We start from the raw sequence: 56,306 nt of genomic DNA, 5'->3' as shown, positions 1-56,306 counted from the left end.
GGCGGACCGGCTCGCCGGCGTTCGCCTGCACGCCGTCGACCCGGACGGCCTCCGGCGCGAACACCACCCGGCCGAGCTCCACCGTTCCGGTCTCGTCCAGGCCGAGGTCGTCCTGCCATTCCTTGACGGCCTCGGCGGTGTCGGAGGTGTATTCGTCGTCGACGGTGAACCCGTCATAACCGAGCGCGCTCAGATTCTTTTCGAACCGTTCGACGTCCGACCCTTCGGTGCCGATCGTCAGCGGACGGTACGCCGGTTTCGAGCCGTACATCAGGACCACCGGATCGCCGTCCACCTCGTACAATTCCTTGCCCCGCTTGATGACGTCGCCGCTTTCGGGGACCTTGGTCAGCGTGCCTTGCAGGCGGCTCGTCGCGGTGAGGGACGGGCCGTAGCCGAGCTGGCCGTCCTCGGTCTGCTCGTCCTTGAGCGTCTGCTGCGTGACCTGCGTGGTGTTGGGCGGAAGCGCCGACGCCCGGCCCTTGCCGGAGCCGCCGCCGGTGTTGAGCGCGACGGCCGCCGCGCCGCCCGCCACCGCCACGGCGGCCAGGGCGGCGACGACCGCCCGCCGCCCCGGCCGGCGGCGCCTCGATCGGCGCTTCTCCTCTCCCGCAGGCGTCCGTTCCCGCACCGCGGTCACTTCGGACCGCCGCCCATGATGTCCTTGCACTTCGCCTGGGCGTTGTTGAAGTCAGGGTCCTCGCTGAGCTTCTTGTCCATGATGATCCCCTGCTGCCCCGGCTTCGGGTCGGGGAAGTCCTCGACGCCGTTCTTGCGCATGCACTCGGCGAATTCCTGGATCTTCGCCTGCATCTTCGGGTCGTTCCGCGCGGCGCCGTTCTCCATCGGGTTGTACTGCCGGCAGGCCTCCTGCGCCTTGTCGACGGTCTCCTTCGGCGTCTTGCCGTCGAGCTTCATCGTGAAGCGGCCGTCCTTCGGGTCGTCCATCGGGACGCCGTGCTCGCGCATGCACTGGGCGTACTTCAGGCCCGTGTCCTTCCCGCCGGGGGCCTTGGATTGGGCGACCTGCTTGTCGCCGTTGGCCGACGCCACGCCGCCGTCGCCGTCGTCCTTCGAGCCGCAGCCGGTCAGCGCGAGCGCCAGCACCAGCGGCAGCGCCGCCACCGCTCCGCTGGTCCGCAGGGTCCGCAGTCGCATGTGTCGTCTCCTCGTTCGGTGGCCGGACGCGTTCCGGCCGGACGAGAGGTGATGCAACGCGGCGGCGCGTTTCCCCACCGTTTCCGCCGGGACCCGGACCGGCCCGGCAGCGCGCCCTTACGGGGAGGAAACACGCCGCCGGGCACGATCGGCGGGGTCAGGACGGGCGAAGGGAACGGCATGCGGGTGCTGGTGGTGGAGGACGAGCGGCTGCTCGCCGACGCGATCGCGGAGTGGCTCCGGGACGAGGCGCACGCCGTCGACCTCGCGCACGACGGGGCGTCCGCCCTCGAACGCGCGGGCGTCAACGACTACGACGTCGTCGTGCTGGACCGGAACCTGCCCGTCGTGCACGGCGACGACGTCTGCCGGGAGCTGGTCGCGGCGGGCGCCGGGGCGCGGGTGCTGATGCTGACGGCCGCCGCCGAGGTCACCGACCGGGTCACCGGGCTCGGCATCGGCGCCGACGACTACCTCACCAAGCCGTTCGCGTTCCCCGAGCTGGCCGCCCGCGTCCTCGCGCTCGGCCGCCGGTCGCGGCCCGCCGCGCCGCCCGTGCTGAGCCGCGCGGGCATCACGCTGGACCCGGCGCGCCGCGAGGTGTTCCGCGACGGCCGGTACGTCCCGCTGGCGCGCAAGGAGTTCGCCGTGCTGACCGAGCTGCTGCGCGCGGACGGCGCGGTCGTGTCCGCCGAGCAGCTGCTGGAGAAGGCGTGGGACGAGCACGCCGACCCGTTCACCGGCGCCGTCCGGCTGACCGTGCTGAAGCTGCGCCGCAAGCTCGCCGAGCCGCCCGTCATCGAGACCGTCAAGGGAGCGGGGTACCGGATCCCATGAAGTTCCCCGCGATCGGCCGGCCGCGCCGGATCTCGCTGCGCGTCCGCCTCACGCTGACCTACGGCGGCCTGTTCTTCGCCGCCGGCCTGGTCCTTCTCGGCGTCACCTACGCGCTGTTCACCCAGCAGGTCGACCGGGCCGGAACGAAGGTCCTCGCCCGCGTCACGCAGGACAAGGGGGCCACCGGCGACGGCCGGACCATCGTGGAGCGGGAGCCGGCCCCCCGGTCGGACGCCGACAAGTCGATGTCGCCGGCCTCGCTGGAGGCGCAGGCGCGCAAGCAGCACGACGAGCTGCGCGCCGCCGCGACGCAGTCGCTGGTCACGCAGGGCTCTCTCGCGCTGCTGGTCGTCGGCGGGGCCGCGATGGCGTTCGGCTGGCTGATCGCCGGCCGCGTCCTGACCCCGCTGCACCGGGTGACCGAGACGGCGCGCCGGATCGCCGCCGCTCCCGCCGCCGACCGCGTGCTGCACGAGCGGATCGCGCTGCGCGGGCCGCACGACGAGGTCAAGGAGCTGGCCGACACCTTCGACACGATGGTGGAGCGGCTCGACCGGTCCTTCGACGGGCAGCGCCGCTTCGTGGCGAACGCCTCGCACGAGCTGCGCACCCCGCTGACGCTGGGCCGCGCGCTGGTCGAGGTCGCGATGCACCGCAAGGCCGCGTCCCCGGACGTGCTGCGCCTCGGCGAGGACCTGCTGCAGATCACCTCCCGGCACGAGCGGCTGATCGGCGGGCTGCTGCTGCTCGCCCGCTCGGAGAGCGAGATCACCCGCCGCGCCCCGGTCGACCTGGCGGACGTGGTCGGGCACGTCGCCGCGCGGACCGCGCCGGAGGCCGAGCGGGCCGGGATCGCCGTCAAGACCGAGCCGGGCGAGGCGATGACCACCGGGGACGCGCTGCTCCTCGAACGGGTCGTGGAGAACCTGGTCGAGAACGGCATCCGGCACAACGCGGGCGAGGGCGGCTGGGTGCGCGTCACCTCCGCCCTCCGGAACGGCCGGGCCGTCCTGGAGGTCGCCAACTCGGGGCCGCCCGTCCCGTCCTACGAGGTGCCGGGGCTGTTCGAGCCGTTCCGCCGGCTCGACGGCGACCGGGTGGTCACGGCCAAGGGCGTGGGCCTCGGCCTGTCCATCGTGCAGTCGATCGTGCGGGCCCACGACGGCGACGTCACCGCCCGGCCCCGGGCCGACGGCGGCCTCCACGTCACCGTGGCCCTGCCCGCCGCCCCCGCCTGACCCGCCGCATTCCGCGCCGCGGGAAGGCCATATCCCGGCGTTATGACCTGCTGGCATTTCCCCGGTTTCCGCCGCGAATGAGACTGTAATGGCGTTCCTTCGGCCTCGCGCACGGCAGTCCCCATCCGGATAATCCACCCCGGCACCGGAAGGGAATTGCACAGCTCCCCGTGCGCGAGGCGCTCTTCGGCACGCCGGGAGACAAGGCGGAAGCGAATGAGAACGCGTACCCGGCCCGCCCGGGCACGATGGCGGCTCGCGTGCGGGGCCGCCGCCGCGGCGGGCACCCTCACCGCCGCGGCCACCACCGGAGTCGCCGCGGCCGGCGAACTCCCCATCACCCAGCAGGTGCAGCAGCAGAACCAGTGGTGCTGGGCCGCCAGCGGCCTCACCATCGCCAAGTACTTCGGCGTCGGCAACGTCAGCCAGAACGACTTCTGCAATCTGGCGATGGGCTACCCGCGCGGAAGCTACTGCCCCAACCAGGCCGGGCAACTGGAATGGGACCAGCGCGCGTTCCAGGCGCTCGGCCTCGATCCCGGCTATGTCAGCGGGCCTCTCTCCTTCCAGGGCGTGGAAGGGGAGATCGACGGGCAGCGTCCCATCCAGACCGGCATCTACTGGTCGGCCGGCGGCGGGCACTCCCAGGTCATCTACGGCTACGACCCCGGCAGCCGGACGATCTCCTACGGCGATCCGTGGCCGTCCAGCCCCCGGTACTCGGAAATGGCGTACAGCAGCTACGTCAGCAATTACCAGTTCCAGTGGGGCCAGGCCCTGTCGGGGATCGGTGGTTGACATGCGCACCTCAGCGAAGCTCGCCGCAAGCGCGGTGACGGCCGGCATCGGCGTGACGATGCTCGCGGGCGCCGGAACGGCGCTGGCCGCGGGCCCCGGCCCGTCCCCGGTCTACACCCCGTCCCCCGCCGACACCGCCGCGGCCGCCAAGGTCGCGGCCGCGCCCGCCGCCAAGGAACGGCTGGCGACCTTCTTCGTCCACCTCGACCAGCACCAGAGCGGCAAGCTGACGAGCCAGAGCGTCAGCAAGGCCGCCAAGGCGGCCAAGGCGCCGGCGCTCGACAGCGCGGTCCGGCCCGTCTACACGCTGAACCCCGCCTTCGTGAAGGGCCGGCAGGACGCGCCCGTCGCGACGTTCGCCTACCTCGCGGTCGGCGCGCACTCCGCCACCGGGCAGCACGCCACGATGTGGCTGACCCGGCAGGGCACGGGCTGGACGATCATGAACGTGATCTCCGGCACCGACGAGGCCGCCTACCCGGCGCAGGCCGGTGGCGGCACGGTGTTCACCGAGCCGCAGATCAACGGCTGGTACCGGCTCGAGGACGGCCGGGTCACCGGCCTGAACCCCACCGCCACGACGTCGGTCGGACGACGCGGCGTGCCGGTGGCGGCGTACCGGACGCTGGTCCGCACCCGGTACGCCGACAAGCTCCCCGGCTCGCCCTACCAGCGGTCGGGGAGGCTCGGCGGCTACACGCCCCGCACGGGCGTCGGGAACGGCGACGGCGGGAGCGCGGCGCCGCTCCTGTCGGCGCTCGGCGCCGGCGGCGTGCTGGCCGCGGCGGCCGGCACCGTCGCGGTCCGCCGCAGGCGCTTCCCGAGGTAGCCGCCGCACGCGGGTTCCCGCTCCCCCTCCTGGAACCCGCGCTTCGGGGGCGTCCCGCGGGCCCGCCGCCCGCCGGCCCGCGGGCCGCCCCATGAACGTTCGTTCACTTGCGGCGAGTCGTCGTCATCCGGCCCGTCATAACGACGACTCGCCGCAAGTCAACGAAAGGAGGCGGGGAGGGCGGGGTGGGCTTCGGGGTGCTCGTCCCACCATTCGCCGTAGACACGCTGCGCTCGGACGAGCTCCACGTACACGTCGTTGAAGACGCCGCGCAGCCGCGCGGCGGCCTCCTCGGCCTCCGGCCGCCACACGAGCACGACCCGCTGGGCGAGCGGGTCGCCGGTGATCCGCCGGAACGCGACGCCCTCGCGGGGCCCGGCGGTCGGCTGGTAGATGCCGATCGCCCGGCCCGACCGGATCAGCGACGAGGAGATCTGCCAGTCGGTCGCCCAGTACCGCACCCGCGGCTGGAACCCGGCGCCGGCGCAGGCGGCGCGGAAGTACGCCGGCCACGGGCCGTCGTCCAGCGGGTCGTCGAGCCAGTCCTGGTCGGCGAGGTCGGCCAGCGCGACGGTCCGGCCGGCGGCCAGCGGGCTCGCCGCCGACATCCCGACCAGCGCCGGCTCCCGCTCGACCAGGACCAGCCGGCGCAGCCCGTCCCCGGCGGGCCGGCCGTGCCCGACCGGCTCCTGGAACAGGCCGATGTCGAGCGCGCCGGACGCCAGCAGCGCGGGGATCCGGCCGCCGCCCTGGTCGACGCGCAGGTGCAGCCGCGCGGACGCCGACAGCTCGCCGAGGTGGTCGCTCAGCCGGGTCAGCGCCGGGCACGCCTGCACCCCGACCCGCAGCGACGGCGCCGACGCCGGGCCGCGGCGGTGCGCCAGCGCCGCGTTCAGGTCGTCGATGCAGGCCAGCGCCGCGCGCGCCCGCGTCGCGACCTCCGCGCCGACCGGCGTCGGCAGCACCCCCTCCGGGGAGCGGACGAACAGCTGCACGCCGAGGTGCCCCTCCAGGCGGCGCAGCATCGTGCTGACGGCCGGCTGGGTGAGCCCGAGCCGCGCGGCGGCCTTGCTGATGCTGCCGGTCGCCGCGATGGCCTCGATCATCCGGAGGTGGTGGGGGCCGAGATCCACGAGCGCACGCTCCTACCCGCGTCTGCCCCGTCCGACGAAGTCAGCCGAATGGTAACCCCGGGGCGGAGCGCCGGTGAATGGAAATGCGTGCCAATGCGGGCGCGCCCGGCTCGCGGGGCTCAGTGCGCGGCGTGCCGCAGCTCGCGGGGGCTCACCCCGTACCGGCGCCGGAACGCGGTACTGAGCGCGCTCGCCGAGGAGAACCCGGTGGCGTGCGCGAGGTCGGTGATGGTGACGTCGCGGTCCTGCGGGTTGCGCAGCCGGTCGCGGACGAGCCGGAGCCGCTCCTCGCGGATCAGCTCGCGCGGCGTCGTCCCGGCGTGCTGCAGGGCGAGCTGCACCTGGCGCAGCGACCAGCCGAGGTCCTGCGCCATCGCCGCGCCGGTCAGCCCGGGGTCGGTGGCGTGCTCGCGGACGTAGCGGCGCACCACCGCCTCGACCTCGGCGAGGTGGCCGGGCGCGGCGGGGGGCCGCTGCCGGCCGGCGACGATCACGCACAGCAGCTCGGTGATCCGGTCGCAGGCCGCATCGAACTGGGGCGCGCTGAGCGCGCGGCGTTCCTCGCCTACGGCGCGCACCATGTCGGCGACGACCCGGCCGAGGCCCGCGGACAGGTCGAGGCCGGTGGCGACGGGCGACGGGCGGCGCAGCCGGCGGTCCATCTCGCGCGCCGGGATCGTCATGACGAACGCCCGCGCGGGCCCGCCCGCGCCGCTCGGGCGGACGCCCCGGAGGGCGGCGGGCCTCGGGACGACGCCGACCCGGAACGGCGCGGCCAGCGTGACCAGGCCGCCGGTGCCGGGGCGCAGCCGCGCCTCCCGGCCGTCCTGCGCCAGGGTCAGCTCGCCGTCGAGCGGCAGCAGGAAGCGGTAGCCGTCGGCGCGCTCGCGGCGGACCTGGCCGGCGGTGCGGACGCAGCCGAGCTGGTCCGAGCGGCGCAGGGCGAGCTGGTAGGCGCCGTCGTCCACGCTGGCCCCTCCGCCGTGCCGTCCCTGCATCAGGGGCGGGCGGCGCCCGTGCCGGCGTCCGGAACCGGGCACCGTGCGCACAGGTGATCACGCATCCCGCCGCAGGTGAGAGTAGTACGAGCAGCGGCGCCAAATCAGGAGAACACGCCGGAAAGTAACGCGTATCGGACTGCCGGTGACCGTGGCATGCGCCCGGCGGCAAGTTCTCTGCGCGCGAGCACAAGCGCCCCCGCGCCGCCCCGGCCTACGGTCACCAAACCGCGGCGTACCACCTGCGGCCGACGCCGTCCGACACCCACCCCACCGGCCACGAGGCGGCCCCCGGCCGGCCCGCCTCGCCCGAACCTTGTGCACGAGGATCCGATGGAGCAAACCCTGTTGGCGACGGCGCTCGCCGTCGTGGCCTGCGCCGGCCTCGCCGCCGCGGTCCTGCTGGTACGCCAGCGGAGGCTGACCGCCGAGCTCCGCGACCAGAACGCCGTCCTCGCGGCCGGCGTCGAGCTGCGCGACAAGGAGCTGCGGCACCTGGCCGGCGTCCGGCTGCCCGAGCTGATGGACTCGCTCCACAACCCGGGCATGCGCGTCGCCGGCCCGCTGCACGACCTGGCCCGCAAGGCGCCCGCCTACGGGCAGTCCCTGCAGACCGTGATGGACCTGTTCGCCGGGTCCGCCGAACGCGTCCGGGCGCGGGCCGACCAGTCCGCCAAGTCGACGCTGCGGGCGATGATGCGCGCCGTGCAGAGCCTGGCCAACGAGCAGCAGCTCGCCATCTCCACGATGCAGGAGCGGCACGACGACCCCGACGTCCTGGACGGCCTGCTGCGCATCGACCACATGAACGCCCAGCTCGGCCGGCGCGCGCAGGCCACCGCCGTGCTGTGCGGGTCCTGGCCGGGCCAGCAGCGCTCGGCGTCCTCGATGACCGACGTGGTGCGCGGCGCGACCTCCCGCATCCGCGACTACCTGCGGGTCAACCTCGAGGGCCCGGTGAACGTGGCGGTCACCGCCCGCGCCGTCGAGCCGGTCGTGCTCACCCTCGCCGAGCTGCTGGACAACGCCGCGCGGCACTCCCGGCCCGACACCGCCGTCGAGGTCAACTTCCGCACCACGCACAACGGCGTCGCCATCACCATCGACGACGCGGGCGTCGCGATGGACGCCGAGGAGCTCCAGCGCGCCGCCGAGCTGCTGTCCGGCGAGGCGTCGGTGGACGTGCACCGGCTCGGCGACCCGCCGCGGGTCGGGTTCGCGGTCGCCGGCGTGCTCGCCGCCCGGTACGGGTTCACGGTGTCGGTCGACTCCCGCTCCCCCTACGGCGGCGTGCGCGCCATCGTGTTCGTGCCGAACGCGCTGCTCACCGACCTGCCCGAGGACCCGCGGACGCGGCCCGCCGCGTCCGGCGCGGACCGGCCCGGCCGGCCGGCCGCGGTGGCGGCGGGCGCGCCGTCCACCGAGAACGGGCTGCCCCGGCGCAGCCGCGTCGCGGTCGCCGACCGCGCCCCCGAACCGGACGGCCCGGACACCGGCGCGGACCCCGCGGACGAGCCGGCCGCCTGGCGGGACCCGGTGCGGCCGCCGCGCGAGACCGCGGCCGGGCTCGGCGCCTGGCAGCGCGGCACCCGGTCCGGCCGCGCGGGCACGCCGCCCGGCGGCACTCCGGCGCCGCCGCCGGGCGTGGAAGGAAAGGATCTGCGGCCATGAACGAGGGGTGGAACGGCGCGATGGACGACGGCACGAACCGGCTCGGGTGGATGCTCGACGACGCCCTGCGGATGCCCGAGACGCGGTACGCGATCCTGCTGTCGGCCGACGGGCTGCTGATGGCCCATTCGGAGCGGATCGGCCGCGACGACGCCGAACGCCAGGCGGCGGGCATGTCGGGGCTGCAGTCGCTGGCCCGCAGCACCGCCGAGTTCTGCGGCGACGCCGGCACGACGTGGCGGCAGACCGTCAGCGAGTTCGACGACGGGTACGTGTTCCTCGTCGCGGCGGGGCCGGGCGCGTACCTGGCGGTGTCGGCGACGCAGCGCGTGGACATGGAGACGGTGTCGTTCCGGCTCCAGGAGCTGGTGCAGCGGCTCGGCAAGGAGCTGAGCAGCCCGCCGCGGCCGGGCGCGGGCAGCCCCGCATGAGCCGCCGCAACCAGCGGGCGCTGGTCCGCCCGCACGTGGTCACCGGCGGCCGGGCCCACCCGTCCCGCAACGTCTTCGACCTGGTCACCCTGGTGTTCTCGATCGGCGACGACCTGCCGCGCGGCGGCCTGTCCCCGGAGAAGGTGCGGATCCTGGAGCTGTGCCGCGGCGGCGCGCTGTCGGTCGTGGAGATCGCCGGCCACCTGTCGCTGCCCGTCGGGGTGACGAAGGTGCTGCTGTCGGACCTGGTGGACGCCGGGCACCTCAGCACGCGGGCGCCGGCCCCGGCCGCCCAGACGTCCCGGACCCGGCTCCTGCAGGAGGTGCTCGATGGACTCCGCGCCAGTCTCTGAAGCCGGCCCGGGGGGTGTGGGGGGTCGTCCCCCCTCGGGAAGCAGCGCCGGAGCAGTGGGCGGCGGGCCGTACCTGCGGGAGACGGTCCGGACCGCGGTGAAGATCCTCATCGTGGGGCACTTCGCGGTCGGCAAGACGACCTACGTCGGGACGCTGTCGGAGATCCGGCCGCTGCGCACCGAGGAGCGGATGACGCAGGCCGGCGCCGCCGTCGACGACCTGGCCGGCATCCGCGACAAGACGACCACCACCGTCGCGATGGACTTCGGCCGGCTGACGCTGAGCGACTCCCTCGTGCTGTACCTGTTCGGCGCCCCCGGCCAGCAGCGCTTCACCCGGCTGTGGAACGACCTGGCGCGCGGCGCGCTCGGCGCGCTGATCCTGGTGGACACCGCGCGGCTGGCCGAGTCGTTCGCCGTCATGGACATCGTGGAGCGGCAGGGCCTGCCGTACGCGGTGGCGGTGAACCGGTTCGAGGGGTCGCCGGAGTTCCCCGACGCCGAGGTGCGCGAGGCGCTCGACCTCGCGCCGTCGACGCCGCTGGTCAGCTGCGACGCGCGCGACCGGGCGTCGTCGACGCACGCGCTGATCGCGCTCGTGGACCACCTGCTCGCGACCGGCCAGGAGACCCCGTGACCATCGACCAGACCCGTCCCGCGCGGGAGGACGCCGCGCACGAGCCCGGCCGGCTCTACGGACCGGAGTTCGCCGCCGACCCCGGCCGGGTGTACGCCGCGCTGCGCGCGCACGGCGGCGTCGCGCCCGTCGAGCTGGCGCCCGGCATCCCGGCGACGCTCGTCATCGGCTACGACGCCGCGCTGGAGGTCATGCGCGACCCCGGCCGGTTCCCGCGCGACGGCAGCCGCTGGCAGCAGGGCGTCCCCGCCGACTGCCCGGTGCTGCCGATGCTGATGTACCGGCCGAACACGCTGTCGGCCAACGGCGCCGTGCACGCCCGCCTCCGCTCGGTGATCACCGACAGCCTGGACCGGGTCGACACCGGCGCGCTGCGCGGCCACGTCGAGACGGGCGCTGACCGCCTCGTCGACGCCTTCGCCGCCGACGGCGAGGCCGACCTGATCGGCCAGTACGCGCGGGTCCTGCCGCTGCTGGTGTTCAACGAGCTGTTCGGCTGCCCGCCCGAGATCGGCGACCGGCTCGTCCAGGGGATGAGCGGCATCTTCGACGGCACGTCCGCCGAGGAGGCCAACGCGGTGCTGAACCGGGCGACCCGCGACCTGGTGGCGCACAAGCGCGCCCATCCGGGGGCCGACGTGACGTCGTGGATGATCGGGCATCCGGCGGAGCTGGACGACGACGAGATGGCCGAGCAGCTCGCGCTGCTGCTCGGCGCCGGCACCGAGCCGGAGCAGAACCTCATCGCCAACGGCCTGCGGCTGCTGCTGTCGGACGACCGGTTCGCCGGCGACCTGTCGGGCGGCAGCCTCCCGGTCGAGGACGCCCTCGACGAGATCCTGTGGACCGACCCGCCGATGGCCAACTTCGGCGCGACGTTCCCGCGCCAGGACGTCGACTTCCACGGCCACCTGCTGCCCGCCGACCAGCCGGTCGTCATCTCCTACGCCGCCGCGAACACCGACCCGTCGCGGTCGCCGCACCAGCGCACCGGCAACCGCGCGCACCTGGCGTTCGCCGCCGGGCCGCACACCTGCCCGGCCAAGGGGCACGCGCGGCTGATCGCGTCCGCCGCGATCGAGACGCTGCTGGACCGGCTGCCCGACATGGAGCTGGCCGTCCCGGTGGACGAGCTGGAATGGCGTCCCGGCCCCTTCCACCGGGCGCTCACCGCGCTGCCCGTCCGGTTCCCTCCGGAGCCGCCCCGCCCGTGACGGCCGGGGACTCGGCGGCCGCGGCGCGCAGCGCGCCGATCACCGCGGTGAGCTGGGTCAGCAGGCCCGCGACGCTGGTCTGGTCGGCGCCGTTGACGGTGACGGTGCGCAGCTCGTCCGGCTTCGGCAGCCGCTCCAGGATGTCGGGCAGCCGGGTGATCAGGCGCGCCTGGATCGCCGCGGGCGTCTGCCCGTTGTCCAGCTCGGCGCGGACCCGGTCGCGCTCCAGGCCCAGCAGCGCCGTCTCGTGCTGGGACCGCGACCGCGTCTCCTGCAGCGCCAGCTCGCCCTCGACCCGCAGCCGGTTCAGCTCGTGGTCGCGCTCGATCCGCAGCCGCCCCGTCTCGGCCTCCTCGGCGTGCCGCTCGCGCTCCATCCGCAGCGCGTGCCGGGTCGTCTCGGTCTCCAGCTCGGCGACCTCGCGGGCGTCGTCGTGCTCGCGGCGGGTGCGGCGCAGCTTCTCGGCGGTGTCGGTGTCGAACCGCTCCGCCTCGTTGCGCGAGCGCAGCTCCGCCAGCTCCCGCTCGTGCTCCAGCCGCTGGGTCTCCTTCACCCGCTGCGCCGCCATCTCCCGCTGCGCGACGGCCTCCTCCGCCTCCAGCTCCGCGAGCCGCGCGATCCGGCCCTGCTCGGCCCGGTAGGGCTTCTGCAGGTTCTCCCACAGCCGTGACGAGCTGACCACCGCCTCCTTGATCTGCACCGTGACGATCCGCAGGCCGAGCCCGCGGTCGCTGTGGTCCTCGCCCTCTGCGACGGCGCGCAGCCGCGCGGTCAGCTCCTCGATGATCGGCTGCTTGTCGCTCAGCACGTCCCGCACGCCCATGCTGGACACCTTGTCCTTGATGGCCGCCTCCGCCTGCTCGCGCAGCTGGAGGTTCACCACCCGCATCGGGTCCTGCGCGTCACCGAAGTCGAGCTTGCGGTAGGCGGTCGCGAAGTCCTGGATGATCCACTGGACGTAGCCCTGGACGAGCACGCCCTGCAGCTCGCTGCAGATGCAGTACGCGTTGATCAGGATGGTCTGCGTCGCGCCCGGCACCACCAGGAACGAGTCGGTGGACGGGTTGAACCGGAACGACACCCCGAGCCCGATGTGCAGCGGCTCCGCGCGCCCGCGCCGGGTGTGCACGACGAACGCGTTCGGCGGGACCAGCACGTTCTTCCAGCGCCAGAACCCCTTGATCCGCACCTCGACCGGGCCCGCCTCGGCCGGCGCGGCGGGCGCGCCGGACGCGCCGGACGCGCCGCCGAGCGCGCGGTCCCGCTTGGCCAGCGGCCCCGGTGGCGGCGCCGCGCCGGGCGGCGGCGGGGCCGAGCGCCGCGACCGCAGGTCGTCCTCCAGGACGGCCTGCTGCGCGACGACCTTCTCCAGGTAGGTGTTGCCACCGTCGTTGGCGCTCATCGCCACCTCTCCGGGCATCCGCGGGCGTCGCCGGTCGGCGGGTTCCGCCCCGATCTCCCCCAGGCGGGGGCATGGCGGACACTTTAGTGATCGCTGAACCCCCGGCTCGGGCACATGCGTATGTTCCGCCGTGGCAACGCAATCGCGGCAGGCCCCCGGGATCGACCGGCCCGTCCTCGTGACGGCGGCGCTCGCGACGGCCCTGCTCGTCCTGGCGCTGGTCGTGCGGCTCGGCGGCTCGCTCGGAGCCGCCGCCGCGCCCGGACTGTCCGAGGCGGGCGCGCTGACCAAGACCGGCCTCGCCGTCGCCAAGCTCGGCGCGAACGTCGCGTCGGCGGTGACGGTCGGGTGGCTGCTGGCCGCGGCCGTCCTCGTCCCGGCGACCGGTACCGCGCGGCGCTGCCTGGGGGCCGCCTCGCTGAGCGCGATGGCCTGGGCCCTGTGCACGCTCGCGCTGACGGCGTTCAGCGTGTCCGACCTGTTCGGCGTCGGGATGGGCGGCATCACCGGCGACATGCTGCGGACGTACCTGGTCGACCTGCCGCAGGGACGGGCCCTGGTGCTGGTGTTCGGCGCCGCCGTCGCGCTGTGCTGGACGGCCCGGCTGCGCGCCGCCGACGACCTCGCCGGATACCTGCTGCTCGGCGCGCTCGCCGGGCTGCTGCCGCCGCTGTTCACCGGCCACGCCGCGACCGGCTCCCACCACGCGCTCGCCGTCTACAGCCTCGCCGCGCACATCGCGGGCGCCGCGCTGTGGATCGGCGGTCTGGTCGTCCTCGTGGCCCTCGCCCCCGAGGTCCGCGACCGGCTGCCGCAGGTCGTGGAGCGCTACAGCACCCTGGCGCTGGTCTCGTTCGCCGTCGTCGGCGTGAGCGGCGCGGTCAACGCGTGGGTGCGGCTCGGCGGCCTGCACCTCGGCTCCCGCTACGGTTCGCTGATCGTGGCGAAGGCCGTCGCGCTCACCGTCCTCGGCGCGATGGGCTGGTGGCATCGCCGCACCACGATCCCGGCACTGGCGTCGACGCCCCGGCCGTTCGTCCGGCTCGCCTCGGCCGAGATCCTGGTGATGGCCGCGACGATGGCGCTGGCGACCGGCCTGGCGCGCACCCCGCCGCCCGAGGTCTCGCCGGGCACCATCGACGCGGTCGCGCTGCGGCTCGGGTTCCCGCTGCCGGGCCCCGCCGGGTTCGTCCCGTACATGACGCTCTGGTGGCTCGACCCCTTGTTCCTGGTCCTCGTGCTCCTCGGGGCCGTCCTGTACGGGGTCGGGGTGGCGCGCGCGGGACGCTGGCCGCTGCGCCGCAGTTTCGCGTGGGCCTGCGGGCTGAGCGTCCTGCTGTTCGCGATGGGCAGCGGCATCGCCCGCTACAGCATGGTCCTGTTCAGCGCCCACGCCTTGCAGCACGTACTGGTCGGCGTGGTCGCCCCCGTACTGCTTCTGTACGGGCGTCCGCTGCGGCTCGTGCCCGACGGCTCATGGCTCGCCGCCGTCGCGGGGAGCCGGGGCGTACGGCTCCTCATGCATCCGGTCGTCTCCTCGGTGCTCTTCGTCCTGAGCTTCTCCGCGTACTACGCGTCCCCGTTGTTCGGCGCGTCGCTGGCCAACCACGCGCTCCACTCGCTGGCGATGGCGTGCTTCCTCGTGATCGGCCTGGCGTTCTTCGCCGGCGCCCGCGTGCCGCTCGTCCTGCCGCTCCTGCTCGTCGCCGCCGGGGTCGCGCTCATGCTGGACGGGTCCGTCCTCGGCGGCGGCTGGTACGAGGGACTCGGACGGCACTGGGGCGCCGCTCCCCTGCACGACCAGCGCGCGGGCGCCGCGCTCCTGGTGGCCGCCGCGGCGCCCGCCGCGCTCCTCCAGCTCATCCGGCGACGAGCACGATCTTCCCCGCCACCCGTCCCGTCTCACTGAGCCGGTGCGCCTCCGCCGCGTCCCACAGCGGCAGCACCTCGTCGACCACGGCCCGCACGCCGCTCCGCGCAATCTCCGCCAGGTCCGCGCCGGACGGGGTGAACCCGAACTGCACGAAGCGCAGGCCGCGCTCCTCCGCCCGCGCGCGGACCTCCGTCCGGTCGGGCCCGCTGCCCCGCACGTCGATGAGGATCCCGCCGTCCTTGAGCGTGCGCAGCGACCGGGGGCCGTAGTCGCCCGCGATCGGGTCCAGGACGACGTCGACGTCCCGGACGGCCTCGGCGAAGTCGTCCCGCGTGTAATCGACCAGCTCGTCGGCGCCCAGCCCGCGCAGGAACGCGTGCTTGGCCGCCCGCGCCGTGCCGATCACGTGCGCGCCCCGAGCCTTGGCGATCTGCACGGCCAGATGCCCGACCCCACCCGCCGCCGCGTGCACGAGCACCCGCTGCCCCTGGCCCACCTCGGCGACCCGGACGAGCGGCTGCCACGCCGTCAGCGCGGCGGTCGGCAGCGCCGCCGCCTGCACGAAGTCCAAGCCGACCGGGATGAGCGTGAGCCGCTCCTGCGGAACCGCGACGAACTCCGCGTACGCGCCGTTCGGCGGGAATGTGTTGCCGAACACCCCGTCCCCCGGCCGGAATCCCTGAACGCCGTCGCCGACGGCCTCGACCACGCCCGCCACGTCCAGGCCGAGGGTGAACGGCGGCTCCGCGCCCTTCCGGACAGCCCCCGAACGGATCTTCCAGTCCGCCGGGTTCACCCCGGCCGCGGCGACCCGGACCAGCACCTCGCCCGGGCCCGCCTCCGGCCGCCGCACCTCGACGACCTCCAGCACCTCCGGCCCGCCCCACGTCCGCTGGCTCACCGCACGCATCTCCGCCCCTCTTCCGCGGTCGCCCGACCGCACGCCGTCCATGCTGGACGAGCCAGGTATCTCTTGTGAAGAAGGCACCCGTTTGATATCCAGGTACCTTGTGGATACCACCCCGGACGACCGCTGGCCGCTGACCTACCGCCGCGACTGCCCGTCCCGCACGGTCGTCGAGGTCCTGGCCAACAAGTGGACGCTCTACGTCCTGGCCGCGCTGCGCCGCAACGACGGGCCGATGCGCTTCAACGAACTGCGCCGCGCCCTCGACGGCATCACCCAGAAGATGCTCACCCAGACCCTGCGCACCCTTGAACGCGACGGCCTGGTCGCCCGCACCGTCTACCCGACCGTCCCGCCGCGCGTGGAGTACGGCCTGACCGGACTCGGCGCCGAGGCCGGCCGCCTCACCGCCGCCATCGCGGACTGGGCCGCCGCCCACGTGCCCGACATCTTCACCGCCCGCGAGTCCTTCGACGCCCGTCCCGAGCCCGCGCCGCTTGACCTTGACGCGCGCGTCAAGGCTTACGGTCGTTGACGGCCACCGAGGGAGGAACCCGATGCTGATCGGCGAGCTGGCCGAGCGGGCCGGCGTCAGCACCCGCACGCTGCGCTTCTACGAGCAGCAGGGTCTGATCACCGCGCGCCGCGCGGCCAACGGCTACCGCCAGTACGACGAGTCGGACCTGCGGCTCGTGGTGGAGATCCGGTCGCTGCTGGCGGCGGGCTTCACGCTGGAGGACACCCGTCCGTTCGTGGACTGCCTGCGCTCCGGGCACGCCACCGGCGACGCGTGCCCCGAGCCGGTCGCGGTGTACCGCCGCAAGCTCGCCGAGATCGACGCCGAGATCGCCGCCCTCGTCCGGCGCCGCGCCGGCGTGGCCGCCCAACTCGCCCGGGCCTGCCCCGGCTGCACCGTCCCCCAGGAGGCGACAGATGATCACGGTGACCAGCGCGACCTTCGAGGAGCGGGTCCTCAACGCCCCCGGCCCGGTACTGGTCGACTTCTGGGCCGACTGGTGCCCGCCGTGCAAGATGATCGCGCCCATCCTTGAGCAGCTCGACGCCGAGCTCGGCGACCGGCTCACCATCGCGTCCCTCAACGGCGACGAGAACCCCGACATCGCGAGCCGGTACGGCATCCTCGGCTTCCCCACCCTGACGCTCTACAAGGACGGCGAGGTCGTCCACCAGATGGTCGGCGCGAAGCCGAAGCGCCACCTGCTCGCCGCCCTCACCCCGCACCTGTGAGCCGGCGGTGAGCACGGCCCGCCGCCGGGACGGCGCGTCCCGGCGGCGGGTCCGGTTCAGCGGAGGAATCCTTCGTAGTTGTGCTGCTGGAGCCGGCTCTCGATCTGCTTGACGGTGTCGAGGGCGACTCCGACGGCGATGAGGATTGTCGTCCCGCCGAAGGGGAACTGGTCCCCGACGTCCAGGAGCGCCAGCGCCGCCATCGGAATGAGGGCGACCAGGCCCAGGTAGAGCGAGCCGGGCGCGGTGATTCTGGTCAGGACGTGGTCGAGGTATTCGGCGGTCGGGCGTCCCGGCCGGATGCCGGGCACGAAACCACCGTACTTCTGCATGTTGCCGGCGACCTCCGTGGGATTGAACGTGATCGCCACGTAGAAGTAGGTGAAGAACACGATGAGCGTGAAGAACGCGCCCATGTGCCACGGATCGGCCTGGTCGAGATAGGGCTGGAGCCGCTGCAGCCATTTCGCGTCCGGCCAGAGCCGGGTGGCGAGCACCGGCAGGTAGAGCAGGGACGAGGCGAAGATGACCGGGATGATCCCCGCCTGGTTGACCTTCAGCGGAATGTAGGTCGAGGTGCCGCCGTAGACGCGGCGTCCGACCATTCGCTTGGCGTACTGGACGGGAATGCGCCGCTGCGCCTGCTCGACGAAGACGACCCCGGCCATGATGGCCAATCCGACGATGATGACCGGGGCGAAAACGAATCCGCCCTTCGCCTGGTAGATGGCCCACAGCTGGCCGGGGAAGACGGCCACCACCTGCGTGAAGATCAGCACCGACATCCCGTTGCCGACGCCGCGCTCGGTGACGAGCTCGCCCAGCCACATCGTGACGGCCGTCCCGGCGACCATGCACACGACCATCGTCGCGATCGCGAAGACGCCCTTGTCGTGCAGGATGCCGTCCGAGCCCTGGAACAGCTGCCCCGCGGACGTCATCGCGACGACGCTCGCGCCCTGCAGGATCGCCAGCGCGACCGTGAGGTAGCGGGTGTACTGCGTGATCTTCGTGGTGCCGGACTGCCCCTCCTTCTTGAGCGCCTCCAGCTTCGGGACGACCACCGTCAGCAACTGCAGGATGATGCTCGCGGTGATGTAGGGGTAGATGCCGAGCGCGAACACCGACAGTTTCAGCAGCGCGCCGCCGCTGAACAGGTCGAGCAGGCCGTAGAGCTGGTTGCTCTTCTTCGCCGCGTCGGCGGCGGACTTCAACGCCGTCACGTCCACGTTCGGCAGCGGCAGGTTCTGCCCCAGCCGGAAGACGAGGACGGCGAACAGGGTGAACAGCAGTTTCTTGCGCAGTTCCGGGGTCCGGAACGCGCGGGCGAACGCGGTCAGCACGCCGCGTCCGATCGGTGTGCGGGCAGTGCGAACCGGGCGAGCGCATGACGCGCTCGCCGCATGGCGAAACGGAAGATGACGAGCCTCCATACGGGGACGCCGCAGCGCCCGCAGGGCTACTGCGGCCGATGTCTGATGAGCGTCAGGAACCCGTACCGAAAGGAGGCCCTCGCACCGGAACGGCGGAGGTGTGAACGGACGCCGGCACCCATGCGCGCGCCGCCGCGACCGTGAGCCGGTGCTGCCCCAGCGCCGCGTCCGGAATGGCGGACGGCAGGACGCAATGGTGGCTCTGCGTTTCGCCGGAGCCGAACCCGAGCCGTTTCCACAGGTGGACGTCCGCCGCGGAGAATCCCGGCCAGGCGGGCCCGGCGCGGCGGTCCCGGGCGGGCGCGGGCGCCTGCCCCCGCGAGCCCGCGCCGCTCGACGCGGCCGCCGTCCCGATCCGGACGATCTCGACCGCCGCCGCGTTCGGGACGACGGACAGGGTGGCCGTCATGGCGAAGCCGAAGAAGCCCGCCAGCAGCATCACCAAACGGCGCTGCCGGGAGGTGCGGTCGCTCACACCGGCCTCCCCTCGCCACCCGCCGTCCGTCCCGCAACCGTACAACGCCGCCGTCGCGCCCTTGAGGAAGCTGTCGAAGAGGGCCTGGTGCGCGGGACCTGGACCGGGTCCTCGCGCCCGCCCGCCGCAGGGTCGGCGAGATCATCGGCGGTTACACGCCCGAGCAGCGCGAGGTCCTGTTCGACTACTTCGCGCGTGCGGCCGAGGCCTACCGGCAGGCCGCCGAGGAGCTGCGCTGAGTCAGGCGCGGAGGAGGGACTCGACGCCGGCGGGGAGGCTCTCCGCCGCGCCCGCCTCCACGAGGAACGTCATCAGGAGGTCCTGGAAGGCGCGGGCCGCGTGCGTCAGGTCGACGTCCTTGCGGTGCGCCAGGGCGATCGTGCGCAGCAGGCCGGGGCCGTGGTGGCCGCGCCGGGCCTCCTCGTCGGCCAGCACGAGGGGGGTGCCGCGCAGGCCGGGCCGTCCGGCGAGCACCATGCTCGGCACGACCGCGATGCCGAGCCCCGCCTCGACGAACCGCAGCACGGCGTCCATCTCGCCGCCCTCGACGGCGAACCGCGGCTCGAACCCGGCGGCGCGGCACGCGCTGATGGTCGCCTCGCGCAGGTCGTAGCCGGACCGGAACATCACCAGCGGACGGTTCCGCAGGTCCTCGATGCGCAGGAAGGAGCGGCGCGGCATCTGCATCGCCTTGGAGCCGCCGCCGCCGGTCCCCACCGGGGAGGCCACCACCAGGTACTCGCGCAGTATCGGCGTGGTGTCCAGGGGCGGGTCGCCGTGCAGCGGCAGGATGACCAGGGCGAGGTCCAGCGAACCGCGCGTCAGCTCCTTGACCAGGTCGCGCGAGCCGCCCTCCTCCACCAGCAGCTGGATGCCGGGATAGGCGTCATGGAAGCGGCGCAGGACGTCCGCGAGGAGTCCCGCGCACAGCGACGGCGTGGCGCCCAGCCGGACCCGTCCGCGGCGCAGCCCGGTCAGCTCCTGCACCTCCAGCCGCGCCGTGTCCACGTCGGCGAGGATGCGCTTGGCCAGCGGCAGCAGCGCCTCCCCCGCGGGCGTCAGGGTGATGTTCCCGCGCGCGCGGGAGAACAGCGGCGCGTTCAGCTCGGTCTCCAGCGCGCGGATCTGCTTGGACAGCGACGGCTGCGCCACGCGCAGGAGCTCCGCGGCCTGCGTGAAGTGGCGCACCTCCGCGACCGCGACGAAGTAGGCGAGCTGCTGTAGCTGCATCCTGCACAGGGTACGGGCCGCCCCCGGGCCCGCCCGCGACCGCCTTGACGGTTAGCGGGCGTGGCGGCGCAGGGCCTGGAGGTCGTGGACGATCAGCCGGCGCCGCCCCGTCTCGATCCAGCCGTGCCGGCGCAGCGTCCGCAGCGCCTTGCTGACGGCCTCCCGCGACGCGCCGACCCAGCCGGCGAGTTCCTCCTGCGACAGGTTCAGCGTGATGCGGACGCTCTGCCCGCCGGCGCGGCCCGCCGCGTCCGCGCGACTCTCGTAGGGCTGCCCGAACCGTTCCGCCAGCTCGACGAGGCGCTGCGCCACGCGCCCGGTCGCGTCGAACATGCCGAACTCGACGCGCTTGCGGTCCGCGTCGCGCCAGCGCTGGCACAGCATCCGCATGATGATGATGGAGACGCGCCCGTGCGCCTGCAGGAACGCCATGAACTCGTCCGAGGTGATCGCGAGCGCCTGCGCCGGCTCCAGCGCCGCGACGGTGGCCGAGCGGGGCAGGCCGTCGATCGCGGCGACCTCGCCCAGCAGCGCGCCGGGCCCGCGCACGGCGAGCAGGGCCTCGCCGCCGTGCTCGCGGTAGGAGAACGCCTTCACCCGCCCGCGCAGCAGGACGGCCACCCAGCTGGAGTGCTCCCCCTCGACGAACAGCGTGTCCCCCCGGGCGAAGTCGCGGACCCTGCCGCGCGATTCCAGGTCGCCGCGTTCCGCCGGGGTGAGTTCGGCGAGGAACGAACCCGGTTCGAGGGCGCTCATGCCCACCACGCTAAGGGGAACCCGGCGGCACCGGTCCCGGCGGGATAATCACGAATTCGTCACGCGTTGTGTGCACTCTTCCCTATTCACCGCGGCGCGGGGGCGCCAGGGTTGGACGCGGCGTGTGCGACCGGAGGGTCGCCGGCGCCCGGCTCGCGCGGAGGCACGGCGGACAGGGGAACCGTGCCCCCGGCGGCGAGCACGGCGTTCATGGGGAACGGCGGAACGGCGGGCGGCGGTCCGGGGGCATCGCCGCCCGCCGTCGCCGTCCGCCGCTCCGTCCTTCCGTCCGTCATGGGTCCGCGCCGTGGCCGCCCGCTACGCCGAGGGGGTGTCCTGCCCCTTCTTGACGATGCCGAGCTTGGTGCCGAGCCACACGACCGGGTCGTACTTGCGGCCGACGACCCGCTCCTTCATCGGGATCAGCGCGTTGTCGGTGATCTTGATGTGCTCGGGGCAGACCTCGGTGCAGCACTTGGTGATGTTGCAGAACCCGAGGCCGTGGTCCTTGGCCGCGATCTCACGCCGGTCCGCCTGGTCGGCCGGGTGCATCTCCAGCTCGGCGATCCGCATGAGGAAGCGCGGCCCGGCGAACTCGGGCTTGTTCTCCTCATGGTCGCGGATCACGTGGCAGACGTTCTGGCACAGGTAGCACTCGATGCACTTGCGGAACTCCTGCGAGCGCTCGACGTCCTCCTGCTGCATCCGGAACTCGCCCGGCTTGACGTCGCCCGGGTCGAACGAGGGGATCTGCCGCGCCTTCTCGTAGTTGAACGACACGTCCGTCACGAGGTCGCGGATCACCGGGAACGTCCGGATCGGCGTGACGGTGATCGTCTCGTCCTCGGTGAAGGTCGACATCCGGGTCATGCACAGCAGCCGCGGCATGCCGTTGACCTCCGCCGAGCACGAGCCGCACTTGCCGGCCTTGCAGTTCCACCGGACGGCCAGGTCCGGCGCCTGCGTCGCCTGCAGCCGGTGGATGATGTCGAGGACGACCTCGCCCTCGTTCACCTCGACCGTGTAGTCGGTCAGCTCGCCCGCGCCGTCGTCGCCGCGCCAGACCTTGAACTTGGCCTCGTAGCTCACTGGTCGCCCTCCTCGTCGTCCCCGGCGGCGCCCGCGGCGGTCGCACCGGTCTCCGCGGCCACGTCCGCCGGCAGCTCCTCGGCGGTGAGGTACTTCTTCAGCTCGTCGGTCTCGAACAGCGCCAGCAGGTCCTCGCGCATCGGCACCATCGGCTGGCGCGCCAGCTCGACGTGCGGGGACGCCGGGTCGCCGGCCAGGCTGCAGACCAGGTTCACCTTCCGCCACTCCGCCGACATTCCCGGGTAGTCGTCGCGGGTGTGCCCGCCGCGGCTCTCCTGCCGCTCCAGCGCCGCCTTCGCGATCGCCTCCGAGACCAGCATCATGTTCCGCAGGTCCAGCGCCAGGTGCCAGCCCGGGTGGTAGCCGCGCCCGTCGTCGCCCACCGCGACCGGCGTGACGCCGACGTTGGCGACCCGCTCGCGGAGCTTGCCGAGCGCCTCGATCGCCTGCTGCAGCTCCGCCTCCTTGCGGATGATGCCGACCAGGTCGTTCATCGTCTGCTGCAGTTCGGCGTGGACGGCGTAGGGGTTCTCGCCGCCCTCCCGCTCGAACGGCGCGAGCGCCTCGGTGACCGCCGCCTCGACCTCCGCCTCGGGGACGCCGGGACGCGCGGGCAGCCCGTCCACGTACTCCGAGGCGCCGAGCCCGGCGCGGCGGCCGAACACCAGCAGGTCCGACAGGGAGTTGCCGCCGAGCCGGTTCGAGCCGTGCATGCCGCCCGAGACCTCGCCGGCCGCGAACAGGCCCGGCACCTTCGCCGCCCCGGTGTCCGGGTCGACCTCGACGCCGCCCATCACGTAGTGGCAGGTCGGGCCGACCTCCATCGGCTCCTTGGTGATGTCGACGTCCGCCAGCTCCTTGAACTGGTGGTGCATCGACGGCAGCCGCCGGACGATCTCAGCGGCGCCGCCCGGCATCCGGTCGACGACGGTGAGGAACACCCCGCCGTGCGGCGATCCCCGTCCGGCCTTGACCTCGGAGTTGATCGCGCGCGCCACCTCGTCGCGCGGCAGCAGCTCCGGCGGCCGCTTGTTGTTGTCGGGGTCGTCGTACCAGCGGTCGCCCTCCTCCTCGGTGGTGGCGTACTGGTTCTTGAAGACCTCGGGGACGTAGTCGAACATGAACCGCTTGCCCTCGGAGTTCTTGAGGACGCCGCGGTCGCCGCGCACCGACTCGGTGACGAGGATCCCCTTCACCGACGGCGGCCAGACCATCCCGGTCGGGTGGAACTGCACGAACTCCATGTTCAGCAGCGTCGCGCCGGCCAGCAGCGCCAGCGAGTGCCCGTCGCCGGTGTACTCCCAGGAGTTCGAGGTGACCTTGAACGCCTTGCCGATTCCGCCGGTCGCCAGCACCACCGCGGGCGCCTCGAACACCACGAACTTGCCGGTCTCGCGGACGTAGGCGAACGCGCCGCAGATCCGGTCGCCGTCCTTGAGCAGCCGCGTCACCGTCGTCTCGGCCCACACCTTGAGCCGGGCCTCGTAGTCGCCGTGCTCGGCGTGGTCCTCCTGCTGGAGCGCGACGATCTTCTGCTGCGCGGTGCGGATCAGCTCCAGGCCCGTCCGGTCGCCGACGTGCGCCAGCCGCGGGTACTCGTGCCCGCCGAAGTTGCGCTGGCTGATCTTGCCGTCCTTGGTGCGGTCGAACAGCGCGCCCCAGTGCTCCAGCTCCCAGATGCGCTCGGGCGCCTCCTTGGCGTGCAGCTCGGCCATCCGCCAGCTGTTCATGAACTTGCCGCCGCGCATGGTGTCGCGGAAGTGCACCATCCAGTTGTCGTTGGGGTTGGCGTTCCCCATCGCGGCGGCCGCGCCGCCCTCCGCCATCACCGTGTGCGCCTTGCCGAACAGCGACTTGGAGATGATCGCGGTCCTCTTGCCCTGGAGGCGGGCCTCGATCGCCGCCCGCAGCCCGGCGCCGCCGGCACCGATCACCACGACGTCGTAGGCGTGCCTCTCGATCTCAGTCATGATCCTTGGCCTCAGTTGAAGATGCGGGGGTCGGAGAAGACGCCGCCGGCCACGAACGCGACGTAGGCGTCGGCCACCACCAGCGAGCCGAGCGTGATCAGGGCGTAGGTCCCGTGGTTCTGGTTGATCTTGGAGACCCAGCCCCACATGCGGTACCGGAGGGGATGCTTGGAGAAGTTCTTCAGCCGCCCGCCGACGATGTGCCGGCACGAGTGGCACGACAGCGTGTACAGCCACAGCAGGACCACGTTGGCGACCAGGATGAGCGTGCCGAGCCCGATGCCGAACCCGCCGTCCTTGCCGTGGAACGCGCGGACGGCGTCCCAGGTGTTGATGACGGAGATGAGGAACGCGGCCATCCAGAAGTAGCGGTGCAGGTTCTGGCCGATGAGGGGGAAGCGGCGCTCGCCGGTGTACTTGCCGTGCGGCTCGCGCACCGCGCAGGCCTGCGGCGCCGCCCAGAACGAACGGTAGTAGGCCTTGCGGTAGTAGTAGCAGGTCAGCCGGAACAGCAGCAGGAACGGCAGCGTGATGATCGCGAAGGGGATCCAGCCCCGGGTGGCGGACGGCAGGAAGGTGCCGAACTCCGCGGCGTCCCCGGTGTGGCCGTCGACGGTGACGTTGTTGCAGATGTCGTTCAGGCAGGGCGAGTAGAACGGCGTCAGGTAGTGGTACTGCGGGACGTAGAACGCCGACCCCCAGAAGGCCCGGACGGTCGCGTACACCACCCACGCCGTGAAGATCACGAACGTCGTGATCGGATACAGCCGCCAGTTGTCCCTGCGGAGCGTGCGTTCCTTGATCTGGGCGCGCGACCTGGCCGGCGCCTCCATAGTGCTCATCGATCGCTCTCCTGAGCTCGGGTCGTCGTGTCCCCGGACCACGTTCTGAGCGCACGCATGCGGCCGTCGCGCCCGGCCCGAGGCGCGTCCGCATACGTGCGGTGACGCCTCGTGTGCGCTTCCAGCGAAGCGACCCTACGCCACCCGCCCGGAGCTGTGACATACATAACAGCCAGACCCGCATGTGACCCTGACCACAGACTTTAGCCCCCGATTAGCGGTACGGCACCGCCCGCTTCCCATAACCAGTCGTTATGGTCCAGCGGAATCGAGACGAGCGCGCCGAGGCATGACCGATCGGCCATCGCGCCGCCCGCGGCGCGGCGGCCGCGGGCGAACGCGCTCAGTAGCCGCGGACGTTCCCGGCGATCCGGGCGTAGTGCGCGGCGGCCTCGCTCGTGCGTCCGGTGCCGTACACGCGCAGCAGGTCCGCCAGTTCGGGGAACCGGTCGCCGATGAGCGCGGCGGCCGCCTCGATCTCGGCGGCGGAGGCGACCTCGCGCAGCAGCGCCTGGACGAGCCGCGCCGCCGCCTCCGGGGGCACCGGCGCGCCGTCCGCCGGCCGCCGCGCCTCGCCGGGAGGCCCGGCGGACGGGCCGCCGACCGGGACGCGCCCGGACGTCGCGGCGCGCAGCCCCGCCGTCGTCGCGGGCGACTCCGCGCCGATCTCCCGCAGGCGCTCCTCGACCTCGGCCGCCGCCATCGCCTCGAAGCCGGGGTCGGCGGCCAGCTCCTCGACGGCCAGCAGCCGGTGCAGGACGGCCGGGTTGCTGATCTTGGCGCGCTGCCCCGACATCAGCTGGGACAGCATCGGCGCCGACAGCCCGAGCACGCCGGCCAGGCCCGACTGCGAGAGGCCGAGCCGGTCGAGCAGCCGGCGGACGCGCTCGCCCAGCGGCTCGCCGTACCACTCGGCCTGCAGCGCCCGGTTCCGGACGACCGTCTCCGCGGCAACCCCCACCGGCCCGCGCCCCCTTGACTATTCGCAGATGCAAACGATAGATTCCCGAACGCAATGATCCGCTCCGGCCTCGTGGCTCATGATGCCACGACCTCAGGCTTTTGCACATGCGATAAACGAGAGGGAGCGCCCATGCGTCCGTCCCACCGCCCGGCCGCGACGGCGGCGGCCGCGCTCGCCCTCGCCGGCGCCCTCGCCGGCTGCTCCCTGCTCGGCGACGACTCCGACTCCGGCTCCGGCTCCGGCGCGGCGCGGGGCTCCGCGGGCAAGGTGAGCGTCGACCGGTTCGACAAGCCCGTGGCCAAGGCGACCTTCGACAGCCCGATGGTCCCCGGCGCCAAGGTCGACATCACGATCATGGGCCTGCGGGTCAGGGCCAAGCTCGCCACCCTCACCCTCCAGTGGACTCCGCACGTGCCCGGCAGCTCCGGGACCCCGACCCCCTACCGCCTCAACGGGGAGCACGGCCTGGACGCCTCGCTGATCGACCCGGTGAACCTCAAGCGTTACGTCGTGGTGATCGACTCCGCCCAGAACGAGCTCGAGTCCAACGACGTCACGACCAACCTGCCGAACGAGCGGCCCACCCTGACCCAGCACACGTTCGCGGCGCCGCCGGGGAACCTCAAGAGCATCGACGTCCAGCTGGGGCTGTGGCCCGCGTTCCACGACGTCCCGATCGAGAGGTGAGCGCCGTGCGCCGCACGATCGCCGTGGCGGGCGCCGCCGCGCTCGTCCTCGCCGTTCCCTCCGGAGCCGAGGCCGGCCCCGTGGTCCCCGATCCGAACCTGGCCGCGTCGGTGCACACCATCGCGACGGCCCCGGCGGTCCACGCCATCGACCTCTCCCGCGCGGTCGTCCCGCTGGAGAGCGAGGACGTCAACGGGTCGCAGGTCACCGTGCACATCTCCGCGGACGTCCTGTTCGACTTCGGCAAGGCCGCGCTCACCGGTCCCGCCCGGAGCCGCATCGCCGATCTGGTTCCGCGCCTGCGCGGCGCGCGGGGCACCGTCCAGGTCTCCGGCCACACCGATGCGATCGGCTCCCCGCCCTACAACCTCGACCTGTCCCAACGCCGGGCCGACGCGGTCAAGGCCGAGTTGGCCCGGGCGCTCGGCAGCGCCGGCCCGCAGATCGAGGCCAAGGGCTACGGCGAGACGCGCCCGATCGCCCCCAACACCACCGGCGGCAAGGACGACCCCTCCGGCCGCGCCAAGAACCGCCGCGTCGACATCACCTTCGAAAAGAGCTGACCCTCCCGGCGGGACGCCCCGCGCCACGACGGACACCCCGCACAGTCCGATCCCGATGACCGGAAAGAGGTAATCGATGATGCGCTCGCGCGGGGCCGTCGCCGCATTGACGGTGCTCCCCCTGATCCTGCTCGCCGGGTGCGACGGCGGCGGACCGTCCGCGGACCGCCGCGCCACCGGCCCGGCCACCCCGAAGCCCTACACCGGGCCGATGATCAAGGACGCCTGGTCCTCGCTCGGCGGCGGGCACTCCCGGATCGAGATCAAGGACGTCGAGCGGTATCCCGACCGCTCGGTGCTGCGCTTCTACCTGACCGACCCCGAGCGCGAGCCGAAGGCCTACTCGTTCGCGACGTCCGTCGCCGGATCGGCGTTCGGGGACCTGCACTTCAAGCTCGTCGACCCGGTCGGGCACAAGGCGTACACCCCGCTGTACGACCGCGACGGGCAGGGCGACACCGTCGGCAGCGACCTCCGGTACACCTCCGTCCAGCCCGGCGCCCGGTACGAGGCGGTGCTGGCGTTCCCGCCGCTCCCCGCGTCCGCGCGGACCATCACCGTCATCACCCCCACGACCGCGGGCGAGTTCACCGGCGTCCCGGTCGTCGGCGGCACCGGGAACGGCGGCCCCACCGCGCCCCCCGTGGACGACGCGACGCCCCCGAAGCCCGGCACCACGGTCTCGTTCAAGCTGCGCGCGCAGAACGGCAAGGCGGTCGGCGGCACCTACGACCTGTACGGCCTCACCGAGGGCGAGGTGCGGTCCACCACCACGAGCGGCAGCGAGGAGAAGGTCGGGCTGCGCACCGACGTGCTGTTCGCGTTCGACAAGGCGACGCCGTCCGCGCAGGCCAAGGCCATCCTCGACCAGGTCGCGAACGAGACGCGCGCCAAGGCCGACCCCGCCAAGCCGCCGATCCTCATCACCGGCCACACCGACGGCAAGGGCACGCACGAGTACAACATGGACCTGTCGCAGCGCCGCGCCGACGCCGTCCTGCGCGAACTCCAGGCCCGCCTCGGCAACGCCTACCAGTACAAGGCGGAAGGAAGAGGCGAGACCGAGCCCGTCGCGAAGGAGGGCGGCGCGGACGACGCGAAGGCGCGCCAGAAGAACCGCCGCGTCGAGATCTCGTACCAGATCAGGCAGCAGACGACCCGGACCACCACCACGACCACCCGCGCCCCGCAGGACGGCGTCGGCACCGGCACCGGGACCCCCGCCGCGTTCCACCCCGACGGCCCGACGGTGGCGAGCCGCACGGCCACGATCGGCCGGCTCCCCGGCGGGAAGCAGCGGATGGACGTCAAGCCCTTCTACCGCGACGGCGCCTACCTCGTCGCCGTCTTCGACATCACGAACCTGGGCCCGAACGACCTCATCCCCACCGACGACTACATGGGGAGCGACGGCTCCTACGGACGGTTCGGCGCGTTCTCCGTCCTCGACCCGGCCACCAAGACCGCCTACCGGGGAGTCCGCATGGGCCCCGCCGGCAGGTTCTCGGTGAACCTGCTGTTCATCGACCCCGGATGGGTGGTCTTCCGGACCGAGCCGGGCACCGCCAACCGCGGGTTCTTCTACGTCCCCGCTCCCCCGCCGACCGTCAGGACCGTCACCTTCGACGCCGGCCCGTTCGGGCGGTTCCCGGGTGTCCCGATCCGCTGACCGGGTCAGTCGTGGGGAGGGGGCGGGCCGAGGTGGTCGAAGATCTGGAGGGGTTCGCCGTCCAGCGTCAGGACGGGGAAGCGCAGCGCCAGATCGCAGGACGACAGGGCGCGGCGCGCGGCGGCGGCGTCCACGAAGCGGCGCTCGGGATCGGGGTCGCACAGGTGGCCCAGCACCGTCCACAGTATCGGCGGCACGCCGGCGGGCGCCGCGCCGATCCGCTGGTGCGGCTCCGGGTCGCCCGCCCCGGTGAGCATCCGCCAAAGCACCATGCCCGCCGCGTACAGGTCCTGCCGGGGGCCCGGCCGGTTCCAGTCGAGCACCTCGGGCGCCAGGTAGCCCGGCGTGCCGACGGTGAAGCCCGTCGTGGTGAACCGGACGCCGTCGTCGCCGAGCGCGATCCCGAAGTCGGCGAGCCGGACGTGCGGGGCGCCGACCGGGCTCGGCTCCAGCAGCAGGTTCGCCGGCTTCACGTCCCGGTGCACGATCCCTTCCGCGTGGATGTGGCCCAGCGCGGCCAGCACCTGGTCCAGCACCTCGGCCGCGTACGCCGGCGGCAGCCGCCCGTAGTCGCCGAGCAGCGTCTCCAGCGACCCGCCGCCGACCAGCTCCATCGCCAGCAGCACGTCGTCGCCGGCCGTGCACGACGCGTACGGGGTCACCACGTGCGGGTGCGCCAGCCGCAGCGCCTGCTCGCGGACCGCCCGCAGCACCGACGTCCGGCCCCGCCGCCGGACGAGCTTCGCCGCGCAGTACCGCTCCTCCGCGCGGTCGCGGGCCCGCCAGACCCGGCTCGTCCCGCCCGCCCCGATCCGGTCGAGCATCGTGAACCGGCCGCCGATCACCCACCCCTCGTCCACGGGACCGATCGTACGGAAAACCCCGGCGCAAGGGATCCGGGCCACATTCCGGGCATCGATGTCAACAGATCGGGCGTATCGCGCATCCAACAGGAGGATGTAGCAGCCTCCCGCCGCTCCCTAGACTGACGAAACCTCCCAGACCACGCGCCCCACAACGGGCCCGCCCGAAACTGGACGAATGAGCGACAAAGACCCGGGCCGCGACGACCTCGCGGGGGACACCGCCGCCCACGGCACCGACGCCTCCCCGGCCCCTGAGGACGGCACCGCCCCCGAGGACGGCACCGCCCCCGGCCGCGCCGTCGCGGCGCACGCGCGCCGCCGCAGGTTCCTGCGCTGGACCGCGATCGGCGCGGCGGCGGTGGTCGTGGCCGGCGGCGCCGGCGCGGCCTGGCTCTACCACGACATCGTCGGCGGCATCGACCAGAAGCACGTCGGCGGGCAGCTCGGCACGAACCGTCCGAAGAAGCTGAACAAGTCGCTCAACGTCCTGCTCCTCGGTTCCGACACCCGCGCGGGCGACAACGCCAAGTACGCCGCCGACGGCGTGAGCGGCGCCCGCTCGGACACCGCGATCCTGCTGCACCTGTCGCCCAACCGCGACCAGGCGGTCGGCATCAGCTTCCCGCGCGACTCGATGGTGAAGATCCCCGAGTGCGAGAAGGACGGCGGCGGCACCGTCCCCGCCCAGTTCGGCATGCTGAACTCCGCGTTCGCCTTCGCCGGCCCGACCTGCACGTGGAAGACGCTGGAGACGCTCACCGGCGTCCACATCGACCACTTCGTGCAGATCGACTTCTCCGGCTTCAAGCGGATGGTGGACGCGCTCGGCGGCGTCGAGATCTGCGTCGACAAGCCCGTCGACGACCCGCGCGCGGAACTGCACCTCAAGGCCGGCAAGCAGACCGTGAAGGGGACGCAGGCCCTCGGCTACGTGCGGGCCCGCTACTCGCTCGGCAACGGCTCCGACCTCGAGCGCATCCAGCGGCAGCAGAAGTTCATGGCCGCCGTCGTCGACAAGGCCACCAGCGGCTCGGTGCTCTCCGATCCGTCGAAGACCTACAAGTTCCTCAAGGCCGCGACCAAGTCGATGACGACCGACGACGGCCTCGACCTGGCGACCATGAAGAAGCTCGCCGACGGCCTCAAGGGAATGGACGCCGGGAAGGTCCGGTTCGTCACGGTCCCGGTCGAGGGCTACGCGCCCGACCCCAACCGCGTCCAGTGGAACATGGCGCAGGCCCGCCCGCTGTTCGACGCGATCCGGCACGACAACGACCTGCCCGCCGAGCCGGCGAAGCCCGCCCCGTCCGAGCAGGCGCCGCCGTCCCCGGGCAAGGTCGAGGTCACCGTGGTCGCCGCGGGCGCGAAGAAGCAGGCCGTCGACCGCGTCGTCCGGCAGCTCCGCGAGCGCGGCTTCAAGGTCGCCGCGACGACCGGGAAGGCCGCGTCCGCCGCCGAGAGCCGGCTCGTCTACAACCCGTCTGCCGAGGCCCAGGCGTCGGCGCTGGCCGGCGACGTGCCCGACGCGGTGCTCACCGCCGACGGCTCCGCGCCCGCCGGCGGCGTCCGGCTCGTCCTCGGGACGAAGGGCGTGCACTTCGCTCCGGCCGCCATCAACAAGATCAAGGGAGGCGTCAAGGCGGGGCAGAAGAATCCCTGCGCGTGAGGCTCACCCGGCGGCCGCCAGGACCGCCACGAGCGCCCCGAGGAGCATCGGCGGGCCGAACGGGAACTCCCCCTTGCGCGTCCGCCGGACGATCATCACCCCGACGGCGATCGAGCCGCCGACCAGGTACGTCACCAGCACGCCGGTCACGCAGGCGCGCGTCCCGAACCACCCGAGGCACAGCCCCAGCACCCCCGCCAGCTTGACGTCCCCGACCCCGATCCCGTTCGGGACCAGGAGCGCCTGGACGGCGAACAGCGCGAACAGTGCCGCCATCCCCGCGAGCGCGTGCCAGAACCGGCTCAGGCCGTCGTCGGTGTAGGGCGCCGCGACGGCCAGCAGCGCCGCGACGACGCCGTAGGACGGCAGGGTGAACCGGTCCGGCAACCGCGTGACCTGGACGTCGATGAACGCCAGCAGGGTGCCGACGGCGGCGAGGTACAGCAGCGCGGCGAGCACCGCCCCCGTCCCGACCCGCCACCCGATCAGCCCGAACACGGCCGCGGTGACCGCCCCCACCGCCAGCCGCCGCGACCACGCGACGTCGCCGACGAACGGGGCCGCCAGCGGGGCCAGCAGCAGGCCGGCGGCGAGCCCGACCGGGAGCAACACCAACGCGACCATCGCACCTCGCCCGTTCCGGCACTCTGAGGGAGCCTCGGGCACGATAACGCGCCGCCGAACGCCCGGTCAGCCCACCGGGCACCAGCCCTCCACCGGACCACCCGGCCGACCCGGCACCGTGCCGCGCCTCCCGTTCCGGCCGCACGCCCGGATCAGGCTCTAGAGTCTTCCCATAGGCGGCCCCAGACTGGAGACGACGGCGATGACGCACCCATCGGACCCCGGCCACTCACCGCGCCCACCGGCGTCCGGCCCGCCCGGCGGACCGTACGGCCCGCCGCCGCAGCAGCAGCAGCCCGGACCCGTCCCCGGCCCGCGCCCCGGATACGGAACCGGCCCCTACGAGCAGCCGCAGCCCTGGCAGCCACCCCCACACGACCCGCAGCAGAAGAACCTGCTCGGCGCGCTGTTCGACACCAATTTCGACCACATGGTCACAACCCAGATGATCAAGATCGTCTACCGGCTCGCACTGGTCCTGATCACGCTCTTCGCGTTGCTGGTGGCCTGGTACGGGGTGGCCTTCCTGGAGTGGAACACCACCCTCGGGCTGCTCACGCTCATCGCGACGCCGTTCCTGTGGGTCTCTCAGTTGCTCACCACCAGGATGGTGCTCGAGTTCCTGATCAATCAGTTCAAGATCAGCGAGTATCTGCGGGCCATCAAGGACAAGGACTAGACGGGGCTGCGGTGGGCGAGTTCGACGCGACCGGCGACGGTCCCCGGGACACGCGGCGCGACGCGGGGGCGACGCGGCGGGACGCGCGTGTGCCCGGCCCCCGGACGCCGCCGCCGGGATCCGGTCCCGGGGCGACGCGGCGCGACGGGGAGGCGGCCGGCGATCCGCTGATGCGGCTGCCGGCGGCGCTGGCGGAGCGGTACCGGGCGGTCGCGGAGCTGCCCGTCCAGGGCGCGGAGTCGGATCTGCTCCTGGTGCGGGACGAGCAGGGCGATCAGTTCGTGGTGAAGGTGTTCCGCCGCGGCTACCACGCCGACCGGGACGTCTGGGCGAAGCTGCCCGCGCTGGATTCGTCGCATGTGCTCCGCATCCTGGAGACGGGCCACGCCGACGGCCGTGACTATGAGGTCACGGCGTATGCCCCCGAAGGGAACCTTCGCGCGCTGATCGACGGCCCTCTGCCGGAGGAGACCGTCAAGGAGATCGCGGCGCAGCTCGCGGACGGTCTGACCGCCCTGCACCGCGCAGGCATCGTGCACCGGGACCTGAAACCGGAGAACGTGCTGGTCCTCGAACGCGAGCCGCTGCGGCTGGTGATCGCGGACTTCGGGCTGAGCAAGGTGCTCGACGCGAGCGTGGTGTTCGCCTCGTCGTCGCGGACGCTGGCCTACGCGGCGCCGGAGTCGCTGTCGGGGCAGGTGTCGCCGGCCCGCGACTGGTGGTCGCTCGGGATGATCGTCCGCGAGTGCGCGACGGGCCGGGCGCCGTTCCAGGGGCTGAGCGAGACCGTGGTGGTCGATCACCTGGCGACGCGTCCGGTGAGCGCGGACGACGTCCCGGACGCGCGGCTGCGCCTGCTGTGCCAGGGGCTGCTGACCCGCGACCCGCGGCGCAGGTGGACGGGAGAGCAGGTCTCCGCGTGGCTGGACGGCGGGTCCCCGCAGGTCGCGGAGGAGGCCCCGCAGACCGGCACCGGCCTGCCGTTCCGCGGCGACCGCTACACCAGGCGCGACGAGCTGGCACGCGCGCTGGTGGAGAACTGGGATCACGCCGCGCAGTACTTCTTCGGGCGCGGGGAGTCCGGTGAGGCGTGGCGGAGCCTGCGGGACTGGCTCGCCGACGTGCCGGACGACAGCCGCATCGACCTCATCGACGGCTACCTCGCGACAGCCCTGCCGCCGGACGTGAAGTTGCTGCATCTGGTCCTGTGGCTGGATCCGGCGCTTCCCCCGCACTATCTCGGCCGCAGGACGTCCGCCGACGACCTGCCCGCGCTCGCCGCGCTCGCCGCCGACCCCCGGCATCCCGACCACCCGCTGGCCTGCCGGATCGGCCGGGACCTGTGGGAGCACGGCCTGCTGCGCGTGCTCGCCGGGTTCGCGGGCGGCGAGGGCCTGGCCAGGGTCGACGTCCAGTGGCGCGCGCACGCGGCGGCGTGGAACGACCTGGCGCGCTGGCTGCGCGGGCAGGCCGCGACACCGGACGGGCTGGCGACGCGGCTGCCGGACGCGGAGGCCGAGAACCCGCCGGCCGTCCTGCTGGCGCTGCTCGCGCTCGCGGCGCGTCCGGCGGAGACGCACCGGTCGCTGGCCGAGGGTGCGGCGCGGGCCCGGGAGGCCGTCGCGGAGCCGGTGCCGTGGTTCACCTGGATGGCGGACGGAGCAGGCGACGATCCGCTGCGGCTGCTCGCCGTCACCCGCGTCCTGCCGGAGGCCGTCGTGGAGGCAGAGGCGCGGGCGCGCGACCGGCACGCGGCGGCTCAGCGCTCCGAGGCCCTGCGGACGCAGTGGGCCGAGCGCGAGCGGCAACGCCTCACGGGACGCAACGCGGCGATGGCGCGGGCCGTCGTGTGGACGCTGCCGATCCTCGCGATCTGGCTGGCGGTCAGCTGGGTCATCGGCAGCCTGTTCGGCGGTGGAGGCAAGGAGAACGGGACGACGTCGGTCGGGCTCCACGCCTCGTCAGGCGGTGTCCCCTTCGCCGCGCTCGCCGTCCTGTCGTTCATCGCGTGGGGCGTGCAGTGCGGCGCCGAGGTGATGCTGGCGCGCGTGCAGGGCGGCGACTATCTCCCCTATGGGCCGTGGTCGTTGATATCGAAGGTGCTGGGCGCGGGCGGCCGCGGGTTGTCCAGGGCGTCCCGGACGATGTCGGGCGCCGCGCGGCGCAACGACCGGCGCGGCTGCGGTTTCCTGCTCCTCGCCGGGACCGTGCCGCTGCTGCTCCTGCTCCTGCTGGCGGCCGCGCTGACGTCCGTCGCGAGCGTGCTGTGGGTGCTGGTGATGGTCGCCGGGGCGGTCGCGCACGCGGTCGCGGTAGGCGTCCGGATGCACCGCTGGCAGCGGGCCCGCACGAACCATCCGGGAGGGACCCCCACATGAGCAGCGGCGTCGAGGCGGACATCGTGCTGGACGCGGCGGTCGTGCTCACCCTGGGCATGAACCGGCTCCTCGGGCGCGGCGGCGACGCGGCGGGACGCGGCGCGCAGGCGCTGGCCGCGCTCGCCGCCGGGCGGGCCGAGGCGCGGGAGGCCGCGCTCGCCGAGGTCCGGACGCAGGAGCGGGCGCTGCGCGAGGTCGTGGAGCGCAACGCCCGCATCGCGGCGCTCGCCGAGACCCGCGCGAAGATCGCCGCGGACGTGGCGCTGCCGCCGCCGCTGGAGCCCGGCGAGGAGTCCGCGCAGGAGCTGACGGCCTGGTGCGCCGCGACCGACCCGCTCCTGGACGAGGCGGAGCGGCACCTGTCGGAGCATCTCGCCGCGCAGGTCACCGCCCAGGTCTTCGCCGCCCCGGCGGAAGGGCTCCGCGCCGACACCGGCGCACCGCCACCGCGCCGCGACGCCGACGATGCCGAGGCGCAGCGGACGCTGGAAAGGATCATGGCGAGGCTGCTGCCCGACGCCGCCGAGGGCGAGCGCCGCGCGGTCGCCGAGGCGGCCCGGCTGCTGGCCGCCGCCGGAACCGCCGAGGAGGCGGAGGGCGTCCTGCACGAGGTCCGGCTGCGGATCCGGGACGCCAACCGCCGCACCGAGCAGGCCCGGGAGGAGGCGCGGCGCCGCGCCGCCGAACGCGAGGCCGCCGAGCAGGCCGAGGCGGAGCGCCGGTACGTCCTCGACTCGATCACGGCCGCGTTCGAGGACCTGGGCTACGAGGTGCAGGAGGGTTTCGAGACGCTGACGGCCGGGGACGGCTCGGTGGTGCTGACCAAGGGGGCCTGGCCCGACCACAGCGTGCGGATGCGGGTGGACGACGCCGCGCACGTCCGCGCGGCGGTGATGCGCGACCGTCCCGCCGCGAGCGAGGACGACCGGCGCGTCGACGTCGAGCGGGAGCGCGAGTGGTGCGAGGCGTTCGAGGCCGCGCGGGCCCGGCTGGCGGAGGGCGGGATCCGCTCCGAGGTGTCCTGGCGGCTGGAGCCCGGCGTGCGGGAACTGCCGGTGAGCGCCGCGTCACGGCAGACTAGGGGGCGTGCAGGCCAACGCGAACGCCGCCGCGAGCGTCCCAGTTGACGTGCCGTCTCCACTGGGGGCGGGCGTGAGCGGCGAGATCGCCCCAGGGGGGCGCGAGGGGTCGTCCCCCTCGCAGGAAGCGGAGTGGAGCGAGCCAGATGAGCATTGATTCGCCGACCCTCGGCGGCCGGCTGCAAGGCTGGCCGCCGTTCATCCGCGAACTCGACGCGACGCTGTCGGTGCACTCCCAGTACGTCCTGTCGGGCAACCTCTACGACAGCTTCCTCGCGCCGCCGGCGGAGGGCGGCGGGCCGGCGCGGCTGCTGCCGCTGCGCTCGCTGCTGTGGGAGACGCTGCACGCCAGCGGCGCGTCCTTCATGGTGGTGTACGACCCGGTGGACGGCCTGGAGATCGTCCCGCCTCCGGGCGACGAGGCCGGCGACGAGGCCGAGCGCGCCGCCGAGCGGGTGCTCGGCAAGATCAAGGACGACCGGCCGTCGCTGGAGGCCCTGACGCGGCATCTGGCGGCGGTGGCCCGGCCGCAGGAGAACGTGCGCGCCGCGTTCGTGATCGACTCGGCGTCCCGGATCGCCCGCACCCCGACCGAGATGGAGCCCGCCGAGCGCGACTTCTTCCGGTTCTGCGCGAAGCTGTCGCGGACGGCCCGGCCCGTCCGGGGAAGTGGGCCGCGGCCGAAGCCGCTGTACAACCCGGTCGTGTGGCTGGTGGAGCGGCCCGGCGACCTGCCGTCCTGGCTGACCGCCGACAACGACACGGTCCGCGAGATCACGATCCCGCGCCCGCACCTGGGCGACCGGCAGGAGACCGCTCGGCTGCTGGCCCGCGCGTTCGGGGTCAGCGACGTCGGTGCGGACGAGGCCGCCGCCGCGGCGTGCGACTCGTTCGCCGAGCAGGCCGACGGGCTGACGCTCCAGTCGATGATCGAGGTGACCCGGCTGGCGAAGGAGCGCAACGTCGACCTCGCCGACCTGCCGGACGCGGTCCGCACCTACAAGCTGGGCGTGCTCGACAACCCGTGGAGCCGCGGCCACCTGCGGCGGCGCGTGCTGGAGGGCGAGAAGCGCGTCCCGGAGCGGGTGATCGGGCAGCCGCAGGCCGTCACCAAGACGCTCGACATCCTCAAGCGGGCCGTGCTCGGGCTGTCGGGGGCGCAGGCGACCCGGTCCGGGAGCCGGCCGCGCGGCGTGCTGTTCTTCGCCGGGCCGACCGGCACCGGCAAGACCGAGCTGGCCAAGGCGATCACCGAGCTGGTGTTCGGCGACGAGTCGGCCTACCTGCGCTTCGACATGAGCGAGTTCTCCGCCGAGGGCTCCGGCGACCGGCTGATCGGGGCGCCGCCGGGCTACGTCGGCCACGAGGCGGGCGGCGAGCTGACCAACGCCGTCCGCGAGGACCCGTTCCGGGTGATCCTGTTCGACGAGATCGAGAAGGCGCACCCGCGGATCCTGGACAAGTTCCTGCAGATCCTGGAGGACGGCCGGCTCACCGACGGGCGCGGCAACACCGTGCACTTCTCCGAGTCGATCCTGATCTTCACCTCCAACCTCGGGATGTTCGTGCCGGGCCGGGAGCCGGGCATGCTGGAGGCCGTCCCGGCCCTCGCCGGCGACCGGGTGCGCAACATCACACCCGGCATGTCCTACGCCGAGGTCGAGCAGCGGATCAAGGACGCGGTCGCCGCGCACTTCACCGAGGTGCTGAACCGGCCGGAGCTGCTCAACCGGTTCGGCGACAACATCGTGGTGTTCGACTTCATCTCCGGCGACGCCGCGCACAAGATCTTCGACCTGCAGTTCGCGAACATCTGCAAGCGGGTCGCCGACGAGCACCGGCTCATGCTGACGGTGAAGGACGACGCGCTGCAGACGCTGCGCGCGTGGTGCACCGACGAGCTGGACAAGGGCGGGCGCGGCATCGGCATGGCGCTGGAGTCGCACTTCGTCAACCCGCTGGCGCGCGCGCTGTTCGACCGGGAGCTCGCCGGCGACGAGCGGATCACCGTGTCGGGGATCCGCCGCGAGGGCGGCATCGTGCATCTGGACATCCAGTGACCACCGAACTTCCCGGCGAGGCTCGGGCCCCCGCGCTGCTGCTCGCCAAGGCGCACTATCCGGTGACCACACTCGGCCCCGGCACCCGCGCGGGCATCTGGACGCAGGGCTGCACGCTGCACTGCCACGGCTGCCTGTCCCGCGACACCTGGGACGCCGACCCGGGCAAGGCCGTGCCGGTCACGGCCGTCCTCGGCTGGCTGGAGTCGCTTCCGGAGCCGCTGGACGGGGTGACGATCTCCGGCGGCGAGCCGTTCCAGCAGCCCGCCGCCCTCGCCGCCCTGCTGCGCGGGATCCGCGCATGGCGCGACGCCCGGCGTGAGACGATGCCATTGGACATATTGGTGTACAGCGGATATGTCTACTCACGGCTTTCGCGGGTCCGGGGGTCGCGCGAGATCCTCGGCCTGTGCGATGCCGTGATCGCGGGGCCGTACGTCGACCGGCTCAACCCGAGGGGGCGACACCCGGAAGGTGGCTCTCTACTCTGGAGGGGGTCGGCGAACCAGCGTCTCGTCCCGCTCTCCCCTCTGGGGCGGGAGCGGTACGGGGCACCGCCCGGCATCGGTAAGACTAGGGAACACGCAGGGCCCCGAGTGCAGGTGTCCGTGGACGAAGGGCCGGAGGGAAGGCGGGTGTACTACATCGGGATCCCGCGAAGGGGTGACATGGAGCACCTCACGTCGAGGCTCGAACGCGCCGGCGTGCGCTCGGGGGATGTGTCATGGCGACCTTGAACTGTCCTGTCTGTGACGAGCCGTACCAGCAGGGCGATCTGCTCTGCCTGAGCTGCGGGGCGAATCTGGCGCGGCCGGGAGGCGGCCACCGGGCCGGTCCCGGCGGCTACGACCAGGGCCCGCCCCAGCACGGCGCTCCCCAGCACGGTGCCCCGCAGCACGGCGCTCCCCAGCACGGTGCCCCGCAGCACGGCGCTCCCCAACACGGCGCCCCTCAGCACGGTGCCCCCCAGCACGGGGGCTTCCCCCCGCAGCACGGCCAGCCGTACCAGCAGCCGCCCCAGCACGACTACCAGCAGCCCCCGCAGCACGGCGCTCCCCAACACGGCGCTCCTCAGCACGGTGCCCCGCAGCGCGGCGGTCCTCCGCCGCAGCACGGGCAGCCGCAGCAGGACCAGTGGGGCCCGCCGCCGCAGCAGCCGGACGCGTGGGGCCCGCCGCCGCAGCAGCCCGACCAGTGGGGCCAGCCGCCCGGGCCGCCGCCGCAGCAGCCGCAGCACGGCGCTCCCCAACACGGCGCTCCGCAGCACGGTGCTCCCCAACACGGCGCTCCCCAGCACGGACAGCAGCCGGCCGACCCGTGGTCGATGCCGCCGCCGCAGCAGCAGCCCCAGCAGCAGGACCAGTGGGGCCAGCCGCCGCAGCACCAGCCGCCGCCCGACCAGTACCGGCAGCCCGAGCAGCAGTACCAGCCGCCGGACCAGTACATGCCGCAGCCCGGGCCGGGCGACCACCAGTTCGGCCCGCCGCCGCAGCAGCCGCCGATGCCCCCGCCGCACGGGCGGGAGGCGACGCTGCTGCCGCCCGAGCAGCAGAGGGGCCACCAGCACCCGCAGCAGCCCGACAGCACGGCGTTCATGTGCCCGTACTGCGAGGCGGTGCTGACCAACCCGGGCGCCGCGCAGTGCGACTCGTGCCTGCGCCCGCTGCCGCAGAAGGGCACTCCTGTCCTTCGGGTGCAGTTCCCGACCGGCGAGCTGAAGGTGTCGGTCGGCCAGCACCTGGTGCTCGGCCGCGACGCCGGCCAGTCGCCGGTGGCCGCCACGTTCACGCAGTACGACAACGTGTCGCGGCGGCACTCGACGGTCTGGCTCGATCCGTCCGGCACGGCGTGGGTCCGCGACGAGGGCTCCACCAACGGGACGTTCGTCAACGGCGAGCGCCTCCCGCGCGGCGTGGAGGCCCCGCTGCGCGACGGCGACCAGCTCCGCCTGGCCGCCGACGTGACCGGCACCGTCCAGCTGAACTAGCACGACGCGCGAAAAGGAAGCGGCCCCGCGGTTTCGAGAACCGCGGGGCCGCTTCCTTTCGGCCTGGCCTGTGCCGGAGGTCAGCCGGCGCGCTTGGTGCGGGCGCGCGTGCGCTCGCGCTCCTTGGCGTCCAGCACGACCTTGCGGATGCGGACGTTCGCCGGGGTCACCTCGACGCACTCGTCCTCGCGGCAGAACTCCAGCGCCTCCTCCAGCGACAGGATCCGCGGCGGGGTGAGCCGCTCCAGCTCGTCGCCGGTGGAGGAGCGCATGTTGGTGAGCTTCTTCTCCTTGGTGATGTTGACGTCCATGTCGTCGGAGCGCGAGTTCTCCCCGACGATCATGCCCTCGTACACCTCGGTGGTCGGCCCGACGAAGAACGTGCCGCGCTCCTGCAGGTTCGTGATCGCGTAGGCGGTTGCGGCACCGGACCGGTCGGCGACCAGGGAGCCGGACGGCCGGGTGCGCAGCTCGCCGAACCAGGGCTCGTAGCCCTCGAACACGTGGTGCGCCATGCCGGTGCCGCGGGTCTCGGTCATGAACTCGGTGCGGAACCCGATCAGGGCGCGCGCCGGGACCAGGAACTCCATCCGGATCCAGCCGGTGCCGTGGTTGGTCATGTGCTCCATGCGGCCCTTGCGGACCGCCATCAGCTGGGTGACCGCGCCGAGGTGCTCCTCGGGGATGTCGACGGTGAGCCGCTCGACCGGCTCGTGCTTCTTGCCGTCGATCTCCTTGGCGACCACCTGCGGCTTGCCGACGGTCAGCTCGTAGCCCTCGCGGCGCATGTTCTCGACCAGGATGGCGAGGGCCAGCTCGCCGCGGCCCTGCACCTCCCAGGCGTCCGGGCGCTCGGTCGGCAGCACCTTGATCGACACGTTGCCGACCAGCTCCCGGTCGATGCGGTCCTTGACCATCCGGGCGGTGACCTTGGTGCCCTTCTCGCGGCCCGCCATCGGGCTCGTGTTCGTCCCGATGGTCATCGAGATCGCGGGCTCGTCCACCGTGATCAGCGGCAGCGGGCGCGGGTCGTCGGGGTCGGCGATGGTGTCGCCGATCATGATCTCGGGGATGCCGGCGATCGCGATGATGTCGCCGGGCCCGGCCTCGTCGGCGGGCTTGCGGGCGAGCGCCTCGGTCATCAGCAGCTCGGTGATCTTCACCTTCTCGACGCTGCCGTCGTGCCGGCACCAGGCGACCTGCTGGCCCTTCTTGATCGTCCCGGCGTGCACCCGGCACAGCGCGATCCGGCCGAGGTAGCTGGAGGCGTCCAGGTTCGTCACGTGCGCCTGCAGCGGCGCGTCCGGGTCGTAGGACGGCGCCGGGATCGTCTCGGTGATCACCGAGAACAGCGGCTCGAGGTCCTCGCTGTCGGGCATGCCGCCGTCGGCGGGCTTGGCCAGCGACGCGCGCCCGGCGCGGCCCGAGGCGTACACGATCGGGAAGTCGATCTGCTCCTCGGTGGCGTCGAGGTCCATGAACAGCTCGTAGGTCTCGTCGACGACCTCGTCGATGCGGGCGTCGGGCCGGTCGGTCTTGTTGACGACCAGGATCACCGGCAGCTTCGCCTCGAGCGCCTTGCGCAGCACGAACCGGGTCTGCGGCAGCGGGCCCTCGCTGGCGTCCACCAGCAGGACGACGCCGTCGACCATGGACAGGCCGCGCTCGACCTCGCCGCCGAAGTCGGCGTGGCCGGGCGTGTCGATGATGTTGATCGTCATGCCGTTGTGCCGGACGGCGGTGTTCTTGGCGAGAATGGTGATGCCCTTCTCGCGCTCCAGGTCGTTGGAGTCCATGACGCGGTCGTCGACGTCCTGGTTCTCGCGGAAGGCGCCGGACTGCCAGAGCATGGCGTCGACCAGCGTCGTCTTGCCGTGGTCGACATGGGCGACGATCGCGACGTTCCGGAGGTCGTCGCGCGTGGAGATGGGCATGCGGGCTCGCCTTGCGTGAGAGTGCGGGAGTCGCCGCAGACGCGCGGCTGCGTTCATTCTACTTGGCGTACGGCGCCGCCCGCCCCGAGCCGCCCGTCTCATGGCTCACAGGGGCCCCGATTGGCCATCTTTGCCCATCCTTTGTAATCTTCCCGAGATCCGGTCGTCCGGAGCCCCACCCCCCGGGGCTGCGATCGGACCGCCGAATCCGCCGCGGCCCCCACCCGCGGGAGAACCGGGGACCCATCCCCCTGGGGTGAATCGACGCACGTCGTAGGGCGACTCCTGGCCCGAACCCGTCAGCTAACCCGGTAGGCGAGCAAGGAGAGGAGAACACCGGCTTGGCACCGGACCCCCATCATCGGCGGCGCATCGCGCCGGCCGTCACCGCCGCGGCACTGCTGCTCGCGGGCCTCGGCGCCACCGCGCCCGTCGCCGCGCACGCCGCGACCCCCTTCGGCCTCGCCGCCGCCCCGTCGCCGTCCGGCTCCCCCAGCCCCCTCCCGACCACGGAGAAGGGCCTGAAGCAGAGCCTCAAGGAACTGAACGACGAGGCCGAGACGCTGACCGAGCAGTTCAACAAGACCCGCGTCGACCTCGGGCGCGCCGTCAAGGCCGAGCGGGCCGCCACCAAGTACGCGCAGCAGCTGCTCAAGCAGACCGAGCCCGCCCGGCAGCGGCTCGCGCAGCTGGCCGCCGCCAACTACATGAGCGGCGGGCCGGACGCGATCTTCGGCTCCGGCGGCAGCGCCGACAGCCTCTCCGACTCGGCCTACCTCCAGCAGAACCAGGCCACCACCGTCCTCGCCCTGCAGAAGCAGGTCGACCAGGCCGAGGCCGCGCAGCGCGCCGCGCAGGAGCGCACCGAGCAGGTCAAGCAGGCGCAGGCCAAGGTGCAGACCGCCCGCAAGGCCGCCAAGGCCAAGGTGGACGAGGTCGTGAAGCGCCTCGACAAGCTGACGACCACCCACACCACCGACCCCAAGTCCGGCTTCACCGCGACGATCAAGGGCTCGGACCTGCCGGCGAGGATGGCCCGCAAGGCGCTCACCAAGCTCGGCAGGCCCTACGTGTGGGGCGCCGCCGGGCCGAACTCCTTCGACTGCTCCGGCCTGGTCGTGTGGGCCTACGCGCAGGTCGGCAAGTCCGGCCTGCCGCACTACACCGGCGACCTGTACGACCTCGGCACCAAGGTGTCCCGGTCGGACCTGCGCGCCGGCGACCTGGTCTACTTCGGCAGCAACCTGCACCACATGGGCATCTACGTCGGCGACGGCAAGTTCCTGCAGGCGCCGCAGACCGGCGATGTGGTGAAGATCTCCAAGCTCTCGACCCGCTCCGACTACGCGGGCGCGAACCGGATCTCCTAGCCGCCGGCCGGGCCGGCCTCGGCGCGCCGTCAGCCGAGGCCGGGCTCCAGTTCGGCGATGACGGGACGGTCGCCGGGGAGCCAGGCGACGTCGTACAGCTCGTCGCGGGCGAGCCAGCGCAGGGCCAGGTGCTCCAGGGCCCGCGGCTCGCCCTCGACGATCTCGGCGGTCCAGACGCGCAGCAGGGCGCGCTCGCTCAGCCGCCAGTCGCCGCCGACGCGGCGGACCGGGCGGATCTTGATCGCGAGCTCCTCGTGGCACTCGCGGACGACGGCGTCCTCGTCGGACTCGCCCGGGTCCACCTTGCCGCCGGGCAGCTCCCAGCCGCCCGCCATGTGCGGCGGCTCGGCCCGCTGGGCGGCGAGCAGCCGCCCGTCCCGGATGATCGCCGCGCCCACGACTACCAGATCGCCGATGGTGACCAGCCCCTCCCGTTCCGTCCGGTCATTCTGAGACGGCCGGTTCCGCCCGGACGGTTCCGGTGCGGGCCGTCTCGACCCGGCGGATCGCCTCGTCGACGATCTTCTCAAGATGGTCGCCGTGGGCGCCGCGCCAGTACACCTGGCCGCAGCCGGCGCAGCGGCCGTAGACGTCGTAGCTGCGGCGCGTGCCCGCCTCGAGGTCGCGCTCGATCTCCGTCTTGTCGACGGGGAGGAGCACGCCGTTGCAGGCGGTGCAGCGCGTCCACGGGCTCAGCACCGGCGCGAACCGGTCGAGGACGTCGCGGAGCTGGTCGTCGGGGCGGGAGCCGCGGACGTAGGCGCCGAACCAGAGGGCGCGGCGGCGCAGGAGGCCGCGGTCCTGGGTGAGCAGGACGCGGCGCTCGTCGTTCGCCTGGACGACCAGCGCCGGGTCGTCCATGTCGTTGTGGTAGGCGGTGTCGAGGCCGAGGAGCCGCATCCGGCGCGCCAGCGTGCCGAGATGGACGTCGAGCAGGAAGCGGGGCGCCTCCTGGCCGGGGTCGAGCGGGACCGGCTGGGGGCGGGGCACGGCGTCCACGCGGACCTCGTCCCCGGCGGACGGCCGGGCGGACGGTTCGACGGGCTCGCCGCGGACGGTCATCCGGCCGGCCTCGGGGAGCGGGACCCCGAGCGACTCCACGACGTGCCCGAGCGTCGACGTCCCGTCCCACGGGACCCGGTTCACCGGTTCGCGGCGCGCGGCGGGCAGGAAGAACAGCAGGTCGTCGGCGATGCGGACGCGTATCTCGGACTCCACGCCGCCAGCATGCCACGCGGTGCGGACGGTCTTCGCCGGATTTTTCGCCGGGTCAGGCGGCGGCGAGGCGCCCCGCCGACGACCGCACCGCGTCCAGCAGCGACGGGACGTCGTGGCCTTGCAGCACCCCCGCCCGCTTCAGCACCCGGCCGCCGACCAGGACGGTGTCGACATGGCGGGTCTCGGCGGACAGGACGACCGCCGCGATCGGGTCGTGCGCCGCCGCCATGCCGAGGCTGTCGGTGCGCAGGACGATGAGGTCGGCCTGCTTTCCCGGCGTCAGGGATCCGGTGACGTCGGCCAGCCCGGCCACCTCGGCACCGCCGAGGGTCGCGGCGCGCAGGGCCTGCGCGGTGGTGAACCAGGTGCCGGCGCCGTCCGGCCGGGCGCGCTCCAGGAAGTAGGCCGCCCGCATGACGCCGAACATGTCGCCCGGTCCGCTGGCGACGGTGTCGGCGCCGAGCCCGATGGGAACGCCGGCTGCGTGCGCCCGTCCGGTGGCCGGATCGCCGATGCCGAGCGCCGCCTCGACGCCGGGCGTGGCAGAGACGGTGCCGCCGTTGGCCGCGATCTTCTTGAACGCCTCGTCGGTGTAGAAGTTGGCGTGCACGTACATGGCGGGGTGGCCGAGCAGGCCGTTGTCCTCCAGGAATGCCAGCCCCCGCGCGGCGCTCCCGGCTCCGTGGCCGCCCATGTGGACGGTGACCGGCAGGCCGAGGTCGCGGGCCAGCCGCCACTCGGCCAGCGCGCGGGCCTCCCCGGCGATCTCCGGGCCGAGCGCGGCCAGCCACATCGACACGGGCCCGGACTGCGCTTCGAAGTACTCGCGGTGGACGCGGGTCGTCTCGGCGGCGAGCGCGTCGAGGTCGTCGCCGCCGCCGTAGCAGTAGCCGAACACGGCGCGGACGCCGGACGCGCGGAGCGCCGCGATGTCGGCGTCGGTGTGGTCAGGGCTGAACATGATGTGCGACCAGTCGACGACCGTCGTGATCCCGGAGTCGAGGCACTCCAGCGCCCCGGCGAGGGTCCCTGTGTAGACGTCGTCGGGACGGTACCGGGGCGCCAGTTCGCCGAGCACGCGCTGCAGGTAAGCGGGCAGCGTGCTGTCGGGCAGGATCGCGCGGATGCCGGTCTGCCAGGTGTGCCGGTGGGTGTCGACAAGACCCGGCATCACGATGCGATCGGTGGCGTCCAGCACCTCGGCGCCGGCCGGCGCGGTCAGGCCGGGGCCGACCGCGGCGATCCGTCCGTCCTCGACGAGCACGTCCGCGCGTCCGAGAACCCTGGGCGCCGGAGCGGTGTCGATGACGGTGCCGTTGCGGAGCAGCAGAGAGGATGTCATGTCGCAAAGCTTAAAAAGAAGCTTTTAGAAAAGCAATACAGAGGACGAGTATTCTCGGGGTGTGCGCGATGACGACGGCGGGCGCCGGGACGAGGTGGACGAGCTGGCCGCTGCCTGGCGCCGCGACGGTCTCGGCGAGGACGTCATCGCGATGCTGGAGGTCAGCAAGCGCGCCGCGCGGATCGGGGCGCTCGTCCAGCAGGCCCTGCGCGGCGAGCTGGCCGAGCTCGGCCTCACCTACGCCGAGTTCGAGGTGCTGACCGTGCTGACCAGGGCCGGCGAACCGTACCGGCTGCGCCCGAGCGAGCTGACCCGGTCGGCGTTCCTCACCTCCGGCGGCACCAGCAACGTGCTGCAACGGCTGCAGAAGGCCGGCTACATCGAGCGCGAGGCCAACACCGGCGACGCCCGCAGCCGCTTCGTCCAGCTCACCCCCGAGGGCCTGCGAGTCACCGCGCTGGCCCTGGATGCCTCGTCCCGCGCGCACCGGGAGGCCATGGCCGGGGTGCCCGCGGAGGCCGTCCGCGACGCGGCCGACGCACTCCGCGACGTCCTGCTAGTAGTCGGCAAACGGCGCTTCCGCTGAGCACCCCGGTGCGACACTCGCCCCATGAAGACCGCTCGCCACAAATTCCGCCGCGCACTCCTCCCAGCCGCCCTGCTCATCGCGGGACTCACCGGCCCCGCGGCGAACGCCGCCACCGCCGTCTCCCCCGTCTGCGAGACGGCGCTCCCGTCGCAGGCCGATGACACGATCGCGCTGATCGACGAAGGTGGACCGTTCCCTTATCCGCAGGACGGCATCGTCTTCCAGAACCGGGAAGGACAGCTGCCGAAGGAGCCGCGGGGCTATTACCACGAGTACACGGTGACGACGCCCGGCAGTTCCACGCGCGGCGCACGCCGCATCATCACGTCCGACCATCTCGGCCACGACGGGATGTACTGGACACCGGACCACTACGGCACGTTCTACGACATCGACTTCCGCTGCTGACGCCGGGCGGGTCAGCCGCCGGGCTGCTGCGCGGCGAGCTGCCCGACCTTGCTCTTCAGCTGCGGATTGGCCAGCGGGCGCGTCACGCCCACCCAGTCGGGCCGCTTGTAGGTCTTCACGCCGATCGCGGGCACGCACGACGAGCAGCTCGCCACGATCATCTTGCCCTTGCCGATCACCATCCCGACATGGCCGGGGTTGTCCGCCGACGTGCCCGGGCCCGAGTTGAAGAACACCAGGTCGCCGGGCTGCTCCTTGCCCTTGGCAACCTTCACCCCGAACGGCCACTGCTCGAACGTGGTGCGCGGGATGGCCAGCCCCACCGCCCGGTAGGCGGCCTGCACCAGGCTGGAGCAGTCCCACGCGTCCGGCCCGGTGGCGCCGAACACGTACGGCTTGCCGCGCTGTGCCAGCGCGAACGCGATGATCTTCTGGACGAGCGCGCTGGCGTTCGCCGGAAGGTCGTTGTCCTCGCAGTTGACCCCGTTGGACTGGACGGCCTCGAAGTCGCCGTTGGCGTACCGCTTCGCCCAGGTCAGGACCAGATTCACGTAGTCCCACGAGTGGTTGTACTGGAAGATCGCGGTCTTCATCCGCTGCGGGGCGCCGTTGTGCTTGAGGTAGGCGGCGGCGGTCGGGATCGCGTCGGCCGGGTCGTAGCGGTTCTTCTTGCCGTCCTTGTTCCCGTCCACCGCGAACGCCTTGAACGTCGGGTCGAGGAACTGCATCGGCCCGCCCGCGCCCGCGTAGTTCTCGCCGCTGTGCACGCCCGCCGAGTTCGAGGTGCCGTGCCCGGTCTCGACCTCGCCGATGCCCGCCAGGACGTTCCACGGGATGCCGTAGTCCTTGCCGGCCTTCTTGTAGAGGTCGAGGTAGTCCGCCGGGATCGCCTTGGCGTCGGTCGCCTCCGCCGGCTGCGCGCCCGCGCCCGCGGTGTCGACGCAGCCGCCGTTCACGCTGCCGCCGAACATGAACTGGCTCGCGCCGAACAGGATCGGCACGAAGATCAGCGCGACGAACAGCGCCGCGGCGGCGGCGAGCGCGCACGCCGCCAGCACCCGTTTGGGGGTCATCCGGTGTCCCCCGCCTGCCCCGCGTCCGCCGGCTCGAACGCGTACACCTTCAGCGAGCCGCCGTCGCGCGCCACCGTCACCGCGTACTGCTTGCCGTCGCTGCTCGCCGTCCCGTTCCTGGTCAGCTGCTGCCGGCCGGTCACCAAGAAGATGATCGAGTTGTTCTCGACGGTGCGGACCTGGTCCAGCGACGCGCTGCCCTGCGCGACGACCTGCTCCTTGCGGCGTTGGTCCTGGAGGCCGGGCGTCGACGCGTCCGCCTGCAGCTGACCGCGCAGGTCGTCGGTGACCAGCCCCGCGAACCGGCCGACGTAGGCGGCGGGGTCCTCGTCGTAGCGGTACGTCCCGTACGCCGCCACGAACCGCTGCGCCAGGTCGGCGGCGGCCGCGAAGTCCTGCTGCGAGAACGGCAGTAGCCGGTAGATGTCGAAGTTCCTCGGGTCGACGGTGCTGTGGATCCCCGGCGGCGGCGACGCCGGGCCGCTCGGACCGGGCGTCACCGTCACCTTCGGGCGCGCGTCCGCCTTGTCGTGGCCGCGGTCGGGCGCCGCCAGCGTCAGGTAGACGCCGACGGCGGCGAGCACCATCACGAGCCCCGCGAACAGGAGCTTGCGCTGGCGGTCGTTCAGGTTCATCACTCGCCCCGGTCGGACTCGCCCTGGCGGGGCTCGACGGGACGCAGCCAGAACGGGATCGGCGGGCCCTCCTCGGAGCCGCGCCGGCCCCACAGCGGCGGCGGCGCCTGCCGCCCGCCCGGCCCGCCGTTCGGCGGCGCGGCCCCGCCGCCGCCCGCACCGGCCCGCGGCCGGGGGACGTTCGATGCCGGACCGCCCGAGCCACCGGAACCACCAGAGCCGCCGGAACCGCGCGCGGGCGCGCCGCCACCGGAACCGCCCGAGCCGCCGGAGCCCCCAGAGCCGCCGCCTGCACGGCCGCGGGCCCGTTCGGTGGAGCCGGACGAGCGTCCGCCACCGGAGAACCAGCCGCCGCGGCCGCCACCGTTCCCGGAGCCGCCACCGGAACCACCGGAACCACCGCCAGAGCCGGAGCCGGAGCCGGAGCCGCCACCGGACGACCCGCCGGATCCGCCGCTGCCGCCGCCTCCTGTGACGCCGCCGGAACCGCCGCGTCCAGCCCAGGAGGTGGGACGCGAAGTACCGGTCCCGGAGCCCGCGCCGCCGGAGGGCTTACCGGTGCCCGCCGCCGAGCCTCCGCCCGACGTCGAGCCGCCGCCCGAGCGACCACCCGAGACCCCGCCCGGCCGCGCGACGACCGCGCCCACGCCCGCACCTCCGCCACCGCCACCGGCACCGGCACCGGCACCGGCACCGGCACCGCCGGCGGCCGCCTGTCCGTCGCCGGCCTTGGCCGTCCGCGACGGCAGGTTCAGCGGGGGCGCGCCGCGCCGGGACCGTCCCGGACCCGTGGTGATGCCGCCGGTCCGCGGTTTCGCGGCGAGCACCGGGGCCGCCTCGGGCGACGGCCCGTCGCCCGCCCCGGCCGTGGTGACGCCCGCCCGCCGGTCGGCCGCACCGGCACCGGCCGTCGCGTCCGCGAGGGCGCCGCCACCGGCCGCCTCCGCCGCCGCGTCCCGCTTGCCGGCCCAGCGTCCCAGCCGGTACCCGGCCGCGCCCGGCACCACGGCGCCCGCGACGGCCACCGTGTTCTTGCGGGCCTCGGCGACCGACTTGTCCAGATGGGCCTCGCTCTTCTCCCGCGACCCCACCGCCGAGTAGCCGACCGCCGAGAACAGGTGCTGGAACGGCTTGCGGTAGATGAACGCCGCGAACGTCACCAGCGCGATCAGCAGGATCTGCAGGCCCCACGGCAGCGTCTCGCCGAGGATCAGCCCGTACGCCCACAGCAGCAGCGCCAGCACGCCGATCAGCGCCGCCTGTTTCAGCAGCATCGACAGCAGCAGTTCCAGCCAGCGGACCGCGATCACCCGGCCGATGCCCGGATGGATGCCGATCCCGAGGAAGATCGGCCCGGCCACCAAAAGCAGCAGGAACGCGATCTTCACCACGATCAGCGCGATCGCGATCACCATGATCAGCAGGCCGGCGACCAGCGCCGCGAACAGCCCGCCGAACGCCACCGCCAGCCGGTTCTGCCAGCTCTTGCCCTGGAACAGCGAGTACGTCCCGGGATAGTCGTCCTTGATGGTCTTGGCGACGCCCTTGTAGTCGTCGGCCTTCTTCCCGAGATCGACCTTCTGGCCGCCGTACGTCTCCGGCAGGTCCACCGCCTGCGACGACAGCAGCCTGTCCGCGTTCTGCTTGACGATCTTCGCGTTCGGGTCGGTGGTGCCGAACTCGCCCTGCAGCCACGGCTTGCAGACCAGCGCCACCCACAGCCCGTTCGCATTGCGGGTGGTGGCGTCCAGGTTCGCCGACGCCATCGGGTCCGGCTTGCCGTCCGGCGGCGGGATGCATCTGCCGCCCTTGGTATCGCTCTGCGGCAGCGCAGCGTTGAACGCCGCGCTCGTCGCCGACGACACCTTCGTGCCGAGCGTGGTGAAGTCCGCGGGCCGCGCGATCAGCCAGATCAGCGCCACCATCGCGGCCACCATCCAGATCACGCCCTCGGTCACCTTGCTCGCCCGCTTGCGGACCAGGCCCCACCAAGCCAGCCACATCGCGCCGAGGATGACCACCCACGACCAGTAGCGCGCGTTGAAGGTCTTGCCGATCCCGCTGATGACGCCGTCGACCGTGGTCTTCAGCCAGCCGAGCAGCGACTCCGACGCGGCGGCCTGGTAGATGCTGATCGTCGTCCGGTCGATCGCCCGGACCAGCGTGAACGTCGTGTTGGCGACGGCGTTGCCCATCATCGCCATCGCGTCCGAGCAGCCCATGTCGACCGCGTACCAGGTCTGCCCGGCCGTGCCGTACCGGTCGTAGTAGGTCAGCTGGTCGACCGGCGTTCCCTGCAGCTTCGCGTCCGGATAGTTCGGCGGCTTGATCAGCCCGTCCGTCCCCGACCCGTACGCCTCCGGCGACGGGTTGTCCGCGGGCGCGCACGCGTCGTTCGGGTTGGACCCCGGTGGCAGCGGGATCGAGGCGGACGCGGGCGACAGCGGGCTGACCAGGAACAGCGCCATGATGATCAGCAGCACGGCGGAACGCCTGCTGCGCGGGCGGCGGCGCCGGGTGCGGGTGCGGCGCAGGTCGAGGCGTTCGCCGGGTGAGCGCTGCAGGCGCTCGGTCCGGATGCGGGGACCCCTCATCGGCTGACCTCCTCGACCTCGGCCCCCGCTGCGGTGAGTTCTGCTTGCCCGGGACGCGACCGGGTCGGGTTGGTGTCCAGCCAGCGCCGCAGCTCCTCGGAGATCAGGTCGACGCCGATCCGCCCCGCCCGCCCGTCCAGGTCGCGGAAGATGCACTCGCCGTTCCCGAGGTTGCGCAGCACGGCCTTGTGCTCGTCGGACGACTCGACCCCCAGCAGCGACATCACGTTGCCGACCTCGACCCGTTCGGTGGAGCGGAAGGAGAAGACCGACGACAGGCAGTTGGTCACCTGTTCGTTCAGCAGGTCGCCCGCGTTCTGGGAGACCAGGATCAGCGCGGTGTTGCGGGAGCGCCCCATCCGGGAGACCTCCGGCACCAGCTTGGCGCCCTCTGGTGTGGAGGTGATCGCCCATGCCTCGTCCAGGAAGATCGCCTTGGGCAGCCGCCGGTCGAGGCCGTGCATCAGCCGCCGCGCGAACTGCGACACCAGGTACATCAACGCGACCGACAGCCGCTGCTCGTAGGAATAGTCCTCGCGGGAGATGGCGACGTCGGGGAGGGTGAGGCCGCCGAGGGTGAACACGGTCGTCCAGCCGGCGGTGTCGATGCGCTCGCCGCCGGACGGGTCGAAGCACAGCCGCGCGAGGTGCATCTCCGACATCGACCGCAGCACCGCACCGAGGTTCTTGGACGCGGGGTCGGCGGCGCCCTCCAGGTGGTCGACGACGCGGCCGAGGGACGGCTGGTCGGCGTTCGCGACGGCGCCGACCGCCTGGATCATCGCGGACTCGCGCTCCTCCGACATCCGGGGCAGCAGCAGCCGCAGCGTCTCGGTCGCCATCGTCTTCTTGGTGGCGAGGTCGTCGCCGAACGAGAACGGGTCGAGCAGGCCGGGCGCGGCGGACCCGAGCGGCAGGATCCGCGCCTTGCGCCCCCGCGCCTTCAGCAGCTCGACCAGGGACTCGGCGTCGCCCTTCGGGTCGATCGCCGCGATCGTGACCCCGCGCAGCGCCATCTGGTAGATCAGCAGCAGCGCGAGGGTGGTCTTGCCGCCGCCGGGCTCGCCGGTGATGGCGACGGCGGTCGGACGGTTGCGGGCCGCGGCGACGAGCGGGTCGAAGTGGACGATCGACCGGGCCCGGCCGAGCGTCTCGCCGATGTAGGGCCCGATCCAGCCCTCGTCGTTGTCGTCCGTCCGGTCGCCGAGGTCGACGGTCGCGACCGGCATCCCGCCCGCGATGGTGCGCAGCGGCTGCCGCTGCGCATAGGCGTTCAGCCGGATCTGGTCGCCGGGCAGCGACTCCAGGAACAGCGAGAACTGGTCGCCGGTCGAGTTGACGACGTCGATGCCGATGTCGCGGTAGTGCTCGACGACCGCGTCGACCCGCTGCGCGAGCAGTTCCTCGGTCGGCGCGGACACGATCAGCCGGTGCCACCCGTAGACGAACGGGAGGCGCTCCTTGGTGATGCCGTGCTCCAGCATCCGCGCGGCATCGATCTGCTCCGCGAGCGCGATCGGGGCCTCCGCGCCCGCCTCCCGGATGTGCTGGTCCATGTCGCGTGCGTGCGCGAGCTTGCGGGAGACGTCCTTGGACGCCTTCGCCGGCGGGATCAGCTTCATCCGCGCGCTGATCTCGACGGGGAACGGCAGCGCGTCGGCGTAGTGGAACCAGGGCTCGCCGTCCGGGAACGGCATCATGTCCGGGAACCGGGCGAACGACAGGTACGCGACATAGGACGCGGCCGTCGCGCCGCCGCCCATACCGGTGAAGTTCGGCTGCTCGATCCGCAGGTACGAGCGGCCGTTGTGGATGGCGCCCTCGACCAGCGACTCGATCTCGCCCTTCCCCCAAGCCCGGCGCGGCACCGCCGACGGCGGCGGATCGGCCAGCGACCCCGTCACCGCGTGCTGGAACAGCCACGCCACCTCCGTGGAGGTGGCGTGCCGGGCGTACAGGGCGGATCCGCCGAGCGCCCGGCCGATCCGTTCGGCCTGGTCGGTCCAGCGCCCGATCTCCCGTTTGTCGATCGCGTCGTCGTTGACGCCGAGGACCTTCTCGCTGCGCTTGTAGAACCCGAGGAGCTGCGACACCACCCCGCCGGACAGGTGCGCGCCCATCCCGCGCTGCCCGAGCCGCACCCCGAGGTAGACCTCCTTGGTCCAGAAGTCCTTCGCCCACACGTGCGCGTAGGTCTCCTCGAGGTACTCCCGCCACCCGGCGCCGCCGTCGGACGTCCTGTCCAGCGCCAGCGCCCACTCCGCCGCCGGGTACGTCCGGTGCGCGATCCGCAGGTGCACCTCGGCGTCCTGCATCCGGATCCCGGCGAGCGCGATGGTGATGTTGGTGGCGAGCGCCTCCCGCTCCTCCCCCGTGGTGAACTCGTAGGACACCGTGGGCAGCCGGAAGTACGCCCAGGCCGCGTTGTCGGTGAGCAGCACGCGGTCGTCGAAGTACCGCACGGCCAGCCGGCTGGCCTTGCTCATGCCGTCCTCCCGACCCTGGTCCTGACCAATGATTCTCCCGATCGGCATGCGGCTGCGAAGGGCTGGCGGGGAGAGTGTTCGGCGTCCGGGCGGACATCATCGACAGGCGCGCCCGCCACGCTCGCGCCCGTCCGGCCGGCTCGGTGCCCGCGAGGGGCGCTCATCGGGTGGCCTCCTGCTCCTGCTGAAGCTCCTGGTAACGCTCGGGCACGACGGTGAAGCCGCCGGCGACCACGCCGGCGAGGGCAAGATAGGCACGGCGCGTCGGCGCGCGCAACGACTTCAGCTCGTTGCGCGGCGCGCGGTCCATGCTGAGGTGATCGTCCCACGGGATCCGCACGAGGGCACGGCAACGCCCCCGCGCGACGGCCTCGGCCTGCTCGACGTCGTCCATGCTGCGGCGGCTCACCCCGTTGATGACCGTGACGGCGCGGGACCGCAGCTCCTCGTAGCCGTGCCCGTCCAGCCACTCGAACGTCATCGCCACCGCGCGCGGCGCGTCCGCGCTGGCCGGCGCGACCAGCACGATCTGGTCGGCGTACGGCAGGACGCGCGCGACCACCGCCGCGGCCGTGTCCAGCAGCGTCACCGAGTAGAACTTGTCAATGGTGCGGATCGCGAGCGCGTAGTCGCGGTCGTCGAGCGCCTGCAGCGGGTTCTTCCCGGCCGCGATGACATCGAGCCCGGACTTGGCCTGCGAGGTGTAGCGGCGCATCGCGGTGAGGCTGCCGACCTGGTCCGCCCGCGTGATGAGCGAGGTCAGCGTCTCGTTGGTCTCGCTGCGCGTCCGCCGCGCCAGCGCGCCCGGCCCCGGGTTCACGTCGATCGCGACGACCGGCTCGCCGTTGTGCTGCGCGAACGTGTGCCCGAGCATCAGCGCGGTGACGGTCTGCCCCGCGCCGCCGGTGCACCCGAGGACCACGACGTGCCGCGTCCCGTGGAACGGCTGCTGGAGCCGCTGCTGGTACTCGGCGTCCACCTCGCCGTGCCCGCCGCCGACCGCCTGGATCAGCCTGCGCAGCCCGCCGGTCGTGACCTCGTGCTCCGGCCCCGGCGGGGTGATCGCGGGCCCGTGCACGGGCGGCGCCGGGGGCGGCGGCAGCGGCCTCGGCCGCACCGGCGACTGCGGCTGCGACCGCACCTCGCGCGGCGGCGCCTGCTCCTCCACCGGCTCCTGCGGCGGCTGGGGCTGCTGCGGCCGCTCCGGGATCGGCACGCCCTGCGGCGGCAGGTCCGCGTACGCCTCCGGCGCCTTCCCCGGCTCGGGGAAGGGCGGCCACAGCATGTTGTCCGTGGACGCCGGACGCAGCGGCTTCGACAAGCCCTTCGACCACGGACGCGGCGCTTCCAGGCGCGGCGTCCCCGCGTCCCGCTCCTGCTTGGCGGGCCGCCACTCGTTCTCCTCGCCCGGCCCGGCCTGCGGCCCGCCGAACGCCGCGGGCGCGGCCGGCCTGCCCTGCACCGGAATGTCCGGCCGCGTCGGCGCCGGCGGCCGCACCGCAGGCGGCTGCGCGGGCTGCTGTTCGGGCTGCCGCGCCGCCGGCTGCACGGGCGCGCCCTGGCCGCCCCGCTGCGGCACCTGCCGCGGCAGATCCGGCCGCGTGGGCCCCTGCGCCGCCGGCCGCTGAGGCACCGGCTGCTGCGGCACCGGCTGCTGCTGGGCTGGCTGCTGCTGGGGCGGCGGCGCGACCGGCGCCCTGCGAGGCGCCGCCGTCCGCCACCCGGCGACCTTCTTGTCACCGGGCTCCCCGCCGAACTGCTCCGCGCCACGCCTGCGCCCCCGCGAAGCCCCACCGACCGGCACGGCTCCCTGACGCCCCTCACCAGCAGAAGCAGCGGCCCCACCCGGCGCCGCCTGCTCCGCGCCGGGCACGTTCCCGCTGGCCCCGGCATCGGCGCCCTCACTGACGCGCTCTCCGGCACCCTCACGCGCCTCCGGCACCGCCGGCCTGCCAGCTGCCTGCACGGCGTCCCGGTCCGGAGCAACGGGCACTTCCTCGCCCACGCCGAACTCCCGGCCAGCGCCCTCACCAGCCCGTTCAGCGGAACGAACACGCTCTCCCGCCTGCTGCGCGGCAGCAGGGGCGGCCGCCTCACTCGCCCGCTCAGCGTCGCGCCCCGCGGTGTCAGCCACATCCTCGCGCGGTCCGACGTCGCGCTCGGCGGCCTCCGCCGGCTGCCCGGCAGAAGCAGCAGGCGCCGATGGCGTGGACTCCTCGCTGCCTTGACGCGCCGTGGCAGGCGCGACCGGCTCAGCCGCCGACTCAGCGGGCTCACTCGCACGCTCGGCGGGGCCACCCTGCGCCGATGGTGTTGGCTGCTCGCTGCCTTGGTGCGGCGCGGCAGGCGTAACCGGCTCGGCGGGCTCGCTCGCGCGCTCGGTAGAACCATCACGCGCCGCCGGCACGCCGTCCGACGCGGCCTGCTGGGGGGCGGCCGCGTTCGCGGCCGTTCTGGCGTCACGACCGGGCAGCTCGCTCACCTGCTCGGCCGAGCGATCCGCTGCCTGCTCGCCGTTCTGCTGCGCCGCGGCGGGTGCGTCCTGGCCGGAGATGGCATCGCGCTCAATCGAAGCAGGCGCAACCGCCTCACTCGCGCGCTCGGCGGAAGCGGCAGGCGCCGATGGTGTTGGCTGCTCGGTGCCCTGGTGTGCCGTGGTAGGCGCGACCGGCTCAGCGGGCTCGGTAGAACCATCACGCGCCGTCGGCACGCCGTCGGGCGCCGGCTGACCGGCGGTCTCGTTCGGGCGTTCGGTGGAACGGGCATCGGTCGCTGCCTGCTCACCGTTCTGGTTCGCCGCAGCGGGGGTGTTCCGGGGAGTGGTCTCGGGCGGGGGGAAGGGGGCGGGGTTGCGAAGGAGGCGGGGGCCGGGATCTGCTGGGGGATGTCGGGACGGGTGGTCGGGGGGGCGGC

General features: G+C 73.3%; 52 protein-coding genes and 1 riboswitch (1 of these 53 running past the window's edge). Of the genes, 26 read left to right on the top strand and 26 right to left on the bottom strand.

Annotated features, from left to right (window positions below; translation table 11 throughout):
• On the bottom strand, window positions 1–631 hold the 5' portion of the coding sequence (locus QP089_RS35935; protein ID WP_285917945.1) for a peptidoglycan-binding protein. The gene continues 485 nt to the left of window position 1, outside the view; only the first 631 of its 1,116 coding nucleotides appear in the window; the start codon lies at window positions 629–631; its stop codon lies beyond the left edge, outside the window.
• Window positions 632–636: 5 nt separating this feature from the next.
• Entirely contained in the window at window positions 637–1,158 is a 522-nt protein-coding gene (locus tag QP089_RS35930) for a hypothetical protein (protein WP_285917943.1), read from the bottom strand.
• A 180-nt stretch (window positions 1,159–1,338) separates the two neighbouring features.
• Between QP089_RS35930 and QP089_RS35925 the strand changes: the two genes are divergently transcribed.
• The 4 genes from QP089_RS35925 (at window position 1,339) to QP089_RS35910 (ending at window position 4,860) form a co-directional block, all read left to right on the top strand.
• Window positions 1,339–1,995, top strand: coding sequence for a response regulator transcription factor (locus QP089_RS35925; protein WP_285917941.1), 657 nt, complete (start codon window positions 1,339–1,341; stop codon window positions 1,993–1,995).
• Window positions 1,992–3,233, top strand: a complete 1,242-nt coding sequence (locus QP089_RS35920) for a sensor histidine kinase (RefSeq protein ID WP_285917939.1) — start codon at window positions 1,992–1,994, stop codon at window positions 3,231–3,233. Before QP089_RS35925 ends, QP089_RS35920 begins: the two co-directional genes overlap by 4 nt.
• Window positions 3,234–3,449: 216 nt before the next feature.
• Window positions 3,450–4,031: a papain-like cysteine protease family protein gene (locus QP089_RS35915; protein WP_285917938.1), complete on the top strand. Its 582-nt coding sequence runs from the start codon at window positions 3,450–3,452 to the stop codon at window positions 4,029–4,031.
• 1 nt (window position 4,032) lies between these two features.
• Window positions 4,033–4,860, top strand: a complete 828-nt coding sequence (locus QP089_RS35910) for a hypothetical protein (RefSeq protein ID WP_285917936.1) — start codon at window positions 4,033–4,035, stop codon at window positions 4,858–4,860.
• A 158-nt stretch (window positions 4,861–5,018) separates the two neighbouring features.
• Here QP089_RS35910 and QP089_RS35905 read toward each other — a convergent pair whose 3' ends face one another.
• Window positions 5,019–5,993, bottom strand: a complete 975-nt coding sequence (locus QP089_RS35905; RefSeq protein WP_285917934.1) for a LysR family transcriptional regulator — start codon at window positions 5,991–5,993, stop codon at window positions 5,019–5,021.
• 119 nt (window positions 5,994–6,112) lie between these two features.
• Window positions 6,113–6,961 (bottom strand): helix-turn-helix domain-containing protein, encoded by an 849-nt coding sequence (locus QP089_RS35900; RefSeq protein ID WP_285917933.1) that lies wholly within the window; start codon window positions 6,959–6,961, stop codon window positions 6,113–6,115.
• Between the two features lie 363 nt (window positions 6,962–7,324).
• Here QP089_RS35900 and QP089_RS35895 point away from each other — a divergent pair, with 363 nt between their 5' ends.
• The 5 genes from QP089_RS35895 to QP089_RS35875 are packed head-to-tail and all read left to right on the top strand — an operon-like array spanning window position 7,325 to window position 11,297.
• A complete protein-coding gene (locus tag QP089_RS35895) occupies window positions 7,325–8,662 on the top strand; it encodes an ATP-binding protein (RefSeq protein WP_285917932.1) in 1,338 nt (445 codons plus the stop codon).
• Entirely contained in the window at window positions 8,659–9,093 is a 435-nt protein-coding gene (locus QP089_RS35890) for a roadblock/LC7 domain-containing protein (RefSeq protein WP_285917931.1), read from the top strand. The genes QP089_RS35895 and QP089_RS35890 overlap by 4 nt, the downstream gene beginning before the upstream one ends.
• Complete coding sequence (locus QP089_RS35885; protein ID WP_285917929.1) at window positions 9,090–9,446, top strand: DUF742 domain-containing protein; 357 nt, start codon at window positions 9,090–9,092, stop codon at window positions 9,444–9,446. Before QP089_RS35890 ends, QP089_RS35885 begins: the two co-directional genes overlap by 4 nt.
• Window positions 9,447–9,501: 55 nt before the next feature.
• Complete coding sequence (locus QP089_RS35880) at window positions 9,502–10,083, top strand: GTP-binding protein (protein WP_285917927.1); 582 nt, start codon at window positions 9,502–9,504, stop codon at window positions 10,081–10,083.
• Window positions 10,080–11,297, top strand: a complete 1,218-nt coding sequence (locus tag QP089_RS35875; RefSeq protein ID WP_285917926.1) for a cytochrome P450 — start codon at window positions 10,080–10,082, stop codon at window positions 11,295–11,297. Before QP089_RS35880 ends, QP089_RS35875 begins: the two co-directional genes overlap by 4 nt.
• Here the strand turns inward: QP089_RS35875 and QP089_RS35870 are convergent.
• Window positions 11,251–12,699, bottom strand: coding sequence for an SPFH domain-containing protein (locus QP089_RS35870; protein ID WP_285917923.1), 1,449 nt, complete (start codon window positions 12,697–12,699; stop codon window positions 11,251–11,253). The two genes, QP089_RS35875 and QP089_RS35870, sit on opposite strands and share 47 nt — an antisense overlap.
• A 130-nt stretch (window positions 12,700–12,829) precedes the next feature.
• Here QP089_RS35870 and QP089_RS35865 point away from each other — a divergent pair, with 130 nt between their 5' ends.
• A complete protein-coding gene (locus QP089_RS35865; protein ID WP_285917922.1) occupies window positions 12,830–14,608 on the top strand; it encodes a bifunctional copper resistance protein CopD/cytochrome c oxidase assembly protein in 1,779 nt (592 codons plus the stop codon).
• Here QP089_RS35865 and QP089_RS35860 read toward each other — a convergent pair.
• Window positions 14,559–15,482, bottom strand: a complete 924-nt coding sequence (locus QP089_RS35860; RefSeq protein ID WP_285917921.1) for an NADP-dependent oxidoreductase — start codon at window positions 15,480–15,482, stop codon at window positions 14,559–14,561. The two genes, QP089_RS35865 and QP089_RS35860, sit on opposite strands and share 50 nt — an antisense overlap.
• A gap of 100 nt (window positions 15,483–15,582) precedes the next feature.
• Between QP089_RS35860 and QP089_RS35855 the strand changes: the two genes are divergently transcribed.
• Genes QP089_RS35855 through trxA form a run of 3 tightly spaced genes read left to right on the top strand, consistent with a single transcriptional unit; the run spans window position 15,583 to window position 16,727 of the window.
• Window positions 15,583–16,014: a winged helix-turn-helix transcriptional regulator gene (locus tag QP089_RS35855; protein WP_285917919.1), complete on the top strand. Its 432-nt coding sequence runs from the start codon at window positions 15,583–15,585 to the stop codon at window positions 16,012–16,014.
• Between the two features lie 22 nt (window positions 16,015–16,036).
• Window positions 16,037–16,531: a MerR family transcriptional regulator gene (locus QP089_RS35850; RefSeq protein WP_285917918.1), complete on the top strand. Its 495-nt coding sequence runs from the start codon at window positions 16,037–16,039 to the stop codon at window positions 16,529–16,531.
• Complete coding sequence (gene trxA, locus QP089_RS35845) at window positions 16,413–16,727, top strand: thioredoxin (RefSeq protein ID WP_285917916.1); 315 nt, start codon at window positions 16,413–16,415, stop codon at window positions 16,725–16,727. The genes QP089_RS35850 and trxA overlap by 119 nt, the downstream gene beginning before the upstream one ends.
• Window positions 16,728–16,783: 56 nt before the next feature.
• Here trxA and secY read toward each other — a convergent pair whose 3' ends face one another.
• The 8 genes from secY to QP089_RS35805 all read right to left on the bottom strand — a co-directional run bounded on the left by secY (window position 16,784) and on the right by QP089_RS35805 (window position 25,483).
• The gene (gene secY, locus QP089_RS35840; protein ID WP_285917915.1) at window positions 16,784–18,070 is read right to left on the bottom strand and encodes a preprotein translocase subunit SecY; all 1,287 of its coding nucleotides are present in this window, start codon (window positions 18,068–18,070) and stop codon (window positions 16,784–16,786) included.
• 142 nt (window positions 18,071–18,212) lie between these two features.
• Window positions 18,213–18,635: a hypothetical protein gene (locus QP089_RS35835; RefSeq protein ID WP_285917913.1), complete on the bottom strand. Its 423-nt coding sequence runs from the start codon at window positions 18,633–18,635 to the stop codon at window positions 18,213–18,215.
• A gap of 240 nt (window positions 18,636–18,875) precedes the next feature.
• The gene (locus tag QP089_RS35830; RefSeq protein ID WP_285917911.1) at window positions 18,876–19,865 is read right to left on the bottom strand and encodes a LysR family transcriptional regulator; all 990 of its coding nucleotides are present in this window, start codon (window positions 19,863–19,865) and stop codon (window positions 18,876–18,878) included.
• A gap of 51 nt (window positions 19,866–19,916) precedes the next feature.
• The gene (locus QP089_RS35825) at window positions 19,917–20,621 is read right to left on the bottom strand and encodes a Crp/Fnr family transcriptional regulator (protein ID WP_285917910.1); all 705 of its coding nucleotides are present in this window, start codon (window positions 20,619–20,621) and stop codon (window positions 19,917–19,919) included.
• 318 nt (window positions 20,622–20,939) lie between these two features.
• Window positions 20,940–21,710 carry a succinate dehydrogenase/fumarate reductase iron-sulfur subunit gene (locus tag QP089_RS35820; RefSeq protein WP_285917908.1) on the bottom strand — a complete coding sequence of 257 codons (771 nt, stop codon included), beginning with the start codon at window positions 21,708–21,710 and terminating at the stop codon, window positions 20,940–20,942.
• A complete protein-coding gene (locus QP089_RS35815) occupies window positions 21,707–23,680 on the bottom strand; it encodes a fumarate reductase/succinate dehydrogenase flavoprotein subunit (RefSeq protein ID WP_285917907.1) in 1,974 nt (657 codons plus the stop codon). The genes QP089_RS35820 and QP089_RS35815 overlap by 4 nt, the downstream gene beginning before the upstream one ends.
• An 11-nt stretch (window positions 23,681–23,691) precedes the next feature.
• Window positions 23,692–24,522 carry a succinate dehydrogenase subunit SdhC gene (gene sdhC, locus QP089_RS35810; RefSeq protein ID WP_285917905.1) on the bottom strand — a complete coding sequence of 277 codons (831 nt, stop codon included), beginning with the start codon at window positions 24,520–24,522 and terminating at the stop codon, window positions 23,692–23,694.
• Window positions 24,523–24,865: 343 nt separating this feature from the next.
• Window positions 24,866–25,483: a helix-turn-helix domain-containing protein gene (locus tag QP089_RS35805; protein WP_285917903.1), complete on the bottom strand. Its 618-nt coding sequence runs from the start codon at window positions 25,481–25,483 to the stop codon at window positions 24,866–24,868.
• 132 nt (window positions 25,484–25,615) lie between these two features.
• On the opposite strand from QP089_RS35805, the gene QP089_RS35800 reads away from it, so the two are divergent.
• The 3 genes from QP089_RS35800 to QP089_RS35790 all read left to right on the top strand — a co-directional run bounded on the left by QP089_RS35800 (window position 25,616) and on the right by QP089_RS35790 (window position 28,405).
• Window positions 25,616–26,173 (top strand): hypothetical protein, encoded by a 558-nt coding sequence (locus QP089_RS35800; protein ID WP_285917901.1) that lies wholly within the window; start codon window positions 25,616–25,618, stop codon window positions 26,171–26,173.
• 5 nt (window positions 26,174–26,178) lie between these two features.
• Window positions 26,179–26,736: an OmpA family protein gene (locus QP089_RS35795; RefSeq protein ID WP_285917900.1), complete on the top strand. Its 558-nt coding sequence runs from the start codon at window positions 26,179–26,181 to the stop codon at window positions 26,734–26,736.
• 76 nt (window positions 26,737–26,812) lie between these two features.
• Complete coding sequence (locus QP089_RS35790; protein WP_285917898.1) at window positions 26,813–28,405, top strand: OmpA family protein; 1,593 nt, start codon at window positions 26,813–26,815, stop codon at window positions 28,403–28,405.
• A gap of 5 nt (window positions 28,406–28,410) precedes the next feature.
• Here QP089_RS35790 and QP089_RS35785 read toward each other — a convergent pair whose 3' ends face one another.
• A complete protein-coding gene (locus tag QP089_RS35785) occupies window positions 28,411–29,265 on the bottom strand; it encodes a serine/threonine-protein kinase (protein WP_285917897.1) in 855 nt (284 codons plus the stop codon).
• A 181-nt stretch (window positions 29,266–29,446) separates the two neighbouring features.
• Here QP089_RS35785 and QP089_RS35780 point away from each other — a divergent pair, with 181 nt between their 5' ends.
• Entirely contained in the window at window positions 29,447–30,937 is a 1,491-nt protein-coding gene (locus QP089_RS35780) for an LCP family protein (RefSeq protein WP_285917895.1), read from the top strand.
• Between the two features lie 3 nt (window positions 30,938–30,940).
• On the opposite strand, the gene QP089_RS35775 is transcribed toward QP089_RS35780, so the two are convergent.
• Window positions 30,941–31,561: a prepilin peptidase gene (locus tag QP089_RS35775; protein WP_285917893.1), complete on the bottom strand. Its 621-nt coding sequence runs from the start codon at window positions 31,559–31,561 to the stop codon at window positions 30,941–30,943.
• A gap of 202 nt (window positions 31,562–31,763) precedes the next feature.
• Here QP089_RS35775 and QP089_RS35770 point away from each other — a divergent pair, with 202 nt between their 5' ends.
• The 5 genes from QP089_RS35770 (at window position 31,764) to QP089_RS35750 (ending at window position 38,494) form a co-directional block, all read left to right on the top strand.
• Window positions 31,764–32,240 (top strand): DUF4282 domain-containing protein, encoded by a 477-nt coding sequence (locus QP089_RS35770; protein ID WP_285917891.1) that lies wholly within the window; start codon window positions 31,764–31,766, stop codon window positions 32,238–32,240.
• A gap of 11 nt (window positions 32,241–32,251) precedes the next feature.
• Window positions 32,252–34,618: a serine/threonine-protein kinase gene (locus QP089_RS35765; RefSeq protein WP_285917889.1), complete on the top strand. Its 2,367-nt coding sequence runs from the start codon at window positions 32,252–32,254 to the stop codon at window positions 34,616–34,618.
• Window positions 34,615–35,745 carry a response regulator receiver protein gene (locus tag QP089_RS35760; protein WP_285917887.1) on the top strand — a complete coding sequence of 377 codons (1,131 nt, stop codon included), beginning with the start codon at window positions 34,615–34,617 and terminating at the stop codon, window positions 35,743–35,745. Before QP089_RS35765 ends, QP089_RS35760 begins: the two co-directional genes overlap by 4 nt.
• 98 nt (window positions 35,746–35,843) lie before the next feature.
• Window positions 35,844–37,757, top strand: a complete 1,914-nt coding sequence (locus QP089_RS35755; RefSeq protein ID WP_285917885.1) for an AAA family ATPase — start codon at window positions 35,844–35,846, stop codon at window positions 37,755–37,757.
• Window positions 37,754–38,494, top strand: coding sequence for a 4Fe-4S single cluster domain-containing protein (locus QP089_RS35750; RefSeq protein ID WP_285917883.1), 741 nt, complete (start codon window positions 37,754–37,756; stop codon window positions 38,492–38,494). The genes QP089_RS35755 and QP089_RS35750 overlap by 4 nt, the downstream gene beginning before the upstream one ends.
• Here the strand turns inward: QP089_RS35750 and QP089_RS35745 are convergent.
• On the bottom strand, window positions 38,398–39,273 hold the full coding sequence (locus tag QP089_RS35745) for a hypothetical protein (protein ID WP_285917881.1): 876 nt from the start codon (window positions 39,271–39,273) through the stop codon (window positions 38,398–38,400). The two genes, QP089_RS35750 and QP089_RS35745, sit on opposite strands and share 97 nt — an antisense overlap.
• On the opposite strand from QP089_RS35745, the gene QP089_RS35740 reads away from it, so the two are divergent.
• The gene (locus QP089_RS35740) at window positions 39,259–39,744 is read left to right on the top strand and encodes an FHA domain-containing protein (RefSeq protein WP_285917880.1); all 486 of its coding nucleotides are present in this window, start codon (window positions 39,259–39,261) and stop codon (window positions 39,742–39,744) included. The two genes, QP089_RS35745 and QP089_RS35740, sit on opposite strands and share 15 nt — an antisense overlap.
• Window positions 39,745–39,824: 80 nt before the next feature.
• Here QP089_RS35740 and typA read toward each other — a convergent pair whose 3' ends face one another.
• Window positions 39,825–41,678, bottom strand: a complete 1,854-nt coding sequence (typA, locus tag QP089_RS35735; protein WP_285917879.1) for a translational GTPase TypA — start codon at window positions 41,676–41,678, stop codon at window positions 39,825–39,827.
• A 190-nt stretch (window positions 41,679–41,868) separates the two neighbouring features.
• A riboswitch (cyclic di-AMP (ydaO/yuaA leader) is annotated at window positions 41,869–42,012 on the top strand.
• Between the two features lie 7 nt (window positions 42,013–42,019).
• Here typA and QP089_RS35730 point away from each other — a divergent pair.
• On the top strand, window positions 42,020–43,048 hold the full coding sequence (locus QP089_RS35730) for a C40 family peptidase (protein WP_285917878.1): 1,029 nt from the start codon (window positions 42,020–42,022) through the stop codon (window positions 43,046–43,048).
• 29 nt (window positions 43,049–43,077) lie between these two features.
• Here QP089_RS35730 and QP089_RS35725 read toward each other — a convergent pair whose 3' ends face one another.
• From QP089_RS35725 to QP089_RS35715, 3 genes are read right to left on the bottom strand one after another with little or no spacing between them, the layout of a single operon-like run.
• Window positions 43,078–43,446: a (deoxy)nucleoside triphosphate pyrophosphohydrolase gene (locus QP089_RS35725; RefSeq protein ID WP_285917876.1), complete on the bottom strand. Its 369-nt coding sequence runs from the start codon at window positions 43,444–43,446 to the stop codon at window positions 43,078–43,080.
• A 46-nt stretch (window positions 43,447–43,492) separates the two neighbouring features.
• The gene (locus tag QP089_RS35720; RefSeq protein WP_285917874.1) at window positions 43,493–44,266 is read right to left on the bottom strand and encodes a Mut7-C RNAse domain-containing protein; all 774 of its coding nucleotides are present in this window, start codon (window positions 44,264–44,266) and stop codon (window positions 43,493–43,495) included.
• Between the two features lie 52 nt (window positions 44,267–44,318).
• A complete protein-coding gene (locus tag QP089_RS35715; RefSeq protein WP_285917872.1) occupies window positions 44,319–45,608 on the bottom strand; it encodes an amidohydrolase family protein in 1,290 nt (429 codons plus the stop codon).
• A 61-nt stretch (window positions 45,609–45,669) separates the two neighbouring features.
• On the opposite strand from QP089_RS35715, the gene QP089_RS35710 reads away from it, so the two are divergent.
• Both QP089_RS35710 and QP089_RS35705 read left to right on the top strand, forming a co-directional pair.
• Window positions 45,670–46,194, top strand: coding sequence for a MarR family winged helix-turn-helix transcriptional regulator (locus QP089_RS35710; RefSeq protein ID WP_285917870.1), 525 nt, complete (start codon window positions 45,670–45,672; stop codon window positions 46,192–46,194).
• Window positions 46,195–46,218: 24 nt separating this feature from the next.
• Window positions 46,219–46,605 carry a guanyl-specific ribonuclease gene (locus QP089_RS35705; protein WP_285917867.1) on the top strand — a complete coding sequence of 129 codons (387 nt, stop codon included), beginning with the start codon at window positions 46,219–46,221 and terminating at the stop codon, window positions 46,603–46,605.
• Window positions 46,606–46,616: 11 nt separating this feature from the next.
• On the opposite strand, the gene QP089_RS35700 is transcribed toward QP089_RS35705, so the two are convergent.
• The 5 genes from QP089_RS35700 to QP089_RS35680 all read right to left on the bottom strand — a co-directional run bounded on the left by QP089_RS35700 (window position 46,617) and on the right by QP089_RS35680 (window position 55,197).
• Window positions 46,617–47,678: a C40 family peptidase gene (locus QP089_RS35700; RefSeq protein ID WP_285917865.1), complete on the bottom strand. Its 1,062-nt coding sequence runs from the start codon at window positions 47,676–47,678 to the stop codon at window positions 46,617–46,619.
• Window positions 47,675–48,313, bottom strand: coding sequence for a hypothetical protein (locus QP089_RS35695; RefSeq protein ID WP_285917863.1), 639 nt, complete (start codon window positions 48,311–48,313; stop codon window positions 47,675–47,677). Before QP089_RS35695 ends, QP089_RS35700 begins: the two co-directional genes overlap by 4 nt.
• Entirely contained in the window at window positions 48,313–50,907 is a 2,595-nt protein-coding gene (locus tag QP089_RS35690) for a type IV secretion system protein (RefSeq protein WP_285917861.1), read from the bottom strand. Before QP089_RS35690 ends, QP089_RS35695 begins: the two co-directional genes overlap by 1 nt.
• Window positions 50,904–53,393, bottom strand: coding sequence for an ATP-binding protein (locus QP089_RS35685; RefSeq protein WP_285917859.1), 2,490 nt, complete (start codon window positions 53,391–53,393; stop codon window positions 50,904–50,906). The genes QP089_RS35690 and QP089_RS35685 overlap by 4 nt, the downstream gene beginning before the upstream one ends.
• Window positions 53,394–53,553: 160 nt before the next feature.
• Entirely contained in the window at window positions 53,554–55,197 is a 1,644-nt protein-coding gene (locus QP089_RS35680; RefSeq protein WP_285917858.1) for a MinD/ParA family ATP-binding protein, read from the bottom strand.
• Between the last annotated feature and the right edge of the window lie 1,109 nt (window positions 55,198–56,306).

The sequence above is a fragment of the Actinomadura opuntiae genome (assembly GCF_030283205.1).
In the GTDB taxonomy this organism is placed as follows: domain Bacteria; phylum Actinomycetota; class Actinomycetes; order Streptosporangiales; family Streptosporangiaceae; genus Spirillospora.
Note: the sequence above shows the minus strand (reverse complement) of the source record. Positions and strands in the feature narration are given on the sequence as shown.

Excerpts from the sequence above, each read along its gene's own strand:
- QP089_RS35895 (WP_285917932.1), top strand. The coding sequence starts at position 7,325 with ATGGAGCAAACCCTGTTGGCGACGGCGCTCGCCGTCGTGGCCTGCGCC.
- sdhC (WP_285917905.1), bottom strand. The coding sequence starts at position 24,522 with ATGAGCACTATGGAGGCGCCGGCCAGGTCGCGCGCCCAGATCAAGGAA.
- QP089_RS35860 (WP_285917921.1), bottom strand. The coding sequence starts at position 15,482 with ATGCGTGCGGTGAGCCAGCGGACGTGGGGCGGGCCGGAGGTGCTGGAG.
- QP089_RS35815 (WP_285917907.1), bottom strand. The coding sequence starts at position 23,680 with ATGACTGAGATCGAGAGGCACGCCTACGACGTCGTGGTGATCGGTGCC.
- QP089_RS35705 (WP_285917867.1), top strand. The coding sequence starts at position 46,219 with ATGAAGACCGCTCGCCACAAATTCCGCCGCGCACTCCTCCCAGCCGCC.
- QP089_RS35930 (WP_285917943.1), bottom strand. The coding sequence starts at position 1,158 with ATGCGACTGCGGACCCTGCGGACCAGCGGAGCGGTGGCGGCGCTGCCG.
- QP089_RS35685 (WP_285917859.1), bottom strand. The coding sequence starts at position 53,393 with ATGAGCAAGGCCAGCCGGCTGGCCGTGCGGTACTTCGACGACCGCGTG.
- QP089_RS35715 (WP_285917872.1), bottom strand. The coding sequence starts at position 45,608 with ATGACATCCTCTCTGCTGCTCCGCAACGGCACCGTCATCGACACCGCT.
- QP089_RS35925 (WP_285917941.1), top strand. The coding sequence starts at position 1,339 with ATGCGGGTGCTGGTGGTGGAGGACGAGCGGCTGCTCGCCGACGCGATC.
- QP089_RS35920 (WP_285917939.1), top strand. The coding sequence starts at position 1,992 with ATGAAGTTCCCCGCGATCGGCCGGCCGCGCCGGATCTCGCTGCGCGTC.
- trxA (WP_285917916.1), top strand. The coding sequence starts at position 16,413 with ATGATCACGGTGACCAGCGCGACCTTCGAGGAGCGGGTCCTCAACGCC.
- QP089_RS35800 (WP_285917901.1), top strand. The coding sequence starts at position 25,616 with ATGCGTCCGTCCCACCGCCCGGCCGCGACGGCGGCGGCCGCGCTCGCC.
- QP089_RS35825 (WP_285917910.1), bottom strand. The coding sequence starts at position 20,621 with ATGAGCGCCCTCGAACCGGGTTCGTTCCTCGCCGAACTCACCCCGGCG.
- QP089_RS35760 (WP_285917887.1), top strand. The coding sequence starts at position 34,615 with ATGAGCAGCGGCGTCGAGGCGGACATCGTGCTGGACGCGGCGGTCGTG.
- QP089_RS35830 (WP_285917911.1), bottom strand. The coding sequence starts at position 19,865 with ATGCAGCTACAGCAGCTCGCCTACTTCGTCGCGGTCGCGGAGGTGCGC.
- QP089_RS35740 (WP_285917880.1), top strand. The coding sequence starts at position 39,259 with ATGCCCCCGCCGCACGGGCGGGAGGCGACGCTGCTGCCGCCCGAGCAG.
- QP089_RS35885 (WP_285917929.1), top strand. The coding sequence starts at position 9,090 with ATGAGCCGCCGCAACCAGCGGGCGCTGGTCCGCCCGCACGTGGTCACC.
- QP089_RS35915 (WP_285917938.1), top strand. The coding sequence starts at position 3,450 with ATGAGAACGCGTACCCGGCCCGCCCGGGCACGATGGCGGCTCGCGTGC.
- QP089_RS35850 (WP_285917918.1), top strand. The coding sequence starts at position 16,037 with ATGCTGATCGGCGAGCTGGCCGAGCGGGCCGGCGTCAGCACCCGCACG.
- QP089_RS35910 (WP_285917936.1), top strand. The coding sequence starts at position 4,033 with ATGCGCACCTCAGCGAAGCTCGCCGCAAGCGCGGTGACGGCCGGCATC.
- QP089_RS35700 (WP_285917865.1), bottom strand. The coding sequence starts at position 47,678 with ATGACCCCCAAACGGGTGCTGGCGGCGTGCGCGCTCGCCGCCGCCGCG.
- QP089_RS35690 (WP_285917861.1), bottom strand. The coding sequence starts at position 50,907 with ATGAGGGGTCCCCGCATCCGGACCGAGCGCCTGCAGCGCTCACCCGGC.
- QP089_RS35780 (WP_285917895.1), top strand. The coding sequence starts at position 29,447 with ATGAGCGACAAAGACCCGGGCCGCGACGACCTCGCGGGGGACACCGCC.
- QP089_RS35770 (WP_285917891.1), top strand. The coding sequence starts at position 31,764 with ATGACGCACCCATCGGACCCCGGCCACTCACCGCGCCCACCGGCGTCC.
- QP089_RS35755 (WP_285917885.1), top strand. The coding sequence starts at position 35,844 with ATGAGCATTGATTCGCCGACCCTCGGCGGCCGGCTGCAAGGCTGGCCG.
- QP089_RS35695 (WP_285917863.1), bottom strand. The coding sequence starts at position 48,313 with ATGAACCTGAACGACCGCCAGCGCAAGCTCCTGTTCGCGGGGCTCGTG.
- QP089_RS35870 (WP_285917923.1), bottom strand. The coding sequence starts at position 12,699 with ATGAGCGCCAACGACGGTGGCAACACCTACCTGGAGAAGGTCGTCGCG.
- QP089_RS35775 (WP_285917893.1), bottom strand. The coding sequence starts at position 31,561 with ATGGTCGCGTTGGTGTTGCTCCCGGTCGGGCTCGCCGCCGGCCTGCTG.
- QP089_RS35890 (WP_285917931.1), top strand. The coding sequence starts at position 8,659 with ATGAACGAGGGGTGGAACGGCGCGATGGACGACGGCACGAACCGGCTC.
- QP089_RS35790 (WP_285917898.1), top strand. The coding sequence starts at position 26,813 with ATGATGCGCTCGCGCGGGGCCGTCGCCGCATTGACGGTGCTCCCCCTG.
- typA (WP_285917879.1), bottom strand. The coding sequence starts at position 41,678 with ATGCCCATCTCCACGCGCGACGACCTCCGGAACGTCGCGATCGTCGCC.